The organism is Paenibacillus roseus, assembly GCF_016424485.1.
Classification (GTDB): domain Bacteria; phylum Bacillota; class Bacilli; order Paenibacillales; family Paenibacillaceae; genus Paenibacillus_D; species Paenibacillus_D roseus.
In genome coordinates this window covers 519,045-575,127 of record NZ_JAELUP010000103.1, presented here as the reverse complement: position 1 = coordinate 575,127, position 56,083 = coordinate 519,045, and the positions used below count along the sequence as shown (strand labels likewise).

General features: G+C 50.2%; 64 protein-coding genes (2 of these 64 only partly in view). 2 read left to right on the top strand and 62 right to left on the bottom strand.

Annotated features, from left to right (window positions below; all coding sequences use genetic code 11):
• The 48 genes from uppS to sucC all read right to left on the bottom strand — a co-directional run.
• Nucleotides 1-326, bottom strand: the 5' end (the start) of a protein-coding gene (gene uppS, locus JFN88_RS19585) for an undecaprenyl pyrophosphate synthase (RefSeq protein ID WP_199020955.1). Its footprint begins 439 nt before the window's first position; 326 of the gene's 765 nt are visible here — the first part of the coding sequence; the start codon lies at nucleotides 324-326; its stop codon lies off the left edge, out of view.
• 130 nt (nucleotides 327-456) lie between these two features.
• The gene (gene frr, locus JFN88_RS19580) at nucleotides 457-1,011 is read right to left on the bottom strand and encodes a ribosome recycling factor (protein ID WP_199020954.1); all 555 of its coding nucleotides are present in this window, start codon (nucleotides 1,009-1,011) and stop codon (nucleotides 457-459) included.
• Complete coding sequence (gene pyrH / locus JFN88_RS19575; protein ID WP_199020953.1) at nucleotides 1,011-1,739, bottom strand: UMP kinase; 729 nt, start codon at nucleotides 1,737-1,739, stop codon at nucleotides 1,011-1,013. Before pyrH ends, frr begins: the two co-directional genes overlap by 1 nt.
• A gap of 142 nt (nucleotides 1,740-1,881) precedes the next feature.
• The gene (gene tsf / locus JFN88_RS19570) at nucleotides 1,882-2,532 is read right to left on the bottom strand and encodes a translation elongation factor Ts (RefSeq protein ID WP_199020952.1); all 651 of its coding nucleotides are present in this window, start codon (nucleotides 2,530-2,532) and stop codon (nucleotides 1,882-1,884) included.
• A 379-nt stretch (nucleotides 2,533-2,911) separates the two neighbouring features.
• Nucleotides 2,912-3,610 carry a 30S ribosomal protein S2 gene (rpsB, locus tag JFN88_RS19565; RefSeq protein WP_199020951.1) on the bottom strand — a complete coding sequence of 233 codons (699 nt, stop codon included), beginning with the start codon at nucleotides 3,608-3,610 and terminating at the stop codon, nucleotides 2,912-2,914.
• Between the two features lie 229 nt (nucleotides 3,611-3,839).
• Nucleotides 3,840-4,394: an MltG/YceG/YrrL family protein gene (locus JFN88_RS19560; RefSeq protein ID WP_199020950.1), complete on the bottom strand. Its 555-nt coding sequence runs from the start codon at nucleotides 4,392-4,394 to the stop codon at nucleotides 3,840-3,842.
• Nucleotides 4,387-4,956, bottom strand: a complete 570-nt coding sequence (locus JFN88_RS19555; protein ID WP_199020949.1) for a DUF6115 domain-containing protein — start codon at nucleotides 4,954-4,956, stop codon at nucleotides 4,387-4,389. Before JFN88_RS19555 ends, JFN88_RS19560 begins: the two co-directional genes overlap by 8 nt.
• A gap of 63 nt (nucleotides 4,957-5,019) precedes the next feature.
• A complete protein-coding gene (locus tag JFN88_RS19550; RefSeq protein WP_199020948.1) occupies nucleotides 5,020-6,423 on the bottom strand; it encodes a flagellar assembly protein A in 1,404 nt (467 codons plus the stop codon).
• Between the two features lie 20 nt (nucleotides 6,424-6,443).
• Nucleotides 6,444-7,229, bottom strand: coding sequence for a FliA/WhiG family RNA polymerase sigma factor (locus tag JFN88_RS19545; RefSeq protein ID WP_199020947.1), 786 nt, complete (start codon nucleotides 7,227-7,229; stop codon nucleotides 6,444-6,446).
• Between the two features lie 22 nt (nucleotides 7,230-7,251).
• Nucleotides 7,252-7,665: a hypothetical protein gene (locus tag JFN88_RS19540; protein ID WP_199020946.1), complete on the bottom strand. Its 414-nt coding sequence runs from the start codon at nucleotides 7,663-7,665 to the stop codon at nucleotides 7,252-7,254.
• 1 nt (nucleotide 7,666) lies between these two features.
• Nucleotides 7,667-8,161, bottom strand: coding sequence for a chemotaxis protein CheD (locus tag JFN88_RS19535; RefSeq protein ID WP_199020945.1), 495 nt, complete (start codon nucleotides 8,159-8,161; stop codon nucleotides 7,667-7,669).
• Nucleotides 8,158-8,745 (bottom strand): chemotaxis protein CheC, encoded by a 588-nt coding sequence (locus JFN88_RS19530; protein WP_199021326.1) that lies wholly within the window; start codon nucleotides 8,743-8,745, stop codon nucleotides 8,158-8,160. The genes JFN88_RS19535 and JFN88_RS19530 overlap by 4 nt, the downstream gene beginning before the upstream one ends.
• Before the next feature lie 36 nt (nucleotides 8,746-8,781).
• Entirely contained in the window at nucleotides 8,782-9,243 is a 462-nt protein-coding gene (locus JFN88_RS19525) for a chemotaxis protein CheW (RefSeq protein ID WP_199020944.1), read from the bottom strand.
• A gap of 12 nt (nucleotides 9,244-9,255) precedes the next feature.
• A complete protein-coding gene (locus tag JFN88_RS19520; protein ID WP_199020943.1) occupies nucleotides 9,256-11,313 on the bottom strand; it encodes a chemotaxis protein CheA in 2,058 nt (685 codons plus the stop codon).
• A gap of 25 nt (nucleotides 11,314-11,338) precedes the next feature.
• Nucleotides 11,339-12,544 carry a protein-glutamate methylesterase/protein-glutamine glutaminase gene (locus JFN88_RS19515; protein WP_199020942.1) on the bottom strand — a complete coding sequence of 402 codons (1,206 nt, stop codon included), beginning with the start codon at nucleotides 12,542-12,544 and terminating at the stop codon, nucleotides 11,339-11,341.
• 27 nt (nucleotides 12,545-12,571) lie between these two features.
• Nucleotides 12,572-13,453, bottom strand: coding sequence for a MinD/ParA family protein (locus tag JFN88_RS19510; RefSeq protein WP_199020941.1), 882 nt, complete (start codon nucleotides 13,451-13,453; stop codon nucleotides 12,572-12,574).
• Nucleotides 13,446-14,696, bottom strand: coding sequence for a flagellar biosynthesis GTPase FlhF (gene flhF, locus JFN88_RS19505; RefSeq protein ID WP_199020940.1), 1,251 nt, complete (start codon nucleotides 14,694-14,696; stop codon nucleotides 13,446-13,448). The genes JFN88_RS19510 and flhF overlap by 8 nt, the downstream gene beginning before the upstream one ends.
• Nucleotides 14,693-16,726, bottom strand: a complete 2,034-nt coding sequence (flhA, locus tag JFN88_RS19500) for a flagellar biosynthesis protein FlhA (RefSeq protein ID WP_199020939.1) — start codon at nucleotides 16,724-16,726, stop codon at nucleotides 14,693-14,695. The genes flhF and flhA overlap by 4 nt, the downstream gene beginning before the upstream one ends.
• Before the next feature lie 29 nt (nucleotides 16,727-16,755).
• Nucleotides 16,756-17,847 carry a flagellar biosynthesis protein FlhB gene (gene flhB / locus JFN88_RS19495; protein ID WP_332908510.1) on the bottom strand — a complete coding sequence of 364 codons (1,092 nt, stop codon included), beginning with the start codon at nucleotides 17,845-17,847 and terminating at the stop codon, nucleotides 16,756-16,758.
• A gap of 15 nt (nucleotides 17,848-17,862) precedes the next feature.
• Nucleotides 17,863-18,654 (bottom strand): flagellar biosynthetic protein FliR, encoded by a 792-nt coding sequence (gene fliR, locus JFN88_RS19490; RefSeq protein WP_199020938.1) that lies wholly within the window; start codon nucleotides 18,652-18,654, stop codon nucleotides 17,863-17,865.
• Between the two features lie 11 nt (nucleotides 18,655-18,665).
• Nucleotides 18,666-18,935 carry a flagellar biosynthesis protein FliQ gene (gene fliQ / locus JFN88_RS19485; RefSeq protein WP_199020937.1) on the bottom strand — a complete coding sequence of 90 codons (270 nt, stop codon included), beginning with the start codon at nucleotides 18,933-18,935 and terminating at the stop codon, nucleotides 18,666-18,668.
• Between the two features lie 25 nt (nucleotides 18,936-18,960).
• Nucleotides 18,961-19,719, bottom strand: a complete 759-nt coding sequence (gene fliP, locus JFN88_RS19480) for a flagellar type III secretion system pore protein FliP (RefSeq protein ID WP_199020936.1) — start codon at nucleotides 19,717-19,719, stop codon at nucleotides 18,961-18,963.
• Nucleotides 19,716-20,225, bottom strand: a complete 510-nt coding sequence (locus JFN88_RS19475) for a flagellar biosynthetic protein FliO (protein ID WP_199020935.1) — start codon at nucleotides 20,223-20,225, stop codon at nucleotides 19,716-19,718. The genes fliP and JFN88_RS19475 overlap by 4 nt, the downstream gene beginning before the upstream one ends.
• Before the next feature lie 110 nt (nucleotides 20,226-20,335).
• On the bottom strand, nucleotides 20,336-20,698 hold the full coding sequence (locus tag JFN88_RS19470) for a response regulator (protein WP_199020934.1): 363 nt from the start codon (nucleotides 20,696-20,698) through the stop codon (nucleotides 20,336-20,338).
• 18 nt (nucleotides 20,699-20,716) lie between these two features.
• Nucleotides 20,717-21,931 carry a flagellar motor switch phosphatase FliY gene (gene fliY / locus JFN88_RS19465; RefSeq protein WP_199020933.1) on the bottom strand — a complete coding sequence of 405 codons (1,215 nt, stop codon included), beginning with the start codon at nucleotides 21,929-21,931 and terminating at the stop codon, nucleotides 20,717-20,719.
• A complete protein-coding gene (gene fliM / locus JFN88_RS19460) occupies nucleotides 21,921-22,922 on the bottom strand; it encodes a flagellar motor switch protein FliM (protein ID WP_199020932.1) in 1,002 nt (333 codons plus the stop codon). The genes fliY and fliM overlap by 11 nt, the downstream gene beginning before the upstream one ends.
• Before the next feature lie 31 nt (nucleotides 22,923-22,953).
• The gene (locus JFN88_RS19455; protein WP_199020931.1) at nucleotides 22,954-23,436 is read right to left on the bottom strand and encodes a flagellar basal body-associated FliL family protein; all 483 of its coding nucleotides are present in this window, start codon (nucleotides 23,434-23,436) and stop codon (nucleotides 22,954-22,956) included.
• Nucleotides 23,433-23,660, bottom strand: a complete 228-nt coding sequence (locus tag JFN88_RS19450) for a flagellar FlbD family protein (RefSeq protein ID WP_199020930.1) — start codon at nucleotides 23,658-23,660, stop codon at nucleotides 23,433-23,435. The genes JFN88_RS19455 and JFN88_RS19450 overlap by 4 nt, the downstream gene beginning before the upstream one ends.
• A gap of 75 nt (nucleotides 23,661-23,735) precedes the next feature.
• A complete protein-coding gene (gene flgG / locus JFN88_RS19445) occupies nucleotides 23,736-24,557 on the bottom strand; it encodes a flagellar basal body rod protein FlgG (protein ID WP_199020929.1) in 822 nt (273 codons plus the stop codon).
• Nucleotides 24,558-24,605: 48 nt separating this feature from the next.
• The gene (locus JFN88_RS19440) at nucleotides 24,606-25,124 is read right to left on the bottom strand and encodes a flagellar hook capping FlgD N-terminal domain-containing protein (RefSeq protein ID WP_199020928.1); all 519 of its coding nucleotides are present in this window, start codon (nucleotides 25,122-25,124) and stop codon (nucleotides 24,606-24,608) included.
• Nucleotides 25,125-25,142: 18 nt separating this feature from the next.
• Nucleotides 25,143-26,549: a flagellar hook-length control protein FliK gene (locus JFN88_RS19435; protein ID WP_233168198.1), complete on the bottom strand. Its 1,407-nt coding sequence runs from the start codon at nucleotides 26,547-26,549 to the stop codon at nucleotides 25,143-25,145.
• A gap of 39 nt (nucleotides 26,550-26,588) precedes the next feature.
• Complete coding sequence (locus tag JFN88_RS19430; protein ID WP_199020926.1) at nucleotides 26,589-27,326, bottom strand: MotE family protein; 738 nt, start codon at nucleotides 27,324-27,326, stop codon at nucleotides 26,589-26,591.
• A 78-nt stretch (nucleotides 27,327-27,404) separates the two neighbouring features.
• Nucleotides 27,405-27,857, bottom strand: coding sequence for a flagellar export protein FliJ (gene fliJ / locus JFN88_RS19425; protein ID WP_199020925.1), 453 nt, complete (start codon nucleotides 27,855-27,857; stop codon nucleotides 27,405-27,407).
• Nucleotides 27,858-27,865: 8 nt separating this feature from the next.
• Nucleotides 27,866-29,185, bottom strand: a complete 1,320-nt coding sequence (fliI, locus tag JFN88_RS19420; RefSeq protein ID WP_199020924.1) for a flagellar protein export ATPase FliI — start codon at nucleotides 29,183-29,185, stop codon at nucleotides 27,866-27,868.
• Nucleotides 29,172-30,014 carry a FliH/SctL family protein gene (locus JFN88_RS19415; RefSeq protein WP_199020923.1) on the bottom strand — a complete coding sequence of 281 codons (843 nt, stop codon included), beginning with the start codon at nucleotides 30,012-30,014 and terminating at the stop codon, nucleotides 29,172-29,174. Before JFN88_RS19415 ends, fliI begins: the two co-directional genes overlap by 14 nt.
• Nucleotides 30,007-31,008 (bottom strand): flagellar motor switch protein FliG, encoded by a 1,002-nt coding sequence (gene fliG / locus JFN88_RS19410; protein WP_199021324.1) that lies wholly within the window; start codon nucleotides 31,006-31,008, stop codon nucleotides 30,007-30,009. Before fliG ends, JFN88_RS19415 begins: the two co-directional genes overlap by 8 nt.
• Nucleotides 31,009-31,031: 23 nt before the next feature.
• Nucleotides 31,032-32,600 (bottom strand): flagellar basal-body MS-ring/collar protein FliF, encoded by a 1,569-nt coding sequence (fliF, locus tag JFN88_RS19405; protein ID WP_199020922.1) that lies wholly within the window; start codon nucleotides 32,598-32,600, stop codon nucleotides 31,032-31,034.
• Between the two features lie 45 nt (nucleotides 32,601-32,645).
• Nucleotides 32,646-32,897 (bottom strand): flagellar hook-basal body complex protein FliE, encoded by a 252-nt coding sequence (gene fliE / locus JFN88_RS19400; RefSeq protein ID WP_233168193.1) that lies wholly within the window; start codon nucleotides 32,895-32,897, stop codon nucleotides 32,646-32,648.
• Between the two features lie 91 nt (nucleotides 32,898-32,988).
• Nucleotides 32,989-33,441 carry a flagellar basal body rod protein FlgC gene (gene flgC, locus JFN88_RS19395; protein ID WP_199020920.1) on the bottom strand — a complete coding sequence of 151 codons (453 nt, stop codon included), beginning with the start codon at nucleotides 33,439-33,441 and terminating at the stop codon, nucleotides 32,989-32,991.
• Between the two features lie 2 nt (nucleotides 33,442-33,443).
• Entirely contained in the window at nucleotides 33,444-33,857 is a 414-nt protein-coding gene (gene flgB / locus JFN88_RS19390) for a flagellar basal body rod protein FlgB (RefSeq protein WP_199020919.1), read from the bottom strand.
• 226 nt (nucleotides 33,858-34,083) lie between these two features.
• Nucleotides 34,084-34,854 (bottom strand): GTP-sensing pleiotropic transcriptional regulator CodY, encoded by a 771-nt coding sequence (codY, locus tag JFN88_RS19385; RefSeq protein ID WP_199020918.1) that lies wholly within the window; start codon nucleotides 34,852-34,854, stop codon nucleotides 34,084-34,086.
• A gap of 39 nt (nucleotides 34,855-34,893) precedes the next feature.
• Nucleotides 34,894-36,285, bottom strand: a complete 1,392-nt coding sequence (gene hslU, locus JFN88_RS19380) for an ATP-dependent protease ATPase subunit HslU (RefSeq protein WP_199020917.1) — start codon at nucleotides 36,283-36,285, stop codon at nucleotides 34,894-34,896.
• A 35-nt stretch (nucleotides 36,286-36,320) separates the two neighbouring features.
• A complete protein-coding gene (hslV, locus tag JFN88_RS19375; protein WP_199020916.1) occupies nucleotides 36,321-36,863 on the bottom strand; it encodes an ATP-dependent protease subunit HslV in 543 nt (180 codons plus the stop codon).
• Nucleotides 36,864-36,900: 37 nt separating this feature from the next.
• Nucleotides 36,901-38,259, bottom strand: coding sequence for an FADH(2)-oxidizing methylenetetrahydrofolate--tRNA-(uracil(54)-C(5))-methyltransferase TrmFO (gene trmFO, locus JFN88_RS19370; protein ID WP_332908523.1), 1,359 nt, complete (start codon nucleotides 38,257-38,259; stop codon nucleotides 36,901-36,903).
• 54 nt (nucleotides 38,260-38,313) lie between these two features.
• Nucleotides 38,314-40,413 (bottom strand): type I DNA topoisomerase, encoded by a 2,100-nt coding sequence (gene topA, locus JFN88_RS19365; RefSeq protein WP_199020914.1) that lies wholly within the window; start codon nucleotides 40,411-40,413, stop codon nucleotides 38,314-38,316.
• A 151-nt stretch (nucleotides 40,414-40,564) separates the two neighbouring features.
• The gene (dprA, locus tag JFN88_RS19360) at nucleotides 40,565-41,698 is read right to left on the bottom strand and encodes a DNA-processing protein DprA (protein WP_199020913.1); all 1,134 of its coding nucleotides are present in this window, start codon (nucleotides 41,696-41,698) and stop codon (nucleotides 40,565-40,567) included.
• Nucleotides 41,699-41,916: 218 nt separating this feature from the next.
• Nucleotides 41,917-42,852: a succinate--CoA ligase subunit alpha gene (gene sucD / locus JFN88_RS19355; protein ID WP_199020912.1), complete on the bottom strand. Its 936-nt coding sequence runs from the start codon at nucleotides 42,850-42,852 to the stop codon at nucleotides 41,917-41,919.
• Between the two features lie 43 nt (nucleotides 42,853-42,895).
• Nucleotides 42,896-44,056: an ADP-forming succinate--CoA ligase subunit beta gene (gene sucC / locus JFN88_RS19350; RefSeq protein WP_199020911.1), complete on the bottom strand. Its 1,161-nt coding sequence runs from the start codon at nucleotides 44,054-44,056 to the stop codon at nucleotides 42,896-42,898.
• A 405-nt stretch (nucleotides 44,057-44,461) separates the two neighbouring features.
• Between sucC and JFN88_RS19345 the strand changes: the two genes are divergently transcribed.
• Entirely contained in the window at nucleotides 44,462-46,030 is a 1,569-nt protein-coding gene (locus JFN88_RS19345) for a YifB family Mg chelatase-like AAA ATPase (RefSeq protein WP_199020910.1), read from the top strand.
• Between the two features lie 117 nt (nucleotides 46,031-46,147).
• On the opposite strand, the gene JFN88_RS19340 is transcribed toward JFN88_RS19345, so the two are convergent.
• From JFN88_RS19340 to lepB, 8 genes are all read right to left on the bottom strand, one after another.
• Complete coding sequence (locus tag JFN88_RS19340) at nucleotides 46,148-46,636, bottom strand: permease prefix domain 1-containing protein (protein WP_199020909.1); 489 nt, start codon at nucleotides 46,634-46,636, stop codon at nucleotides 46,148-46,150.
• Nucleotides 46,633-46,965 carry a PadR family transcriptional regulator gene (locus JFN88_RS19335; protein ID WP_199021323.1) on the bottom strand — a complete coding sequence of 111 codons (333 nt, stop codon included), beginning with the start codon at nucleotides 46,963-46,965 and terminating at the stop codon, nucleotides 46,633-46,635. The genes JFN88_RS19340 and JFN88_RS19335 overlap by 4 nt, the downstream gene beginning before the upstream one ends.
• A gap of 220 nt (nucleotides 46,966-47,185) precedes the next feature.
• Nucleotides 47,186-47,596: a YraN family protein gene (locus JFN88_RS19330; RefSeq protein WP_199020908.1), complete on the bottom strand. Its 411-nt coding sequence runs from the start codon at nucleotides 47,594-47,596 to the stop codon at nucleotides 47,186-47,188.
• Nucleotides 47,589-47,891, bottom strand: coding sequence for an EscU/YscU/HrcU family type III secretion system export apparatus switch protein (locus JFN88_RS19325; RefSeq protein WP_199020907.1), 303 nt, complete (start codon nucleotides 47,889-47,891; stop codon nucleotides 47,589-47,591). Before JFN88_RS19325 ends, JFN88_RS19330 begins: the two co-directional genes overlap by 8 nt.
• Nucleotides 47,888-50,119 (bottom strand): TP0910 N-terminal domain-containing protein, encoded by a 2,232-nt coding sequence (locus tag JFN88_RS19320; RefSeq protein ID WP_199020906.1) that lies wholly within the window; start codon nucleotides 50,117-50,119, stop codon nucleotides 47,888-47,890. The genes JFN88_RS19325 and JFN88_RS19320 overlap by 4 nt, the downstream gene beginning before the upstream one ends.
• Nucleotides 50,120-50,418: 299 nt before the next feature.
• The gene (gene rnhB / locus JFN88_RS19315) at nucleotides 50,419-51,030 is read right to left on the bottom strand and encodes a ribonuclease HII (RefSeq protein WP_199020905.1); all 612 of its coding nucleotides are present in this window, start codon (nucleotides 51,028-51,030) and stop codon (nucleotides 50,419-50,421) included.
• Nucleotides 51,031-51,116: 86 nt separating this feature from the next.
• Entirely contained in the window at nucleotides 51,117-51,983 is an 867-nt protein-coding gene (ylqF, locus tag JFN88_RS19310; protein WP_199020904.1) for a ribosome biogenesis GTPase YlqF, read from the bottom strand.
• Nucleotides 51,984-51,993: 10 nt separating this feature from the next.
• A complete protein-coding gene (gene lepB / locus JFN88_RS19305) occupies nucleotides 51,994-52,695 on the bottom strand; it encodes a signal peptidase I (RefSeq protein ID WP_199020903.1) in 702 nt (233 codons plus the stop codon).
• 37 nt (nucleotides 52,696-52,732) lie between these two features.
• Here lepB and JFN88_RS19300 point away from each other — a divergent pair, with 37 nt between their 5' ends.
• Nucleotides 52,733-52,939 (top strand): hypothetical protein, encoded by a 207-nt coding sequence (locus JFN88_RS19300; protein ID WP_199020902.1) that lies wholly within the window; start codon nucleotides 52,733-52,735, stop codon nucleotides 52,937-52,939.
• A 148-nt stretch (nucleotides 52,940-53,087) separates the two neighbouring features.
• On the opposite strand, the gene rplS is transcribed toward JFN88_RS19300, so the two are convergent.
• The 6 genes from rplS to ffh all read right to left on the bottom strand — a co-directional run.
• Entirely contained in the window at nucleotides 53,088-53,429 is a 342-nt protein-coding gene (rplS, locus tag JFN88_RS19295; protein ID WP_199020901.1) for a 50S ribosomal protein L19, read from the bottom strand.
• 147 nt (nucleotides 53,430-53,576) lie between these two features.
• On the bottom strand, nucleotides 53,577-54,332 hold the full coding sequence (gene trmD / locus JFN88_RS19290) for a tRNA (guanosine(37)-N1)-methyltransferase TrmD (RefSeq protein ID WP_199020900.1): 756 nt from the start codon (nucleotides 54,330-54,332) through the stop codon (nucleotides 53,577-53,579).
• A 3-nt stretch (nucleotides 54,333-54,335) separates the two neighbouring features.
• Nucleotides 54,336-54,848, bottom strand: coding sequence for a ribosome maturation factor RimM (rimM, locus tag JFN88_RS19285; protein ID WP_199020899.1), 513 nt, complete (start codon nucleotides 54,846-54,848; stop codon nucleotides 54,336-54,338).
• 394 nt (nucleotides 54,849-55,242) lie between these two features.
• Nucleotides 55,243-55,473 (bottom strand): KH domain-containing protein, encoded by a 231-nt coding sequence (locus tag JFN88_RS19280; protein ID WP_199020898.1) that lies wholly within the window; start codon nucleotides 55,471-55,473, stop codon nucleotides 55,243-55,245.
• 26 nt (nucleotides 55,474-55,499) lie between these two features.
• The gene (gene rpsP / locus JFN88_RS19275; RefSeq protein ID WP_028561462.1) at nucleotides 55,500-55,772 is read right to left on the bottom strand and encodes a 30S ribosomal protein S16; all 273 of its coding nucleotides are present in this window, start codon (nucleotides 55,770-55,772) and stop codon (nucleotides 55,500-55,502) included.
• Nucleotides 55,773-55,828: 56 nt separating this feature from the next.
• Nucleotides 55,829-56,083, bottom strand: partial view of a signal recognition particle protein gene (gene ffh, locus JFN88_RS19270; protein WP_199020897.1) — the 3' end only. It continues 1,113 nt past the right edge of the window; the window shows 255 of its 1,368 coding nt (coding positions 1,114-1,368); its start codon lies beyond the right edge, outside the window; its stop codon occupies nucleotides 55,829-55,831.

The window sequence follows — 56,083 nt, the reverse complement described above, 5'->3', positions numbered from 1 at the left end:
ATGAGATCTTCCAGTTCAATTGCCAAAAATTCTTGAGGCAGCCTCATCAAAAAATCAACTTCAGCTTTTGGCCGTTTCCAATTTTCCGTCGAAAACGCATAAAGCGTCAAATATTTAATTCCAAGCCGGTCCGCGGCCATTGTAATCCGTTTTACTGCTTTCATACCGGAATGATGTCCCGCTATCCGTGGAAGTCCCCGGCTTTTCGCCCAACGCCCGTTTCCATCCATAATAATGGCAACATGCTCGGGGATATTTTCCGCCTGCAGTTGTTCCTCTCTGATGGACAACGGTTTTTTAAACCAATTTTTCAACCGCTTTAACATTCCATTTCCTCCCACCCGGGACTAAAACAAGCGTTAAGGCCTGCCCGTCGTCCTGTATCAGGGATACGATACTGTCCATAAGGTTAAGTATGCAACAAACCCCACCTATTTGGAGGGGCTGGTCATCGATTTAAACTTCCATAATCTCTTTTTCTTTGCTTATCAGGACTTTATCCACTTCAGAAGTGAATCGGTCGGTCAGCTTCTGGATATCATCCTGATGTCTGCGCGACTCGTCCTCGGAAATTTCCGATTTCTCAAGCTTCTTAATGTCATCATTGGCGTCACGGCGAATGTTGCGGATAGCAACCTTGGCCTCTTCGCCAAACTTCTTCGTTGATTTTACCAAATCCGAACGGCGCTCCTCAGTCAGAGCAGGAATCCCGATCCGAATGATGCTGCCGTCGTTCGAAGGGGTAATACCAAGATCGGATTTCAAAATAGCTTTTTCAATTGCAGCGAGAGACGATTTGTCCCAAGGCTGAACAATCAGTGTTCTGGAATCCGGAGTATTGATATTAGCCAATTGGTTTACAGGCGTCAACGCGCCATAATATTCAACCTGAACACGGTCGAGCAATGCTGGCGTCGCGCGCCCGGCTCTCAGTGTAGAGAGATCGCGCTTGAGTGCGCCGATTGCTTTCTCCATTCTATCTTCCGCACTTTTCTTGATGGACTGTGGCATTAGCTCACACTTCCTTTCACAATCGTCCCAATTTTCTCACCTAACACGACACGCTTGATATTGCCGCTCTCTGTAATCGAGAACACAACCAGCGGAATGTTATTATCCATGCAAAGCGATGAGGCGGTGGAGTCCATAACACCCAGATTGCGGTTGAGGACTTCCAGATAAGTTAGCTGCTCAAACTTCTCTGCTGTCGCATCCTTGAACGGATCTGCAGAGTAGACGCCGTCTACCTTGTTTTTCGCCATCAAAATGACCTCTGCCTCAATCTCGGCCGCACGTAATGCTGCAGTCGTATCTGTCGAGAAGAACGGATTGCCCGTACCCGCAGCAAAAATAACGACGCGTCCCTTTTCCAGGTGACGGATAGCGCGGCGGCGGATGTAAGGCTCTGCAATTTGCTGCATTGCAATCGACGTCTGTACCCGGGTTGGCACATCAATTTGTTCCAGCGCGTCCTGCAGCGCCAAAGAATTCATCACTGTAGCGAGCATCCCCATATAATCCGCTGTCGCACGGTCAATGCCTTTTGCTGAACCAGCAATTCCACGCCATATATTCCCTCCGCCTACGACGATGGCGACCTCTACATTTAGCTCCACAACTTCCTTGACTTGCTCTGCGATGGAAGAAATCATCGCAGCATCGATTCCGTAGCCATTTTGACCAGAGAGAGACTCTCCACTCACCTTCAATACAATGCGTTTGTAAACAGGTTGCTCCACGTTGTAACCTCCACCCTTGTACCTCGCTAGAGGTTATTCTTAATCGATGCTTCCTCTATAATATCGGGTCTATATCTGACATTTGCCTCGCAACTCAATAAATCAGGCGAGGCGGACGAGCCGCCCCGCCCTCGCGTTCGGATTAAAGCTTAGCTTGAGACATAACTTCTTCAACGAAGTTGTCTTGTTTTTTCTCCAGTCCTTCGCCCAATTCATAGCGGACAAAGCGACGGATCGAAATATTTTCACCGATTTTGCTGATTTTTTCGTTCAACAGCTCGGAAATCGTTTTATCGGGGTCTTTAACGAAAGATTGCTCAAGCAAACAAAACTCTTCGTAGTATTTTCCAAGACGGCCTTCTACCATTTTTTCTACGATATTGGCAGGCTTGCCCTCGTTCAACGCTTGAGCAGTCAGAATTTCACGCTCTTTTTCCAGTTCGCTTGCTTCTACTTCTTCACGGCGAACATATTTAGGGTTCGCAGCTGCGATTTGCATAGCGATATCTTTTACGAACTCACGGAATTGATCTGTCTTCGCAACGAAGTCCGTTTCACAGTTTACTTCAACCAGAACACCAATACGTCCGCCGCCATGAATGTAGGATTCAACTACACCTTCTGTTGCTGTGCGTCCTGCTTTGTTTGCTGCTGCTGCCAGACCTTTCTCGCGAAGAAGGTCGATTGCTTTTTGCAAATCGCCGTTCGCCTCATCAAGAGCTTTTTTACAATCCAACATTCCTGCGCCTGTTTTTTCACGAAGCTCTTTTACCGCACTTGCACTAACTGCCATTGTTAACCCTCCTGATAAATTTATATGTAGCTCTGCCGTCGGAGCGGCACAGCCTACGTTTTTCATATGGATCAAGCGTAAACAGCATTGCCGTCCTATGACGGGCAAATGCTTCGTTTTGCAGTGAAATACATGCCGTTTGCATTCAATATCATATGCCTTAACGTACACATGTCTATAAAACACCCTTGCTTTTTAAAAAAAGGGCGGTGAGAGGTTAAAAACCTTCTGACCACCCTTTTCCTGTTCATGCAAGCGTATGTAGACGCATCTTTCATATTGTGAGAGATCATCCTAGCATTCGCGTACTGGTTATTGAAGCCTGGCATACTACACGCATGTCACGCTGTATAGCTGTATATTGGGAAACAACCGACTATTAAGCAGTTGTTTGCTCACCTTGGTTCGCTTCTACGATTGCATCTGCCATTTTAGCAGTCAGCAACTTAACGGCGCGGATCGCGTCGTCATTACCTGGGATTACATAGTCGATTTCATCCGGATCACAGTTAGTATCTACGATACCTACGATTGGGATACCCAATTTGCGAGCTTCAGCAACCGCGATGCGCTCTTTGCGGGGATCAATGATGAAGAGTGCGCTAGGCAGCCCCTTCATACCTTTAATTCCACCCAGGAATTTCTCCAGACGATCTTTCTCTTTACGGAGAATGATAACTTCTTTCTTAGGAAGCACTTCGAATGTGCCGTCCTCTTCCCACTTTTCCAACTGTTTCAAACGATCAATACGTTTTTGAATCGTTTGGAAGTTGGTCAGCGTACCGCCCAACCAGCGTTGGTTAATGTAGAAGTTGCCGCAACGCTCTGCTTCTTCCTTAACGGAATCTTGAGCTTGCTTCTTAGTACCAACGAACAGTACAGTTCCGCCTTCTTCTGCAATAGAACGAACAAAGTTGTAAGCTTCCTCAACTTTTTTAACCGTCTTTTGCAAGTCAATGATGTAAATACCGTTTCTTTCTGTGAAGATATAACGATCCATCTTCGGGTTCCAACGACGAGTCTGATGACCAAAGTGAACCCCAGCTTCGAGCAGCTGTTTCATGGAAATAACCGCCATACCAACAACACCTCCTGATAAATGGTTTTTATTTAAATGCCTCCGCCAATCGCATCTTCCGACAAAACTCACCTCTCAGGCGAGCACCCTTGACGAAATTAATCGGCGTGTGTTTTTAACACCGTCAATTACTATACCATATCGTATGTCCTTGCGCAACTAGGAGCTGGAATAATTCCCCCACTCCAAGCGACATGCTGCGCGTCCTCAAAAAGCCTTATTCTCAGCCTCACTGTTCTTCCTTGACCGGTCTAGAGAGAAGCGGATCACGGAGCAGCGTCTTTTTGATCTCGTCATAGTCCGCAAACCCTGTAAAATAATATTTGCCATTGCGAATCCTATTGCGAGACAGCCGTGTCTCCTTCAAAAAAGCGGAGGCATCCTCTACTAGAGCCGCATCCTCCAGCAGTATGCCAATCTCCTTCATCCCCATACCCTTCCGGATCGTGACAGCCCATATTCGTGAGTTGTTCTCCCGCTCGGCTTCAAGCTCGCTGCGCTGCTTGGCAAGCGCTTCCTCTACAGCCTTTTGCTGCTCGCCTTGTTGCTTCTCCTGCTCCTGTTTTAGCGCTTCGATCTCCTGCTTGAGCCGAGACAGCTCTTGCGATTCACCGCCATTAGCCTCATTGGAGGATTCCTTCGGTCCCTTAGCCTCAGAGACTTCCGACGCTATCCAATCGGCCTTCGTCTGCTGGACATCCGCAGAAATCATCAATTGAAGCAACAGCACCCCTGCCATTACCCCGAGCCCGAGTCCCAGGACAAATGAACGTTCTTTAAACACGATGACGCTCCTCCTGTATGGAAAGCTGCACGATAAGCTGTACCTCTCCCTTGTTGAGGCCGAGCTTTTTGGCTATGTAGTCGGTCGATTTGCCTTGATTATAAAGCATAAGCAATTCTGCGTAGCGATCTTTAATCAGTTCTGAGGAATGGTCCTCCCCTTCAACCTGAAGCGACTGTTCCAGTGGTTCGGGAGCCGCTGGAGGGGCAAAGGCAGGAACTGAGTTGATTGCGACTGTACGAGTACTCAACTCGGCCAAGCGCAACTCCAGGCTGCTCTGGATGCCCGCAAGCTCCTGTCCCAATTCTCGACAGCGATGCTCCAACGTGACAATTCGCTGTTCCTTGCTTGCAATAGCATCTCGCAGTTCCTGCTGCGTCCGGCCTGCCATTTCCAGAAACTCTTTATTATCCGTTTCCAACGTCTGCATGAACTGCTCAAGCGCAAGCTCCATGTCGCTGATGGAAGAGTGGTTCGACTGTCCGGGCTTCTTCGGCAGAATAAAAGCCAATACAACGACAAATGCGCCGAGAAGTACAAGGTATTGCCAAGGTTGATCCACATTGTTCACCTGCAGTCTTTAATAATGAAGAAACCCAACTACACAACGGTTACTGCACTGTATTTATTGAAAAGGCGACACCGTTATGTCCCCTTCGGAATAATGAAACCGGACGCGCTCGGAGCGTTCTTTAATAAATCTTGTATAGCGGCCAATTACAATTTTGGTACCGCCGTAAATGGTATTTTTCACCTCGACGCAGGCTACCTGCGTATCCTCTAGCGACTTCTCGATTTCCAGCAGCTCTTCCTTCAACTGTTTTTCCGTTTCAAGACTCCGCTTCCTCGTCGCATTCAGCTTCGCGCGCATCTCCAGCCGCTCCGATGACAATTGTCCGGCTGCGGCAAGTTGATCCAGCAGCGCCAGCGCCTTATCGGTCTTATCCAGATTGACGACAAGCGCACGAACCTCATTACGAAGTTCGGCCAGCTTTTGGCGAAGCTCCGGCTTGACTCCGACTGCCAGTTCGGTAGCCGTGGAAGTTGAATTGCCAATAAGCCGTGCACTTATTTTTTCTCCGGCTTGAATGGTTCCCCCTACAATCAACCCCTTCGCCCCTACGCACTGCACATTCCGTCCGGCCCTGACATTCGAGTGCATAATGCTCTGCGCCACGATTACATCTTCACCCGCGACAATGTTTCCTTCCTGAATAAAGGAGCTTTTCACTGTTTTCCCAGCCTTGACAACACCTTTGCCGCCTGCGAGAATGCCGCCTGTTATTTCAATGCTGCCTTCCGTTTCAACATCCGCGCCCTCTATGCCGCCAACGATGCGGATATCGCCTGATGCCCTGACCCGAAATCCGGTAAGCACATTGCCGCGAATAACGACCGTCCCAACAAAATCAATATTCCCGGTTCTGTAGTCAACATCTCCATTCACTTCATAAACTGGAAAAACGTTGATCTTGTCACGCTCTGTTTTGGTCAAAATACCGTCTATCGCTGCATAAAGCGAAACTTCATCCGGTCCGATCACCACGTTTTTCCCGATTTTGAAGCGTGCTTCTTTACCGTCGGCGGCCGGAATAGGCTCGCCATTGACTTTTACCCCCGGCTCAGACGGTCCCGGCGGAATTTTTCTGGCAATCAGTTGTCCACGCTTCACATTTCGAAGCTGATTGATTTCCTTGTAATTCACCTTGCCGTCCTCTGTCTCAACCAGCATTTTGTTGTGCTCGTCCATATTATAAATGTATTCGACGCGTCCGCTCTTTCCTTCAACCGACCGTTTCCCTTCCGCAATAATAACCGGATGGCTGTAGGACATTGGAGAAGCGGCCAAGACTCGCAAAAGATCCCGCTTAATCCCGTAAACAATACCATTGTCGTATAACCATTTCTCAAGCTGTTCAAAAGCGACAAAATAATCGGCATCCGCCCGCTTAAAATACAAAGAAGCAGATAACAGATCGTCTGAAACCAATATCTCGGCATTACCGTCAAGCGGCATTTCCAATGGCATACTTGATCACTCCTGCGGGCTCATTTTTCCATAAGCTGGTCCTTGTGCTTCGCCAATGTACCGCGCAACCGCAATATCGCTTTGGAATGCAGTTGGGATATTCGCGAAGGTGACAATGACATCACTTCAGCAATTTCACTTAAAGAAAGCTCTTCGTAATAGAACAGGGAAACGACAATACGCTCTTTCTCCGTCAGCCGTTCGATTCCTTTAACCAGTGCATTCTTAATATAAAACTCCTGAATCTTGTAATCCGGATTTTTCGCTTTCTCATCCACGAGCAACGTGAGACGGGTCTCGGACTCTTCCTCGCGGATCGGGTCTTCCAGCGAGCATACCGTCGTAATCGCAATTTCCTGAAGCATATGCAAGAACTCCTTCTCGGTTACGTTCAGGTATTCGCTCATCTCCGCATCGCTGACCGAGCGCAAATATTTCTGCTCCAGTAACTGGTAGGCCTCCTCAATGCGTTTCGCCTTCTCGCGAATCGACCTCGGCACCCAATCTCCCTGGCGGAGCCCGTCAATGACCGCGCCGCGAATCCGCCAGGAAGCATACGTCTCGAACTGCAAGCCTCTTTGATAATCAAACTTCTCTATTGCATCGATCAGCCCCATTACCCCATTGCTGGCCAGATCATCCTTAGAGACATTTTTGGGCAGGCCGATTGCCATCCGATTGGAGACATAATCGACGAGCGGAAGATAGTGCTCAATCAATTGTTTTTTGGCCTCGATATTGCCATTTTCTTTCCATTCCTGCCACATCTCGATATTGGATAAATGAGGCGTTTTCGGCTCGATCATCGTCTCACCCTCCTAAAACCTGCTACGATTCTTTCAGATGACGTACCGCTTCGGCCAACTCATCCGGCGACTTGTCTTTGACAGACATCATTCTTGGAGGCGCTAGCGGCTGGAACGGTAAATGCTCCGCTTCTTCCTCTTTCTCTCCCCCAAGCTGCTGCTGAAGCAAGCGATGAATGTCCTCTCCGTCATCGGGAGTTGCCATATCCAGATTGCTTCCCTTCTCTTCCTCAGAGCCGCCTTGCACACCGTCAACAGCCGGTGAAAGTACATACAATAAGTATCTAAGGCCGTACGCGAGCACAAAACTGGCTGCCAGTGCGTACAAGCTTCGCAACAAAGTAATTGAAATCCCGTTATTTCCGATTGAAAAAGCGAACGTCAGCCCGCATCCCAAAACCGCTATTCCTATGTTCCATTTAATTGACCCCAGCATACTATAGCTCCTTTACGCCGTGCTGGACGCTCCGAATATGAAGAATCCCGGTCAAGCTGTCTATTTCAATCGTTCTCCCATAATTTCCCCCCGTATCTTCCGCTAGTATTGGTATGGGATAAACCGACAATATGTTTTTGCAGGATTCCACATTCCGGGGACCAATCCGAAGTGTATCCGACTTGCCAAGCTGCGAGAACATCTGGGCGCCTCCGGCCAGCTTGGCTACCATTCGGCCGGGAACCGCACCGATAGCCTGCATCATCCGGATCAACTCCGGCAAAGCCGTATCGGCATACTTCGCAAGATTAAAAGACGAATCCCTGGCAATATCGGAGGAGGGCAGCATTACATGCGCCATTCCCGCTATCTTGCTTTTTTGATCAAACAAAGTAACGCCCACGCACGAGCCTAGCCCTGTTGTCCGCAATACAGCGCCCTCTGCGGCGAAGTTCAAATCTGCCATGCCTACCTTGATTATTTGTTCTTGTTTCATTCAGAGGGCACTCCCAAAGCACTAAAAATTTTCTCAAATGACTCCGGATCAGGAATCAGGAAAAATTGACCTTCCATTAGTTCCTTGCCTTCGAAGAAGCTCGTATCGATCAGCAGCGCGTCATCCCCCATTTGCCCGAACTGCAGCAATCCGTAACTCAGTATCGCCCCGGCCATATCTACCGCGATTGAAGGCACCGTAGGCGCCATAGGAAGACGAGTAAAGTCGGCCAGCGATGACAAATAGGAGCCAGCTAAAATGTTGCCGATTTCGCTCAAGGTTGAAAGCTCCATCTCTGAATACTCCAAGCTCTCGGATGGTTCCAGGGATAGAAGCTGCTGTAGCAGCTTCTTGGCAGAATCCGCCTGAATGATAAAGAACATGTTGCCCGGCGCTTCTCCTTCTACACGGAGAAACACCGCGACGACCACTTGCTCTGATCCGCCAACCCGCTCGGCGATCTCCTCGAAGGGCAATATGCTGACCGTGGGAACCTTCATGTCGACCGGCTTGTCGATCAGTCTCGAGAAGGCTGTAGCCGCATTTCCTGCCCCTATATTCCCAACCTCTTTCAGCACATCCATCTTGAGCCCTGCCAAATGCTTGAGCAGACTCACGGCTTAGTCCTCAAGATCTTCGATTTGAATAATTTCACTGCGGTTTAGAACCTCGGCCAAATTGAGCATAATGAGCAATCTTTCGTCGCCCATTTTGGCTACCCCTCTCAAGTATTTGGCTTTTATGCCACCCACCACTTCAGGAGGCGAATCAATTGCATCGGTGTTGATATCGATGACATCGTTTGCCGCATCGACGATAAATCCGACCTCCAGCTCATTAACAGCGACGATGATGGTCCGAGAGTTTTCAGTCTGCTCCGTCTCTGGCAATCCAAAGCGCCCGCGCAGGTCAATAACAGGAACGACCACTCCACGCAAATTAATGACGCCTTTAATGAAAGCCGGTGTTTTTGGCACGCGTGTAATCGGGAGCATCCGCTCAATTGTGCGGACCTTGTCAACCTCAATGCCGTACTCTTCGTTTCCCAGTGCAAAGACAATAACCTTCAAGTCTTCTCCCATTGGTAACCCTCCCTATTTAATGAGTGCATTCGGATCAATAATTAAAGCAACCTGTCCATCGCCAAGAATCGTCGCTCCGGATATCGTACCTGTATTCGTCAAGTAACTGCCCAATGTTTTGAGCACAATCTCACTTTGTCCGATAAATTCATCGACCACAACCGCTCCCCATTTCTCGCCTTTGCGGATGACGACAATTTCAGACTCTTCTTCTTGATCTTCATCAAAATCCGGGGATTCCAATATTCGGCTTAATGACAGAACAGGGATAATCGCACCGCGGAACTCAATCATCCGGTTTCCGTGAATTTTGCGGACTTGCTCCCGCTTGATAACGGCCGTCTCTACGATGGAAGAAAGCGGGATCGCGTATTTCTCCGAGCCTAACTGCACCAGCATCGCCCAAATAATAGACAGGGTGAGTGGAAGCTGAATGGAGAATTTCGTCCCTTTGCCCAAGGTAGAACTGACGCTCACATTGCCGCCAAGCGAAGTGATCTTGGTCATAACGACATCCAGACCTACGCCTCGCCCAGACAAATCGGAAATTTTATCGGCTGTGCTGAAGCCCGGTGCAAACAGCAGCATATAGACTTCCTCATCACTCATGCCAGACGCTTTCTCAGGCGAAATGACGCCATTCTTGATCGCTATGCCCAGCACTTTCTCCCGGTCAATGCCGCGTCCGTCATCCTCGATTTCGATAAAGACATGGTTGCCGCTATGATACGCGCGCAAATTCACTGTCCCTGTCTCCGGCTTGCCAGCTGCGATACGGTTCTCAACCGGTTCGACGCCGTGGTCTATCGAGTTCCGCAGCAAATGCACTAGCGGGTCCCCAATTTCATCAATAACTGTCCGGTCAAGCTCTGTCTCGGCCCCTATAATATTAAGATCTACTTTCTTATCCAGAGACTTGGCTACATCGCGCACCATTCTCGGGAACCGGTTAAAGACGGAATCGACCGGCACCATTCTCAGCTTGAGTACAATATTTTGAAGATCGCTGCTCACTCTCGTCATATGCTCAACGGTCTCGGTCAATTCAGTACGCTTGATTTCACTTGCAAGCTGCTCCAGACGCACACGGTCAATCAACAGCTCGCTGAACAGATTCATCAGTGTGTCCAGACGTTCAATATCGACGCGAATCGTCCGGTTGACAGCCCCGGCCGAATTTTGAGTTGCCCCTGCGCTCCGTTTCGTCGGGGAGGCTTCGTCCCGCTTTGGCGCTGTCGTTGCAGGCGCTGCCGAAGTTGCTGCAATTTCCGCCACCTGCGGCCTGCTGAGCAAACTTAGCGATTCTTCATCCAGCGCGGTTACTTCGACACTTTCCACCTCGGATATGTTGGCAATTTGCAACTGCAATTCTTCTCCCTGAAGCTGGGATATGTAAAAGACGGTAAACGCGCGGTCAAACTTGTCCTGCTCAATATCCTGCACAGACGGAACGGACTGGACAATTTCCCCGTTACGCTCCAGCAAATCAAATACCATATAAGCGCGAGCGGCCTTCAGGATACAATTTTCCTCAATCGAGACCTGAATATGGTACACCTGGTGCCCGGTCTCCATCGATTGTTTGAGTACTGAAGCCTGAAATTCATCAAGTCGGGGCGCTGCTGCTCCAGCGGAGGCTGCAGATACTTGACTTGAAACAGGAGCGGATGTTGCAGGAGTTACCGCATAATCCCCTTTCACAATCGATTTGAGCGAGCTCACGATAGCATTGACATCTGCTTTCCCGGTTCCGCCGTTCACGATATCCTGCACCATCGAGTCGAGCACATCCAATGCTTTAAACAGCGTATCGAAAATAAAGCTGTCCATCTTGAGCTTGCTATTGCGTACCAAATCGAGGACATTCTCCATTTCATGCGTGAGCGAAGCCAGATCCTCAAAGCCCATCGTTGCCGACATCCCTTTTAAGGTATGCGCGGAGCGGAAAATAACCTGGACGATGCTGATATCTTCAGGACTGCCTTCCAACTGGAGCAAGTTTTCATTAAGAGACTGCAAATGATCATTGGATTCATCGATAAACATCGATAAATAGGCGTTCATATCCATAACTTCTACACCTCCAAAAGTATAATCATGAGCTGCTGGAATTGCGTCCGACAGCGCTGACCAGATAACTTCCGATACTGTGGAGCGGAAGCACAGTTGTAGCTGCACCCGCTTCAATGGCTGACCGCGGCATTCCGAATACAACACATGTTTCCTCTGCTTCAGCAATCGCTGTCGGAATGTTCTGCTCCACAAGCAATTTCATTCCTTTTGCCCCGTCACTGCCCATTCCGGTCATGATGACCGCATGGCGCCTGAGCTTCGGATACGGCAACAGGGATTCGAACAGTACGTCCACGCTCGGTCGGTGTCCGCTGCGAGGCGGAGTCTCGGATAAATGGATATAATACCGGTTCTTCCTCTCCATCAGTTCCATATGCAGCCCTCCGGGAGCAATATAAACATGGCCCGCTTCAACTTGCTGGCCCTGTTCCGCTTCCACTACTGCAAGGCGGCTGAGACTGTCCAGACGCTGCGCGAGCGAACGTGTAAACCGGGGTGGCATGTGTTGTACAACAAGCACCGGTGCGGGAAACCCCGCAGGCAGGTCGCCGATCAACTGATGCAGCGCCCTTGGTCCTCCAGTCGAAGTGCCGACTGCTACAATATCTGTAAAGCTGTCCGTCGTTCTCCTCGGCAGAGGTTGCTCCAGTTTTGGGGGCTGGGCCGCCGCCGGACGCTCGGCAGGCTTGAACTGAATTTTTGGCCTTGCAATCTTCTCAGGCTTAGACGGTTTCGACTCCGCTTGTTTTGCACCTGTCAATTTTTCAGTCTCTGTCAAAGGAACAGACTTGTTGACGATCTCTGGACGGGACATCACCGGAGCCGACTTGCTGCGAGTCAGTACGGCAACAGCCAACTTCTCAAGCAATTGCTGACCGACCTCTTGCGGGCTTACCCCCGCCGAAGGCTTGCGGATGAAATCAAACGCTCCGAGCTGCAGCGCCTTAATTGTCTCTCTCGTACCATCCTCGCTAATACCAGAGATCATAATAACCGGGGTCGGCTGAATGCGCATAATTTGCCTCAAGGCCTCCAGCCCGTTCATCTCGGGCATTTCCAGATCCATAGTTATCGCATCCGGCTTGTGCTGTTTTAATGCCAGCAGAGCTTCTGCGCCGGTACTGGCCGTAGCCACGATTGTAAAACGCGAATCTTGTTTAATCAGGTCACAAATGATTTTACGCATAAAGGCAGAATCATCAACAACGAGGACGCGATATGGAGCCATTAGGATTGCCTCCTTTCTGCCTTGGCTTTATCCCTTTTTCAATCCCAGCATCCGGCTGATAAAGCCTTTCAGCCCATTCTCTGCCGGAACCGATCTTCTTGATTCATTTAAAAATTTTATAGCGATTAAATCGATGCATCTTGCAGCTTCTCCCCCGGGATAGGCCAGCACAAACGGCACCTGCTTTTTCACTGCCTTGGTCACATTGGCATCGTCCATCACTGTGCCAAGCAAAGGGATCTCCATCTGCAGAAACTGCTTCGCCACCATCGCGAGCTTGTCTGCCGTGAACTTCCCTTCCTTCATATCCGAAGCCCTGTTTACGACGAGTTTGAATGTCACATCCTCATACATGGACTTGACCATCTTCATCAGAGCATAGGCATCGGTTATCGAGGTTGGTTCAGGCGTTGTCACAACAATGGTCTCCTGAGCCGCTGCAATAAACTTGACCGTTTCCTTAGAAAGCCCTGCCCCCGTATCAAACAGAATGACATCATAATGTCCGCTTAACCGGGCAATTTGTTCTCCGAAATAATCAAGCTCCGCCTGCGGCAGTTCTACGAGATCACGAAAGCCTGAGCCGCCAGCAATGATATCAATACCGCTTGACGCGTGCTGAATAATCTCCCAAATCGTCTTCTCCCGCTTCAACAGGTGATACAAGTTGTATGGAGCGGAAATACCCATCAGCACATCGATATTGGCCATTCCGATATCTGCGTCGAACACGAGTACCTTATGTCCCCGCTGCTGCAGCATCAGAGCGAAGTTAAGACTGAAATTTGATTTCCCGACGCCGCCCTTGCCGCTGGTCACTGTTACAATTCGTGTCGATTTTGGCTGCTTCAATGCATGATTTTCATTGGTTGTTACAAGTTTTCGGAGTGAGTTGGCCTGATCATTCATCTTCTGCGGCCCCCAACAGCTGTTTTACATAGCTGTCTATTTCAAAGGGACGAATATCATCCGGGACATTCTGACCGCTGGAAATATAAGTCGGTTTAAGCATATGCCCCAGCACAATATTGAGAATTGAGCCATAGCTTTCCGTTTCATCCCATTTGGTAAACAGCACCTTCTCTACACCGAATAGCGAGAAATGTCTGGCTACCACGTCCAGATCCTTGCTTTTGCCCGTTAGGCTAAGCACCAGGAAGGTATCGCTGTCAGACTGTCCCTGAATCAGGCTGTTCACTTCCGATACATACAGCTCATTGCGAAAGTTTCTTCCAGCCGTATCTACGAAAACCAAACTCCGATCCTCAAGCTGGGTGAATGCTCTACTGAGCTCAAGCGGCGAGAATACAACTTCGAGCGGAGCATTCAAAATGTTCGCATACGTCCGAAGCTGGTCAACGGCGGCAATTCGATATGTATCCGAGGTAATAAATCCGACCCGTCGTTTATGGCGAAGCGTCTGTTCAGCAGCCAGTTTGGCAATCGTTGTCGTTTTACCGACACCCGTCGGGCCGACAAAGTTAAGCACCCGCAAAGTTGGAGATATCCCCTCGCTTTGCAAAGGGAACAGCCACATCTTGATGATGCGCTCAGCCTCCGCCCAGATTTTCTCCGCGCCCCACTCCGTGCTGTAGTCCTCTAAATCCGTGATGCCTTCCAAAAGCCTGTCGACCCATTCGTCCGCTACATCCTGATTGTGCAGCCGCTCCACCAGTTTTTGCAAGGCAGCAGGCCGTTGCCCTGAAGGTCCCTGCTGCCTGGAGAAGCCGATAATCATCTGCTTCATTTGACGAATTTCTTCCGCAAGCTCCGATTGCTCTACAGCCAGCGCCGGCACAGTCTTCTCAGGTAAAGCTGCAACTGGAGAAACCGGCTGCACATAATCCTTGAGCTGTTCTTTCAATAAGTCGGCAACTGCTGCGGCGGAGGAGTTCTCCATATCAGCGTCATACGACAAGCTATTGGAGTATCTTGTCGCAGAAGCCGCGAGCACAGGAGTCGGCGGCTTGGCCTGCTGCTGTCCCGACTCAATGGCGGCAATGACTTCCATCTTCTTCTTCCGAAACATCCCCATAAATCCGCCAACGCGAATTTCTTTCGTATTGAGGATCACTGCATCATTCCCCAATTCGCTTCGGATTAAAGAGAGTGCATCAGGCATAGATTTGACCACATATCGTTTTACTCTCATAGATTCACCACCCCGACGCTTTGAACTTCAACACTCGGCTCCAGTTCACTGTAAGAGAGAACCGGCACATCCTGCATCGTGCGCTCTACAAGCTGACGCAAGTACATGCGAATAGTCGGAGAGGTCAGTACAATCGGCTGCTGCCCGGACTGCGCCTGTTTACTCACCTGCTCGCTCAGCTTCGTATAAATATGCTGACTCGTTACAGGGTCAAGTGCCAGGTAACTGCCCTGATCGGACTGCTGGACGGACTCGGCAATCTTCTTCTCGATCGAAGGTCCGACGGTGATAACTTTGAGCGGGTCCTGGGCGGAAGCATATTGCAACGTAATCTGCCGCGACAGTGCCTGTCTGACGTACTCGGTGAGGATATCCGGGTCCTTGGTAAAGCTGCCCTGGTCGGCCAATGTCTCAAATATGGTAACCATATCGCGAATCGAAATTTTCTCACGCAGCAGCTTTACAAGCACCTTCTGTACTTCCCCTACGGACAAAATGGAAGGTATCAATTCGTCGACAAGCGCCGGATAGCTTTCTCTGACATTTTCGATAAGCGCCTTCGTCTCCTGTCTGCCAACCAGTTCATGAGAATGTCTCTTGATGACCTCCGTCAAATGGGTTGCAACTACAGAGGGCGGGTCAACAACGGTATAACCGGACAGCTCTGCTCTCTCCTTCATCGCTTCATCCACCCATAAGGCCGGAAGTCCGAATGCCGGTTCCTGAGTCTCAATACCTATAATGGAGTCATCATCGAACCCAGGACTCATAGCCAAATAGTGGTTCATGAGCAATTCGCCCCGGGTGACCGTATTTCCTTTAATTTTGATCACATATTCATTCGGTTTGAGCTGAATATTATCACGAATACGGATTACCGGTACGACAATTCCCATTTCGAGGGCGCATTGTCTTCGAATCATGATGACACGGTCGAGCAGGTCGCCTCCCTGCTGCGTATCTGCAAGCGGGATTAAGCCGTAGCCGAATTCAAATTCAATCGGGTCAACCTGCAGCAGGCTGATGACACTTTCCGGACTGCGGACTTCCTCAATTTGCTGTTCTTCGACCATCTGCTCCTGTTCTTGCTTTTGCTTAACCATCGAGTTGTTCATTTTCCAGCCTGCAAAAACGAGGAGTGCAGCTAAAGGCAGGGTAGCTAAAGGCCCGATCGGTGTGAATATACCGAGCATGGCAATCGTCCCCGCAACAATATAGAGAAGCTTCGGATGACGCAGCACCTGACTTGACAAATCAAACGCCAGGTTGCCCTCCGACGCAGCGCGAGTCACAATCAGACCGGCGGCAGTTGAAATGAGCAACGCTGGAATCTGACTGACCAGACCATCTCCGATTGTCAGAACCGAGAAGGTTCGGAGCGACTCCGAAAAATCCATCCCGTGAATGGCCATACCGATGACAAAGCCTCCGATTAGGTTAATAAACAGGATAATAATAGAAGCAATGGCGTCTCCCTTAACGAATTTGCTCGCACCGTCCATGGCGCCGTAGAAGTCCGCTTCACGTTCAATTTTTTGTCTGCGCTCGCGGGCCTGCTGCTCATTGATCAATCCTGCATTCAAATCGGCGTCAATACTCATCTGCTTACCGGGCATCGCATCGAGTGTAAAGCGGGCAGCAACCTCAGCCACGCGCTCGGAGCCTTTGGTAATGACGATAAATTGAACAACGACGAGAATGAGGAACACAACAAAACCGATTGCGATTTCCCCTCCGGCCACGAACTGGCCGAATGTCTCTACCACCTTGCCCGCTTCGCCGTGGGATAGAATGTTCCTTGTTGTGGATACGTTCAAGGCGAGTCGGAACAATGTCGTGATAAGCAGCACCGCAGGGAAGATCGAGAACTCCAGCGCGCTCTGCGTGTTCATCCCAATCAATAAAATCATCAGCGCTGCCGAAATATTTACGATCAGCAGGACATCAAGCAGCACGATCGGGATGGGAATAACCATCATCAGGACAATGCCTATAATGCCGATCAATATGGACATATCCTTCAATCGCATACTGCTCTACCTCTTTCTGTACTAACATATCATTTCGTTTTACGTTTTAGCTTGTACACATAAGCAAGCACTTCGGCGACTGCCTGGAACAGATCGGCGGGGATGGTGTCTCCGATCTCAGCCCGTTCGTACAAGGCTCGGGCCAGTGGCTTGTTCTCTATCAGAACGATGCCGTTCTCCTTGGCAATCTCTCTGATTTTAAGCGCAACATAATCCATCCCTTTAGCTATAATTTCCGGCGCTTCCATCTCGGTACCATCGTAGCGCAAAGCAATCGCAAAGTGCGTCGGGTTCGTAATGACAACATCCGCCTTCGGGACCTCCTGCATCATCCGCTGCAATGCCATTTTGCGTTGGCGCTCCCGAATTCTGCCTTTGATGACCGGGTTTCCCTCCGTTTTTTTATATTCATCCTTCAGGTCCTGCTTGGACATCCGCAGTTTTTTTTCGAAGTCAAAACGCTGGTACATGTAATCCATGAGGGCCAGCACAACAAGCAGCGCGCCGATCTTGACCCCGAGTGACAACGTAATCGAGGCGGCAAAAGAGAAAATTTGCTCGATCGGAACAGAGCCAAGCGCCAGAATATGATCCTTTTCTCCCCAAAGCGTCATTCCGACAACAGTACCGATGATGACAAGCTTCAAGATACTTTTCAAAAACTCAACCAGCGAACGCATAGAGAAAATCTGCTTAAAGCCCTCAATCGGATTAATCTTGCTCAGTTTCATCATTAAAGGATGTCCGGTTAGCAAAAATCCGAATTGAATGTAATTGCCCAGTAACGCAACAACTATCGCGATGGCGAATAACGGGGCCAGCAGCAGCAGGCATTCGATGATCAGATTTTTGAAGAGAACCCCGACGTTGCCAATCGTAATTTCCATACTGAGCCGGGTTTCAAAGGTGCTGCCAAACATCCCGACCAGCCTCTCCTTGTAAAAGCCACCCAGCATCAGAAAGCTCATAAAGACGAAAAGCAGAATAAACGAGGCAGGCACTTCCATACTTTTGGCAACTTGGCCTTTTTTTCTGGATTCCTGCTTTTTCTTTGGCGTCGCTTTTTCTGTTTTCTCTTGGGAGAACATCTGTAAATCCAGCGACCAGCGATATGCTTGCACGAATAGAGCCTCCTTTTAAGAGGTCAATTGTTGTTGAAGACCGGCCAGCAGGTTCTCCATGGCGGCAAACATCTGCCCGAACAGATTCCCGATTAAGCCCGAGAAAGCTGGCATGAGCAAAGCGAGCATGAATAAGCCGATCAGAATTTTAAGCGGAATACCGATAACAAATACATTGAACTGCGGCGCTGTTCGGGCAAGAAAGCCCAGGCCGACATCCGTCAGGAACAAGGCAACTACTAAAGGCGCCGCAAGCTGGAGCGCCAGCATAAATACCTTGCTGAACGTGATGATCAGAAACTCACTGACTGACCCTTCATAAATCTGGTTAAACAGATTATTGGACAAAGGCAGCCAGTCATAGCTTTGCATAATTGCGCTGAGCAGATAATGATGCCCGTTCATGGACAGAAACATCAGCATTACAATGATAAACTTGAAATTGCCTAGCAACGGTACGGTTACACCGGATACCGGGTCCATTACGTTCGCCATTCCAAAGCCAATCTGCATATCGATAAAGCCCCCTGCAATCTGAACAGCCGTCACAAACATATAAGCGACAAAACCGAGCAGCAGACCGGCCAACACTTCCCGGATGACCATCAGCACATAACCTGCATCTATGACCAGCGTCTCATTGATGCCATAAACCAAGTAGACTAGCAGGGCTACAAAAAAACCTAGGCCAATCTTGAAAGGAGCCGGGACGTTGCGGGTTGAGAAGATTGGCGCAACGACGAAAAACGATGTGATTCGACAAAAGATAAGCAAAAAAATAGGGAATGCCTGTAGAATAACTTCCATGAATCCACGGCCTATCCGATATATTTATCCAAATTGTTAAGCAGATTATATGTAAAATCCACTATTGTGTTGAGTACCCAGGGGCCAAAGAGCAGCACAGCCAGCAAAACGGCCACAATTTTGGGTACAAAAGCTAGCGTCTGCTCCTGAATCTGTGTCGTTGCCTGGAATACACTGACGATCAGCCCTACAAGAAGTCCGAGTCCCAGCATGGGAGCACTTGCTTTCAACACAGTCCAGACAGCTTGCCCTGCCAAACCGATTATAAGATCCGAGCTCATAACATCGCTCCTTCCTCCTGATTAGCTAGTAGGTGTTGCTGAAGCCCTTCAGCAAGGATTGGATCACTAAATACCACCCGTCTACCAGTATAAAAAGAAGGATTTTGAACGGCAAGGATATCATAACCGGGGGCAGCATCATCATCCCCATTGCCATCAAAACGCTGGCCACGACCATATCAATAATCAAGAACGGGATAAAAATAATGAATCCCATGTTAAATGCGCTCTTTAACTCGCTTAGTGCATACGCAGGAACCAGTACCGATATCGGAATATCCTGAACGTTCGCAGGACTTTCCATCTTGGTATATTTCATAAAAAGCTGCAAATCTTTTGGCCTTGTATATGAAATCATATATTCCTTCATGGGCTCAGCGGCCTTGGACAGCGCTTCGGTTTGCGACATTTCCCGCTTTAAATACGGTTGCAGCGCAACTTCATTAACCTTTCCAAGCGTCGGCGCCATCACGAAGAACGTTAAAAATAGCGCGAGTCCGATAATCACCTGGTTAGGCGGCATCGTCGGCGTACCAAGTGACGTACGGACAAAACCAAGTACAATGACTATACGTGTAAAGCTCGTCATCAGCACCAGAATAGCTGGCGCAATACTTAGTACCGTGATGATGAGCAAAAGGGAAAGCGCGGAGGTTCCTGGCTGCTCCCCCCCATTGCCTATTTCGATATTGACGCTGGGCAGCGGCTCAGCAAAGGCCTGGGATGAGAGCAGCGGAACAACCAGCAGCAGAAGTAAAGTTAGTAAAGCTAGTTTCTTATTCATTCATCCCTCGACTGATTCATTGGATTAGCATGGTTTAACGTTTCCTGGATTTGTCGTTTGCGTTCTGTCTGGCGCTGCAGCTTGTCCTGCAGCATGCTCTCAAAAGAGACGGATCTGCTGCTCCAACTTTCTTCCGGGATATCGCTGCCTTCATTCCGTTTCCGGTATTTGCGAATCCATTCTGCTACCGACAGGTTTCCGCCCCCAAGCTGCGCTTCCATTTTGTCTATCACGATACGGGCTTCTTCAGGTGAATCGATCTTGTCGAGCAGCGTCACATCATCTCCGACACCGACAACATATACCTTGCCCGCCAGTTCTACAATCTGCAGCGATTTGTTCTGACCCAGCGCAACCCCGCCAAGTGTGCGGACAGAACGGTTCATACCGTAGCCTCTGCTGCGCTGGGATAGAAATTTTATAAAAATAACAATCAAGCCGATAACTAGTAAGAGAGCGATAATGACCCATACAAGATTGCCAAGCAAATTATCGTCCGGTTGCATTGGAGGCCCTTCATTATCTAATGAAGCGGCGACTGCACTTGAATTCCATAATGCAAGTCCTGCTCCAATGCAAACCGCAACCCGAGAGGTTCGGCCTCTGCGCATAGGAATTAACCTAAGGTTTTCTTGATTGCTTCAATAACACGGTCCGCCTGGAATGGCTTCACAATAAAGTCCTTGGCGCCGGCTTGAATCGCATCAATAACCATCGCTTGCTGTCCCATCGCAGAACACATAATTACTTTTGCATTAGGGTCGAGCTTTTTAATTTCTTTAAGGGCAGCGATGCCGTCCATTTCAGGCATCGTAATGTCCATCGTAATCAAGTCGGGCTTAAGCTCTTTGAATTTTTCTATCGCTTGAGTGCCATCCTGGCCCTCTCCTACTACCTCGTAGCCGTTTTTGGAGAGAATGTCCCGGATCATCATTCTCATAAATGCTGCATCGTCTACGATTAAAATACGGTTTGCCATTTGTTATTTTCCTCCCGGTTATTGAAGTTTCTGAATTCGATCCCACTGACTAACAATATCGGTAACCCTGACACCGAAGTTCTCATCAATAACAACAACCTCGCCTTTGGCAATGAGCTTGTTATTCACCAGAATATCGACCGGTTCACCTGCCAGCTTGTCCAGCTCAATTATGGAGCCTTGGGAAAGCTCAAGAATCTCCTTGATCTGTTTCTTTGTTCTTCCTAATTCTACCGTGACTTTTAGCGGTATGTCGAGCAATAAATTCAAGTTCGTGTCATCTGCCTGAGTGTAAGACGCGCTTTGGAAACCGGAGAATTGCACAGGCTGAACGTTCACATTCCGCCCCGGCATTGCCCCATATGTATTTGGACCTTGCGCATGCTGCGCCGGCGCCGGCGCAGCAAACAGCTGCTCTTGCGGCGATACAAAAGAAGGTACAGGCGGCTCCTGATAGGCAGCAGCAGGCGGCGCATAGCTTCGTTCCGGCTCTTCAAACACGGCTGCCTCCTGAGAGACTGGCTCGGATTCACCCGCCCCGCCTATCAAGGTGGCTACCATTTCCTTAGCGAAAGCTACCGGCAGAAGCTGCATGATCGTAGAATCGATCAGTTCGCCAATGCGAAGATCAAAAGAAATTTTGATAAAGACATCTACAGGAGGCAAATTGCCTACGCCTTCCCCGCTGTTCACATCCAAAATATTAATGCCTGGAGGCGAAATATTGACAAATCGATTGAAAATGGTAGACATTGAGGTAGCGGATGAGCCCATCATCTGGTTCATCGCTTCCTGCACGGCGCTGACATGAATTTCATTCAAACTTTCATCCTGGATCTCGCCTTCACCACCAAGCATCAAATCGGCGATAACCTGCGCATCCTTGGTCTTGATAACGAGCGAGTTAATGCCTTGAAAACCTTCCACGTAATGAACATGAACGGCAACATGCGGCTTAGGAAACTCGCGTTCGAGATCCTCTCTGCGGATGACCGAAACTTTCGGCGTTGTAATATCCACCTTTTTGCCCAGCAGGGTTGAGAGGGCAGTCGCTGCGCTCCCGAAGGTAATGTTACCAATCTCCCCAAGAGCATCGGACTCAATCGAGCTGATATAATTTTCAGGCTTGAATTCCTCTGTTTCCGCCGTTTTTTCGCTACTTTCCATTTCCCCCGCAGACTGACGAAGCAGAGCGTCAATTTCCTCCTGGGATAAATAATCTTTACTCGTCATTTTCTTCCTCTACTCCTTCGCTGACAATCTCGTCAATCTGCACGGCCAGCCGATCTTTTACCGAGCCGGGGCTGCCGATAAACTTTAATTTATCACCTACTTTAATATGCAGTCCTTCATCCAATGACCGATCTAGCGATATGACATCACCTACCGATAGTCCCAAAAATTCATGAATGGTTACACTAGACTGACCAAGTTCGGCGACAATATTCAACTTCGCACGGTTAACCCGCTGCTCCAACATCTCCTGCTCGCCGGGAGCTCTTGATTTTTTCTGGGATACAAACCAGTGATGGACGGACAATCTCGGCATGATCGGTTCAATTACGACATGCGGGATACACAGGTTAATCATGCCCGTTGTCTCTCCAATTTTAGTGCTCAGCGAGATCAGGGCAATCGTCTCATTGGGCGAAACTATCTGCATAAATTGCGGATTGGTCTCGAGTGCTTCCATTCGCGGTGAGATATCAATGACAGTCTTCCACGCTTCCTGCAGGCTCTCAAAAGCCCGGCTGAAAATACGTTCCATGACAGTGGTCTCGATTTCCGTCAGCGCGTTGATTTTTGAGGGAGCTGTTCCCTGACCGCCAAGGAGCCGGTCCAGCATCGCATACGCGACATTGGGATGCACCTCCAACACCATTCGGCCTTCCAGGGGCTCCGCTTCAAATATATTCAAAACCGTCATTTTCGGAATCGAACGGATAAACTCATCATAAGGAAGCTGCTCGACCTGAACGACATTGATTTGTACGAAAGTCCGAAGCTGAGCCGAGAAATACGTCGTCAGATAACGGGCAAAGTTTTCATGAATTCTGGTCAGGCTTCGAATATGGTCTTTAGAGAAGCGGACTGCACGCTTGAAATCATACGTACGTATTTTCTTCTGCGTCTCTTCCTTCTTGAGCTCCTCCGCATCCATCTCGCCGGAAGACAGAGCCGCTAAAAGCGCGTCGATTTCATTTTGCGATAATACATCAACCAATCCTCTCCCCCCTCTTTAAAAAAAGTAGCTGCTAGTATAACGGTTGTATCATAAACTCTATTACTTCTATGTTCACAAGCTTTCCAGTTGGAAGAACAGGATTGATTAGATTGATCAGTTTCGCGCTCATAGCATCTTTACCCTTGGAGCCATTCAGCTCTTCCGGCTTCAAATCAGACAGCACTCTCAAAATGATCGGCTTGATTTGAATATCTTTAATCTTATCAAAATCCTCCTTCGTCGATTTTTTATCGAGTTGGAATGCCAGTCCCATTACGGCGATATAACTGGGGTCAGCCAGATTCGTTTTGATATCCGACATGACGCTTGTCAATTCTACCCGTTTGTTGGCGCTTAATTTCTCTGCATGGACGCCATTCACGCTTTGCTTGGCATCCAATGCATCATTGCCGGAGCTTCCGTTGAAAAGTTGATTGAACAGGAAGACCGCAACAACTGCAATTAAAGTAATCGCCAGCAAAATTGTGATTATCCAAGGCAGCATTTTTTTCATGAAGAAGGTCCCTCCGTTTGTTCCATCCTAGTCCCCGCCGCAACTAGCCCAATCTGGCGAAGGTAATGTTGAATCCTTGAAGTAATCTCAGCTGCGCTTTCCAAAGCTACAATTTTTTTCCCCGTTGTCAGGGTTATCAGCGTATCCGGAACCTCCTCGATCGATTCAATCAGCAGCGCGTTAATGATAAGCTCTGTACCGTTTAACCGCGTCATTGCTATCATGGCTTACCCCCCAAGTTTTCAGTTCCGAGGAAGACACACAGCTTTCAGCCTTCCCCGGACCGATCAACTATTGAATTATCGTTTCAGGTTGACAACTTCTTGCAGAATCTCATCTGAAGTCGTAATAATCCTCGAATTGGACTGGAAACCGCGCTGGGCAACAATCATCTCGGTAAACTCCGAGGTCAGATCAACGTTGGACATTTCCAGGTGACCAGCAATGATAGCTCCTGTTCCCGCTTCGGCATTGTTAGCTTCCAAGTACTCAAACTCTCCCTCCGGGTTTGCGTTAGGAGTAAGCCGGTAGAGGTTGCCGCCGATTTTTTGTAGGCCGCCAGGGTTTACAACCTTGACGATGGCAATCCGGATATTGGTATCTTCACTGGACCCATCGGCATTAATTGCAATTATGGACCCGTTCTGAGAAATAGAGAACGCCGTTACAGCTTCATCCAGTACAATCGGCTCTCCGTCAGTGCTCAACAGGAACCCGCCGTCGCCATTGACAAGCTGGCGGTTGGCATCCAAACGAAAATCACCGGCACGCGTCAAATAAGGCGTTTCTTGTTCCTCTGTCGCACGTACGGCAAAAAATCCGTCACCGTCAATCCGCAAGTCTGTTGGAACATTTGTCGTCATATCACTGCCTGGCGTATGAATCACATCAATTGAACCGACTGTAACACCCAGCCCAACCTGTTTGGCATTGATACCGCCAGTCACTCCGTCTACAGGCGCTGTTACACCGGATACTGTCTGGCTCAAGATATCTTTGAACATGACACGACCAGCTTTGAAGCCTATTGTATTGACATTCGCCACGTTATTTCCGATTACATCCAGCTTGGTTTGAAAACCGCGCATTCCAGATACACCCGAATACATCGATCTTAACATGTACGAGTTCATCCTCTCTTAAACTGTAGTGTTTTGAAGCGTCCTTACCTAAGGTGAAGTTACATCATCGCTTTCTTCATCCGGCTGCGGAACTTCCTCCTCAGCCTCATTCTCCTCCGGAATATCACCCTCAGGAGCGGTTCTGATCGCAACAATATCATCCAGATTGACTTTGCTGTCCCCTGATATTGCGAACAGCTTCCCGTCCTTGATCGTAATGGAATCCACTACCCCGGTTTGCAACTTCGATGCGCCTTGGCTGTCATTCTCAATCCATTCAATCGTTTTGCCAATCATGCTTGATGCCGTTCCCAGACTGTTCCTCATCAGCTTCAGTTCACCTGACATCTTCATCAATTGCTCGACCGATGAGAACTGCGCCATCTGGGCAATAAAATCACGGTCCTGGAGCGGGTTCATCGGGTCTTGATGACGAATCTGGGCAATCAGAATCCGCAGGAATTCATCCTGTCCAAGGGTGTCCGCTTTTTCCTTGCTCGGCGCTGATCTAACATTGGCAACGTTATAATTGGGCCATACGTTTTTCGTCGGCAAGACCTCACTCAATCGTTATTCACCTCCGGTTCAAGCCATTGCATTAATGCCCTGTTCAAACTGTTCGCTCAGCTGTCTTAATTCTTGCTCGAAGCTGTCTTCGCTTGCAGGCTCAGATGCCTGTTCCTGTCTGCCCGGATTATGTTGTTGTCCAGAGCCTTGCTCCCGCCCGTTTTGGTACTGGCTGTGCCCTGATTGCGGCGTATGTGTCACTTCCAGACGCTCCACTTGGATTCCTTGGGCCTGCAGCGCTGCTCGGAGCTGAGACATCTGGTTTTCCAGCATTTCCTTGGCATTGTGACTATCTGTCACAAACAAAGCCGTAAGCTGGCCGTTTTGCAGCGTCAGCCTGATATTTACCTGACCGAGATGCTCAGGGAACAACGAGATCTTCGCCTCGGATATCCCTTTCAAACTTGTGAGCTGCATCTGCTTAAATAAGAAATTTTCCATTCTTTCGGCGAATCTCTCCACGGGAACCTTTGGCATCGACTCTACTTGCGGCGCTGCCGTCATCTGCGGCTTGAGCAAATCAGATACAGCTGCCGGGTTCGCACCTGCTGCACGCGAATCCGCTTCTTCTGCCGAAAGTAGGGAGTTTCCGTTCTGAATTGCCTGCTCAGAAGCCTGCTTCAATAACGGATGGAAGGACCCGCCAAGCCTTGCCAGCATTGTCTGGCTGGAGACATGTTGCGGGGCCAGAATCGTACCGCCGCGCAGATCAAGCTGTTGTTCTCCGGACGGCTCCGCGGCGCCTTGCCTGCCTGTTCCGGCAGCCAGTAATTGCTTCAGGGCATCCAGCTTATTTTCCATAAGCGGTACGAAGGCATCCTGCACCTGCTTTGGAAGACCTTGTTCCGCAACAGTACGAATTTGCTGAAGCAGTTCTTCAACCTTGGTCTTGGCAGCTTGCACGGCTGCAAGCGGCTGCGTTTGAACCAGCTGAACTTGTGGCTCCAGATCAGACACAAGCCCGCTTGCCTGCTCTGTCGACGGCTCTACTGCCACAGCAAGAGAAGCCTGCTCAGACAATGATTCCGGCAAATTGGAAGCCTGTCCTTGGTTTTCCTGTACCGGAAGCGGCAGGGTCATCATAATGGTATAGAGCAGTGCTTGCAGTTCTTCAGCCATCTCTTCCAGCTGAGCAGGGTCTGTGTCATCTCCAAGCTGGTCAAGCTGTTGGCGGATTTCATCTGCAAGCTGCAGCAGATTTTCCAATCCATCCTTGCTCGCTAAAGTCAATTCGCCGGGCAGCAGGGAGGCCAGAGTGCTTACATTCGCCGCTGTGCCTCCCGCTTGAGTTTCCCCGCCTTGAACGAATTGCACCAGCATCTGGGGAAAAGCCTGGACTTCGTTCGTGCCTCCAAGAGCGCCCGGTCTCGCTGATCCCGGTGTTGAAGATGTGGAGGCGATTAGCATCATTTGTCCTGCTGACATTTGCAATGTATTCACCTCCTTTCGGTAAATTAGAGGCTCCTACTGGTTTTTCGCCGGCTGAGAGGCCGGTGCATTAGCCTGCGTATTCGCTGTGTTGCCGCCTGTGCCGGCCAGCCGTTTCACTCTGGCTTGCAGCGCCGCAATTTGCTGATCTCGTACCGAAACCGAATCCTTCATCAGCATTGTGGCATCCGCCGCAATTTTCGGCGTCATCTTCTCCATTACTTTTGCCCGATCTTCAGTCCTCATGGCGTTTAAAATGAGCACCATCTCCGGAAGTTCCATATTTTGCAGGATCGGAGCAGCTTTGTTCGGGGCCATTTTAGTGTACATCGATGCCAAGTCTTTAATCTCGGCCGTATATTGCTCCCCGGTCAATTCAGGATTTTCAGCATTTTGAGTCAACTCATTCACTTTGGACTGAAGCTCCAAAATTTTCGCTTCCTGCGCGCTTTGCTCTCCAAGCACTCTGTTCAATTCCGCTTCTTTGACTGCAAGCTCGCTTTGGAGGTTCTTGACCTGCTCGCTGGCGGCTGCCGTTTTCTCGCCGGACTCTTCATTTGTATCTTCAGCCAGTTTTGCTTTAGCGGGCCCGTCAGGAAGCAATTTACCGACCAGCGGTATTTGATTCCCGACATCAAGCATCCTGCCCCGGATATCCGGGCTAAAAGCCGCGAGGATGACCGCCAGTAAAATGATTGTAAAGAGGAGCGGCGTAATGAAGAAAAGCAGCCTCTCAAATATGCTGTAACTTCTTTCTTCTTCCAAATCCGTCATGCGATCCCCCTCCGCTTGTCGTTGCTCCGGCGCACTTTCGAAACGAAGCTTTTGCCCGTCGAAGGACAGCAAAGCCGTTTACGCTTGCCGCACTGCCGTCTTGAAACGGACGGACGCAATTTCATCCAGTTCGTTCTGCTCTTTCAGCAGGATCATCTGGCTAAACCGGCCATTGGCATTTTCTTTAGCCTTCAGCCATACCTTCTCATCCATCATTTTCTCAGTGAGATAGCCTTTGCTGCGGTCCACTTCCATCTTAGCTGTCTTGACATCGCCCGATTTGCGGATGATGCATTCCTCCAGATGCTCCATATACTGCTGCATAACCCGAAGCTCTGACAAGACAACTAGATTGGCAGCGGCCTCCAGAAGCTGGTCCGCCCAATGCTGCTTCTCCTCCTCCAGTTGCTCCAGCGACTGCTCTTCAAGCTGAAGCTTGCCAACTGCGACGGACAACATCCATTCCGCCTGGGTCTTCTGGCTCGTTTTCAGATCAACAATCTTCTGGTAAGGATATCGGTACTTGCCCATTAGCCTGTTCATCTCCTGTAAAAGTCAATCATAAGACGCTGCTTTGCTTCCTCGAAATCTACTTTTTCCGTTGTCTTCTGCTGTGTAAAACCCCGTATCGCATCAATATATTCAATCGCCCGGTCGATCTCTGCGTTGGAGCCTGACTGATAGGCGCCGATATTAATCAAATCCTCTGAATCCCTGAAAGTGGCAAGGAGGCTTTTCAACTCATTGGCAGCATCCTGATGCTCCTCGGTCACAATCTCTTTCATGACGCGACTGACCGACTGCAACACATCAATTGCCGGAAAATGCCCCTTATGCGCCAAAGCACGGCTTAGGACGATATGTCCATCCAAAATCCCCCGGACTGCATCCGCTATCGGCTCATTCATATCGTCACCGTCGACAAGCACCGTATAAAATGCAGTGATAGAGCCTGTCGGCCCGGTCCCGGCTCTCTCCAGCAGCTTGGGCAGCTCCGCGAATACAGATGGCGTATATCCCCTTGTTGCTGGCGGCTCCCCGATCGCGAGTCCTACCTCGCGAAGCGCCATCGCATACCGTGTGACGGAATCCATCATCAGCATGACGTTAAGTCCGCGATCACGGAAATATTCCGCAATCGTCGTTGCAATGAGCGCCCCTTTCATCCGGATTAGAGCCGGCTGATCCGACGTGGCGACAATAACGACCGAGCGGGCCAAGCCTTCGGGACCCAGATCCTTCTCAATAAACTCCAGTACCTCGCGTCCCCGCTCCCCGATCAGCGCAATAACGTTGACATCTGCGGAAGTATTGCGTGCTATCATGCCGAGCAGCGTACTCTTTCCGACGCCTGACCCGGCAAAAATCCCTACCCGCTGCCCCTGTCCTACCGTCAGCAGTCCGTCAATAGCCCGGACGCCGATGCTTAACGGATCTTTGACCCTTGGACGCATCAGCGGGTTGCCCGGCTGGTTGTAAGTGGAGTAATGAGGCATCCGAGTCGGGATATGCGAGCCGTCAAGCGGCTGACCGAGCCCGTCCAGCACCTTGCCGAGCAGCTCGGAGCCGACTTGAATCGTCAGCGGCTTGCCCGTCCCCACAACATCGCATCCGGGACCAATGGCATGCAAGTCCCCGAGCGGCATCAAAATAACTTTGTTGTCACGGAAACCGACAACCTCCGCTTTTAGCGGTTTGGATGATTTCGCCGGATAAATGTAGCACAAATCGCCTACGCTCGCATCCGGGCCCTCCGATTCTACAATCAACCCGATGACTTGCGTCACCTTGCCGTTGACCCGAATCGGGTCAACCGTCCGCAAATGCTCGACATATCGCGCCGCGTCAAGTTTGCTCATCCGCACTCCTCCGCTCTTCACCCTGAATCGCAAGCTGAATCAGTTCCCGCTTGATTTCTTCAAGCTGCGTATCGATTCGGGCATCAATGCTTCCGTACATCGAGCGGATGACACAGCCATGTCCTTTGACGGATACATCAGGGAGAATTTGCAGCTCAGCCTGGGAGTCGATTACCAGTGAAAGCTCCTCCCGAGCCGCTTCCATGAAAGCAAGCTGGTCCGGCGCCACACAAAGAGCAATCATCCCCTGCTCTCTTCTGCGGGAGAGCGACTTCACAACCAGTTCCAGCGCCCAATCAGGCGCGGCAGTCAGCTGCTTCCCGATGATTTTCTCCGAGATCGCGCAGCTAAGCTCCACCAGGAAAGGCTCTGCCTCCTGAATAATTTCTTCCCGGCTTCTGTAAGCCTGTTCCAACAGCGCCTTGGCATCGTCAATGTGCTGCGCCCAATGCCTGCTGTTGTCTTCCTCGGCATGAACAAGTCCTTCCTGATAGCCCTGCTCGTACCCTTGCTTGCGGGAGCTCTCAGCCAGTTGCTCATCCTCGGAGCGACGTTCGCTCCACCATTGTTCGATCTGCTCCCTTGCCGCCTGCAGCATTTGCTCCGCTTCGGAATTCGCCTGTTCCAGCCGTTCTTTCGCATAGGATTCTGCATCCTCGATGATTTGATCTCTAAGTTGTCTGGTCTGCAGTTCCTCTTCTGTCGGCAAGTAATGATCCTCTGGTTGTTCGCTTTCCTGCTGAGCAGCAGAAACATAGCGTTTCTCCGTCTGGAGCTTCTTCAAATCCTCCATTGCAACGACATGGGCTGACTTGATCAGGTTAGACAATGATGTCGTCACCTCCGCCGCGAGCGATAATGATCTCTCCGGATTCCTCTAGTCTGCGAATGGTTGCCACAATGCGCGTCTGCGCTTCTTCTACATCGCGAAGCCGCACAGGGCCCATGAATTCCATCTCTTCTTTGAATGTCTCCGACATCCGCTTGGACATATTGCGGAAGATGGCTTCCCGCACTTCTTCGCTGGCCACCTTAAGCGCCAATTGAAGATCGGAACTTTCAATATCCCGGATAATCCGTTGAATTGAACGGTTGTCGATATTGACAATATCCTCAAATACAAACATCCGTTTCTTGATTTCCTCTGCAAGTTCAGGATCCTGGATTTCAAGAGAATCCAAAATCGTACGCTCTGTACCGCGATCGACGCCATTGAGGATTTGCACGATAGACTCGATTCCCCCAGCCGTAGTGTAATCCTGGGTCACGGTGGCGGAAAGCTTCTGTTCCAGCACACGCTCCACCTGTGCAATGACCTCCGGCGAAGTGCTGTCCATCAGCGCGATTCTGCGAGCTACATCAGCCTGCTTATCCTGCGGGAGGGAAGACAATATCGCCGATGACTGTTCAGACTGCAAATAGGACAATACGAGCGCAATAGTCTGGGAGTTTTCGTTTTGGATAAAGTTCAAAATCTGTGTCGGTTCTGCCTTTCTGGCAAAGTCAAACGGCCTGACCTGCAATGTGGCTGTAAGACGATTTAAAACCTCCATCGCCTTGCTTTCACCTAACGCCTTCTCCAAAATGGTTTTGGCATAAGCAATACCGCCTTGAGAGATATACTCCTGAGCCATGCAAATCTGATGAAAATCGGCAAGAATTATCTCCTTCTCGGCCGCGTCCACCTTGCGGACGTTGGCAATTTCCAGCGTCAGTTGCTCAATCTCCTCTTCTCTCAGATGCTTGAAGATTTGGGCCGATACCTCAGGCCCAAGCGTAATGAGAAGGATGGCTGCCTTCTGTCTGCCGGACAAACCCTGCATTGTCTTAACCAATACTTCCACCTCTATTCATCAACTAGCCATGTCCGCAGCAGATTGACAAATTCCTCCGGCTTACGTTTGGCAAGCTGCTCCAACTGCTTGCGAACCTGACTCTCATTCGTCTCAATGTCAAGATCGATTGTCGGATATTCGACCTTAGGCTGCTCCAGAAGCTCTTCTTCTTCAAAGTTTACTTGATTGCGACGACGGTTAATAAGATATACGACTCCTCCGCCTACGAGCAGGGCAGCCAGACCAATTCCAGCCAGCCACGGCCATGACAAGCCACTGGCAGCGGTGGTTTCTTCAGATCCCACATAAGATTGCGCAAAAATTGAAACCTTTTTGGCCATCAATACGTCATCATTAATATTCTGTCCCGAATCCGAGAGCTGTGCTCTGACGAAAGGAATCAGATAATTGGAGATTTCCTGTCTTTGCTCATCGGTCAGCTGTGCTGCTTCAATCCCGACGCTTACGGATAAGTCCTTGACTACAAACGGACCGGACACAATATTATTCGTGATACGGCTTATATCATAGTTAGTCGTACGGGAAGCTTCATCGCTGCTGCTCGTCCGACCATCTGTTCCCTGGTACCCCGGAACATCGGTTTCACCTGTCCCAACCACGCCGCCTGCAGGGGCATCTGCGCCTGTTGACGAACGACTTGATTCCGTTTCGCTAATGATAATTCCGCGGTTGTCGTTGTTCTCGAGCGGTTGAACGAGCGTTTGTGTCGAATTTTTCTGATCAAAGTTCAATGTCGCTGCCACACTAATGACAACCTTGTCCGCCCCGTAAAAGCGTCCCAAAAACTCTTTAATGCTCTTGCGAACTTCTTCTTTGAATTTTCGTTCAATCTGAAATTGCGTATCCACCGGCTGAGCCACCATGCCGTTACCGGTCAGTTTGCTTGAAGCAAACAGCTCGGATTGCTGGCTGGAGATCGTAATATCCTCAATCGCCAAGTTAGGAATCGCCGTCTTGACCAGGTTATAGTACCCGTCGATCGCTTCCTGTGTTGGCCGATAGCCCGGCTTGAATGTCAACACAACAGAGGCTGAGGACGGCTCTTTGCCATTTGCATTGATAAATACGCTTTCCTCAGGCAAATTAATGAGCACATTGGATTTTTGAATGCCTTGCATGCTGTTTAGCATCCGCTGAATTTCACCATTCAGCGCGTTGCGGTACATCACGTTAAACTCGTTATCTGTCCGACCAAAGGCTGAAGAGCCCTGGCCAAAAGCATCAAAACCGATCGAACCATTCTGAACGAGGCCTTGAGAACCTATATCCACTCTAACCTTGGCTGCGCTGGCTGCCGGAACCGATATCGTTGTCCCCCCGGAACCAAGCTTGTACTCGATTTTGTTGCTCTCCAGATATTGTGTGATCGAAGCTGCATCAGCCGCATCCAAATCCTGGAACACCAATTCATACTCCGTTCGCGAAAAAATCAGAACCAGCAACACAATGCTGATGATAAAAAAGCCAAATGTTGCGCCAAACAGCATTCTCCTGGTTCTGCTCAACTGCTTCCAATACTGGGTAATGCGGTCCCTGTATTGGGTAACCTTTTCGTTCACAATTTCACCCCACCCAGCTGATCGCCGTATTGTATGCTGCGATTATTAGATCTGCATCCGCATCATTTCCTGATAAGCCTCTACGACTTTGTTGCGGATTTGGGCGGTAAGCTGCAAGCTGAGCTGTGCTTGCTCAGATACAATCATGACTTCCGACACATCTGCCTGTCCGATAATAAACCTGTCTGTTACTCTATGTACGGCCTTCTCCTGTTCACTAACCCCATCGATCGCTTTTTTCAGGTAATCTCCGAAGCTAGCTGTGACTTCAGCCGGCGTGCTCTCGTTCTTCCTCATTTCATTAGCTGCGTTTAATGCAGAGGAGAAGGGGCTTAGGCCTGCTTTCACATTCTCAATCACGAATAATCCCTCCGAATCTTGTTGTCAGTTATTTTCCAATCTCCAAGGCTTTGGTCAACATCGCTTTTGTCGCATTCAGCGCAGTTACATTCGCCTCATAAGCGCGAGTTGCCGATATCATATCGACCATTTCCTTGAGAATATCCACGTTCGGCAATTTGACATACCCGTCGGCGTCAGCATCAGGATGGGTCGGATTGTACAACAGTTTTGGCGGTGTCCGGTCCTCCATAACTTGCGTGACTTTCACCCCGCCTTGGGCCTTGCTTCCTCCATCGATTTCCCCTCTTAACGTGTCCGCAAAGGAAGGACGAATCGGCTCCATGACTGTCAGCTTGCGTGAATATGGTTCAAACTGCCCATTCACTACTTTGCCCCTGGTTGTCTCCGCATTGGCAATGTTTGAGGAAATCACATCCATTCTAAATCTTTGGGCCGTCAAGGCCGAAGCGCTGGCGTCAAATCCATTCGATAGTCTCATTGTCAGCTTCTCCCTTCAATGGCTGTCCGGATCATTTTGATGTCATGGCTGACTTGATGTATAAGCACGTTGTAACGAAGCTGGTTTTTGGCAAGCAGCGACATTTCCCGGTCAATATCGACGTTGTTCACGTTGTTATTCATGACCGAAGCTTCATCCGTCTCTACTCCTATTTTGAGAGGACCCGTCTGTCCGCCAGATCCCATGTGCTTGGGATTCGTCCGTTTCAATGGTAGATTAGCCCCATCCGATTTGCCCAATTCCTGCTCAAGATACTTTTCAAATACGACCTCAGAACGTTTGAAATGGGGTGTATCCACATTTGCCACATTGTTGGAAATAACCTGCTGGCGTAATTCGGCCGCTCGTACTGCTCCATTCAATCTTTCAAAATTAGAACCGTTTAATAATTTCACGGGCAAGCCTCGCTCTCTCTGCAATTCCTTATTATCCCTTGTAATAATTCAACACATTAACCCACTTTCCTTCTCCCTTCGACAAAATATTATGAAAAAAATGAGAGCAAAATGTCGAATTTTCACCTCATCATTTATGTTCCATAATTTTGAATTCTTTAACAATAAGCAAAAAGCCCTATCTTTATGTGAAGATAGGGCGTTCAAGGGAAAATAGACCCGTTTTTCAAGCTTTTATTTTTGCAAGCTCCTGCATGAGCTGTACATTTAATATTTTGATGTAGGTTCCTTTCATTCCGAGGGAACGAGTCTCAATGACACCCGCACTCTCGAGCTTCCGCAGCGCATTGACAATAACTGATCGGGTAATGCCGACACGGTCGGCCACCTTGGAAGCAACCAGAAGACCTTCTTTTTCTCCCAACTCTTCGAAAATATGCTCCACTGCCTCCAACTCACTGAAGGAAAGCGAATTGACGGCTACCGTCACAGCGGCCCGGCTCCGCGCCTCCAGCTCAATCTCTTCCGCGCGCTCGCGCAAAATCTCCATCCCGACAATGGTGGAACCGTATTCCGCCAGAATCAGATCACTGTCATCGAAGATGCCCTCGGCGCGTGTCAATATAAGCGTTCCGAGCCGGTCTCCCCCGCCTTGAATGGGAACAACGGTCATTACACCATGTTTCGAAATTTCAGGGAATACTTGAGCAATCCCTGTCTCAGGGACAACATTGGTCACCGTTTCCTGCACGGACAAGAACCGTTCGTTGCTTTCCTGGGGGAACCTCGCATCAGCAGTTGAAGCCGACTTCAGCTTTTCATGCTCCCAGACCCCGGCTGCCGCGCAACCTAGAATTTTGCCTCTGCGGCTGACCACAAATACATCCGCCTGAATGGTAGAGCATAGAACTTCTGCCATTTCTCTGAAATTTAACGCCTTACCGGCAGCCCGCTGGAGCAACCGATTCAATGTTCGTGTTTTTGCAAGCAAGGTCATACCAAATCCTCCTACTACTCTTTCCAGGGACACCATCCACTATAATATATATTGGCTCAAATCACGGTTTTGCGCAATATCCCCGACCTTGTCCCGTACATATTCCGGCGTAATCGTCATCTGCTCAAGATTCAAGTCCGGCGCTTCGAACGAAAGGTCCTCCAGCAGCTTCTCCAGTATCGTATGGAGTCTGCGGGCGCCAATATTTTCTGTATTCCGGTTCACATCTGCAGCAATGCCGGCGATTTCCCGTATGGCGTCTTCTGAAAACTCTATGGTAATGCCCTCGGTTTCGAGCAAGGCGGAATACTGCTTGGTCAACGCATTTTTAGGCTCGGTCAAAATTTTCACGAAATCTTCCAGGGACAAGTCACTCAGCTCCACCCGGATCGGAAAGCGGCCCTGAAGCTCGGGAATTAGATCCGACGGTTTAGCAATATGGAAAGCGCCTGCTGCAATAAACAGTACAAAATCGGTTTTCACCGGACCATACTTCGTCATAACAGTAGATCCCTCTACGATCGGCAAAATATCGCGCTGTACGCCTTCACGGGACACATCCGGTCCTGAACCGCGGGATGGGCTGGCAATTTTATCGATTTCATCAATGAAAATCATGCCCGACTGTTCGGCGCGATTCACAGACTCCTGGATGACATCATCCATATCGATCAGCTTGTTTGCTTCCTCCTGGGTCAGCACCTTGCGCGCTTCCTTCACCGTCAGCTTGCGCTTCTTGAACCGCTTGGGCATGAGCTGGCCGAACATCTCTTGCATGTTCATGCCGATTCCCTCTGCTCCTTGGCCGGAGAGCATGTCAAGCATGTTCGGGGCATTATCCTCCACTTCAATCTCCACAAGTTCGGATTCCAGCTGACCGGCTTCCAGCTGCCACTTGACCTGTCTTCTGCGCTCAATAACTGAACTGTCCGTCTCCGGTTCTTCCTGCTCCGGCTGCTGCTGGCCAAAGATCATCTCCAGCGGGTTGCGCTGGGACTTGGACTTCTTCTCCGAAGGCACCAGAAGCGAGACCAGCCTTTCATTAGCCAGCTTCTCCGCCTTGTCCTTGACCGCCTCTGTCTTCTCCGCCTTGACCATGCGAATTGCCGTTTCAACCAGGTCGCGCACCATCGACTCCACATCGCGGCCCACATAACCAACCTCTGTAAACTTCGTCGCTTCCACTTTGACGAACGGGGCATTGACCAGCTTGGCAAGTCTGCGGGCGATCTCGGTTTTTCCGACACCTGTCGGCCCAATCATCAAAATATTTTTAGGCATAATTTCATCACGCAGCGATTCTTCCAGCCGGCTGCGGCGATAGCGGTTTCTTAGAGCGATAGCCACTGACCGTTTGGCCAGCTTTTGGCCGACAATGTATTTGTCCAGCTCCGCCACAATCTGACGCGGCGTCAACGCTTCATTTCCCATCCAGCATCCCTCCGTATTAGCTCCGGCTCTTAAAATTATATTTCTTCAACAATAATGTTATGGTTGGTATAGACGCAAATTTCGGCCGCAATCTCCAGCGATGCTCTGGCTACTTCCCTCGCCTCCATGTCTGTGGCATGACGTTTGAGCGCCCGCGCGGCGGACATGGCAAAACTGCCTCCCGAGCCAATCGCCAAGATTCCGTCATCCGGTTCAATAATTTCTCCGTTGCCGGAAATAAGCAGCATGCCTGAGGCATCCATGACGATCATCATCGCTTCCAGTCTTCTGAGCACACGGTCCGAGCGCCAATCCTTGGCCATCTCCACTGCAGCCCGCTGCAAATTGCCGTGATGCTCCTCCAGCTTGCCTTCAAACTTTTCAAACAGTGTAATGGCATCTGCCACAGAACCGGCAAAACCTGCCACAACCTGACCGCGGTACAATCGGCGCACTTTCTTCGCGGAATGTTTCATGACCATGCTGTTGCCAAAGGTCACCTGGCCGTCTCCGGCAATTGCGCCTTTGCCGTTGCAGCGCACGGCGCAAATCGTGGTGGCGTGAAATTGCATTTCCATCTCTATTCCTCCCTTGTTCAGCTACCTAGCCTCCATGCTAAACATTCGAGCCAAGACCGAGCTGTTCTGCCTTGAATCCCTGAAGCATTTGCAGCGCACGGCCTGCGATCGCTTCATTTTTTTCCTTCTTGTTGCGAATTTTGGAGCCAAGCGGCGGGAACAGGCCAAAGTTGGCGTTCATCGGCTGAAAATGCTTGAAGTCCGCAGTTGTAATATATTCTGCCATGCTGCCGAGCGTCGTCTCTGCGGGGAAAACTACAGGCTCTAGCCCCTTTGCCAGGCGACCGGCGTTAAGACCTGCTATAAGTCCGGAAGCTGCCGATTCCACATATCCTTCAACGCCCGTCATTTGCCCTGCAAAGAACAAGTTGTTGCGCTCCTTGAATTGATACGTCGGGTTTAACAGTTTCGGAGAATTGATAAATGTATTGCGGTGCATAACGCCATAACGAACAAACTCCGCATTCTCAAGACCCGGGATCAGCGAAAATACTTTCTTCTGCTCTCCCCATTTCAGATGCGTCTGAAAGCCGACCAGGTTGTACAACGTACCTGCCGCATTATCCTGTCTGAGCTGGACAACCGCGTAAGGCAGCTTGCCGGTATGCGGATTGATTAAACCTACGGGCTTCATCGCACCAAACAACAGCGTCTGCTTGCCGCGGCTGGCAATGACCTCGACTGGCATACAGCCTTCAAAATAAATTTCCTTTTCGAATTCTTTCAATTCGGCCTTTTCAGCGGTAACGAGCGCTTCATAGAATGCCTCAAATTCCTCCTCGGTCATCGGGCAATTCAAATAGGCGGCTTCTCCCTTGTCGTAACGGGACGCCAAATACACCTTGCTCATATCAATAGAATCCTTCTCAACAATCGGCGCCGCGGCATCATAGAAGTAAAAGTATTCCTCGCCCATCAAATCGCGGATTTGCTGCGACAGCGCCGGAGAAGTGAGCGGACCGGTAGCAATGACGACAATACCGTCCTGCGGAATCTCGGTTACTTCCTCTGTACGAACATCAACTAGCGGATGCTCGCTCAGCGAAGTCGTAACTTCGGCGGAAAAGCCGTCACGGTCAACTGCAAGCGCCCCGCCTGCCGGAACGGCGTGTTTATCAGCGCTGCCCAGTATTAGCGATCCGAGCTGGCGCATCTCCTCCTTCAATACGCCTACCGCATTGGTCAAGCCATTGGCACGTAGACTGTTGCTGCATACAAGCTCTGCAAATTTGTCGGTATGGTGCGCAGGGGTGCGCGTGGCTGGCCTCATCTCATACAAAGTGACCGGAACGCCTTGGGAAGCGATTTGCCAGGCGGCCTCGCTTCCCGCCAGCCCGGCGCCAATTACGGTTACTTTCTTTTGCTCTGTCAAATTATGTTCTCCTGCCTTTCTGATGCTCCGAAAATGTCAATCCCTGTCCGCATACGAGGCAAACAGGGCTGACAACTATCAGTCTGCCTGTTCCTGCTCGTCAGGCAGCTCTTCTTTATGATCACAAGATGTACACTGAATTCGTCCTCCGCTGCGGTTGCGCTTCTCGATCATCACACTGCCGCATTTCGGGCACGGCTTGCTGACTGGCTTATCCCAAGAAACGTAATCACAACCCGGATACTGGTCACAGCCGTAAAAGATGCGCCCTTTTTTACTGCGCCGCTCGATAATTTTGCCGTCCTTGCATTTGGGACAAGTGACGCCGATGTCCTTGATAATCGGCTTGGTGTTGCGGCAGTCCGGAAACCCGGAGCAGGCAAGAAACTTGCCGAAGCGCCCCATTTTATATACCATGTGCTTGCCGCATTTCTCACACAACTCATCGGAGACTTCATCCTGAATCTCGATTTCCTTCATCTCTTCCTCTGCCACTTCAAGCCGCTTCTCGAAGGAGGTGTAGAATGAACCGAGCACTTTGACCCAATCCTCTGTGCCCTCCTCTACATGGTCGAGATCGCCCTCCATATGCGCGGTAAATTCGGCGTCGAGAATTTCCGGGAAGAATTCCTCCATCAGTTGAATGACCAGATCACCAAGCTCAGTCGGTGTGAATTTCTTATCTTCAATCGCTACGTAACCACGCTTCTGAATCGTCTCCAGTGTCGGAGCATACGTGCTTGGGCGTCCAATGCCCAGCTCCTCCAATGTACGAACAAGCCTCGCTTCGGTATAACGCGGCGGCGGCTGTGTAAAATGCTGCTTAGGCTCAATCTCCTGCTTCTTTGCCACATTCTGCTCGGCAAGCGGCGGCAGAAACTTCTCTTCATCCGTCGCCGTTCCATCATCATTGCCTTCAACATAGACTTTCATAAAGCCAGGGAACTTGAGCTTGGAACCGGTCGCTCTATAGATGGCGTTGCCACAAGCCAAATCAACCGTCATCGTATCCAGTACGGCTGATTCCATCTGGCTGGCGATAAACCGCTCCCATACGAGCTTGTACAGGCGGAACTGGTCACGACTTAAAAATGGCTTCATGGATTCAGGGTCGCGAAGCACGGAAGTTGGACGAATTGCCTCATGCGCGTCCTGCGCGCCTGCGCTCTTCTTTGTGTAGACACGGTATTGCTCAGGGGCGTAATCCGCACCGTATTTCTCCAGAATATAAGCTTTGCCTTCCTCCTGGGCGACAGGTGAAATTCGGGTGGAGTCCGTTCTCATGTACGTAATCAGACCGACAGTTCCCTCTTTGCCAAGCTCTACGCCCTCATACAGCTGCTGGGCTACCGACATCGTCTTGGCGGCGCGGAAGCCAAGCTTGCGGGCCGCCTCCTGCTGGAGCGAGCTTGTAATGAAAGGAGGAGCTGGATGACGCTGACGTTCCTTTTCCTTTACCTGCTGTACAACAAAATCGGAATCGCCCATTGCCGCGAGAACTTCATTGACATCGCTCTCGCTGGAAAGCTCTCGTTTCTCGCCGCTCAACTTGTAAAATTTCGCTTCAAATTCGGATTTATTATGGACAAGCTTTGCTGTAATCGACCAGTACTCCTCAGGAACGAACTCATCGATCTCATTCTCACGGTCGATAATCAGCTTGACGGCTACCGATTGCACACGTCCGGCCGACAAACCTTTTTTTACTTTCTTCCATAGCAGCGGGCTGATCTTATAGCCGACAAGTCGGTCAAGAATACGGCGGGCCTGCTGAGCGTTGACCAGATCCATATTAATCTTGCGCGGCGTCTTGAAGGCATCTTTGACCGCCTGCTTCGTAATCTCATTAAATACCACCCGGCATTCAGCCGTATCGTCCAGCTCCAAATAGTGAGCCAGATGCCAAGCAATCGCCTCGCCCTCACGATCCGGGTCAGCCGCGAGATAGACCTTTTTTACTTTTTTTCGAGCATCCTTCAATTCCTTAAGAACGCTGCCTTTGCCACGGATTGTAATATATTTGGGATTAAAATCATTCTCGACCTCAACGCCAATCTGACTTTTCGGCAGATCCCGAATATGACCCATGGAGGCCTTGACAATGTATTTGCTGCCCAAATATTTGCCGATTGTTTTTGCTTTCGCCGGTGATTCTACAATAACCAGTGAATCCGCCATTGACGCGCCCTCCTCTCATTTTCACTTTTGCAGCAAGGTTAATACTGGCTAAGCGGTATTCCGCCATGACCTGGGTACCAGGTCATGCGGCACAGCGGTAAATCCATCAGTATCCTGGGTATCCCGGCATTTCACACGCCAGCCGCTCAAGTTATAAAGCACTATATATAGAACCCGCATGCTGTTCAACTCTTTGTTTTATAGATAAATTTATCAGAACTGCATGCAAAAGTCCAAATGTCAGCCCGGAACGCTCATGAAGCTCATCCGCGGTGCTGGGTTTATCCTCTATTAACGCCAATATTTTCTTCTCTTCAAAGGATAGCTCAACCTGGTTCAAGGATTGCGTTGCGGAACCTGGATCAAGCCTGGCCAGTATGTCATCGCGGAAACGGAATTCTTCCATTATATCCTCCGCTCCCATTGTAAGCTTGGCCCCTGAATCCTTGATCAGACGGTTGGCGCCTTTACTCTTCGGAGAGTTAACAGGACCGGGAACGGCAAACAACTCGCGATTCATCTCCTGCGCATAGGCGGCGGTAATTAGCGAGCCGCTCTGCTCGGCAGCCTCAACGACCAGCGTTCCGCTGGAAAGGCCCGCTATAATACGGTTGCGCTGCGGGAACAAGCCGGGATGCAGCCTGGTACCTATCGGATATTCCGAAACAATTAGCCCTGCCTGAGCAATGTGTCTGTACAAATTACGATTTTCAGACGGGTATACACTGTCAATCGGAGTGCCCAGCACCGCAATCGTAGAAGCCTCTTTATCTACAGAACCTTCATGCGCCAGGCGGTCAATCCCTTTTGCCAGCCCGCTTACAACTGTAAACCCTAATGCTGACAATTGTCCAGCCAAACTTGACGCAACCTGCCTTCCATAGGCGCTTGGAAGCCGCGTCCCGACCATTGCGATCGACGGACGGTGCAGCAACTCGGAGCGCCCAATCGTATAAAGCACCCAAGGGGGTCTAGCCGTCTGCCGCAGCAGCGAGGGGTACTCCGAGTCTATTATAGTCAGAATTTCGGCCCCCAGCCTGCGGTAACGCTGCTCAGTATCAGCCAGAACGCCCATCTCTATACTTTGACGCCATGCTGCAAGCTGCTTGCTGTCCAGTCCAGCCTCCAACCACTCCTGATCACTAAAATCAAGGGCAAGATATAAAGTCTCACCCTTGTTGGTATAATTCATGACTTTATTTATCGTGTGCCAGGCGATTCCCCTCGTCTCATGGAGCCCGATCAAAATCATTCTCGTCGTTGCTGTGCGGTTGTGCTTCGTCATATATGGCGACCTCCAGCGGATTCGCCTGCATTCTTTTCCTATTGTGCTTGACAAATGGGAAGAATGCAAGCAGACCCCTTATTTTTTTGTTCAACTTTACAAGAAGCTAGCGTAAACGGCTTTGTTTTCCTTTGACAGTCGGGAGAATATAAAAAAGCAGCCTTTCACTCCCTATGAGGGAAATGAAAGACTGCTTGTCTTTGTCTGTCAGCTTAAAATTACACTTGATGGGTGGTGCATTTCTCCAGCAGACCTTGCTCTTCCAGCACCTTAACGAGCGTAGAGCCCATATCGGAAGGTGTTGGAGCAACTTTGATGCCGCAAGCTTCAAGCGTTGCGATTTTCTCCGCTGCCGTACCTTTACCGCCGGAGATAATCGCGCCAGCATGGCCCATACGTTTGCCCGGAGGAGCTGTCGCCCCGCCGATAAAGCCGACGACCGGCTTTATCATGTTCGCTTTAATCCACTCGGCTGCTTCTTCCTCAGCCGTCCCGCCGATTTCACCAATCATGATCACCGCATACGTATCCGGATCTTCGTTGAACAGGTTCAGAATGTCGATGAATTCCGATCCTTTAACCGGGTCGCCGCCGATACCGACCGCAGAGGACTGACCAATGCCGCGTGTCGAAAGCTGATGTACAGCTTCGTAAGTCAGAGTTCCGCTGCGGGATACAACGCCAACATGGCCTTTTTTATGGATATAGCCCGGCATAATGCCGATTTTGCACTCTTCTGGAGTAATTACGCCTGGACAGTTAGGCCCGATTAAACGGGTCTTCTTGCCTTCCAAATAGCGTTTTACTTTGACCATATCAAGCACAGGAATGCCTTCTGTGATGCAGATGGCCAAATCAAATTCAGCATCCACTGCTTCCAGGATTGCATCGGCTGCAAATGCCGGCGGTACATAAATAACCGTTGCAGTCGCGCCGGTAGCCGCTTTCGCTTCAGATACCGTGTTGAATACCGGCAGGGATACAACCTCGCCGCTTTCCAGAGTGATATCTACTGTCGTTCCGCCTTTGCCCGGCGAAGTGCCACCGACCATTTGCGTACCGTAGTCCAAAGCGCCTTTTGCATGGAACAAGGCGGTTTTTCCTGTAATGCCTTGCGTAATGACTTTCGTATCTTTACTTACCAAAATGCTCATCGAAGGCTCACATCCCCTAAATGATTTCTATATTGAAGTCCAGTTATTTTACAAGGGCTACGATTTTTTGAGCACCGTCAGCCATGGAATCTGCAGAGACAATGTTCAAACCGGATTCGTTCAGAATTTTTTTGCCGATCTCAACATTGGTACCTTCCAGACGGACAACAAGCGGACGGTCTAAGCCGACTTGCTTGGCCGCTTCAACGACACCATTGGCAATAACGTCACAACGCATAATGCCGCCGAAGATGTTGACGAAGATTCCTTTTACTTTTTCATCGGACAAAATGATTTTGAACGCTTCGGTAACCTTCTCCGTTGTCGCGCCGCCCCCAACATCTAGGAAGTTGGCCGGGTCGCCGCCATAATATTTAATAATGTCCATTGTCGCCATAGCAAGTCCGGCGCCGTTAACCATACAACCGATGTTGCCGTCCAGCGCAATGTAGCTCAGGTCAAATTTGGATGCTTCGATTTCCTTGACATCCTCTTCTTCCAAATCGCGCAATGCGACAATATCCGAGTGACGATAAAGCGCGTTGGAATCAAAGTTCAGCTTGGCGTCAAGCGCCATAACTTGACCGTCGCCGGTAACGACGAGCGGGTTGATTTCCGCAATAGAGCAGTCCTTTTCCACAAACGCCGTGTAAAGGGCTGTCATAAATTGCACTGCTTTATTGACTAATTCCTTCGGAATGTTAATATTGAATGCCAGTCTGCGTGCCTGGAACGCTTGTAAGCCAACAGCCGGGTCAACCACTTCCTTGAAGATTTTCTCCGGAGAATGCGCCGCAACCTCCTCGATCTCTGTTCCGCCTTCTTCAGAAGCCATGATGACGACTGTGCCGGTTCCCCGGTCGACAACGACACCTACGTAGTACTCTTTCTTAATGTCGCATCCCTGCTCAATCAGGAGACGCTTTACTTCTTTGCCTTCTGGACCTGTCTGATGCGTAACAAGCACCTTGCCCAAAATTTCGCTTGCGTAGGTGCGTACCTCGTCCAGATTTTTGGCTACCTTGACTCCGCCTGCTTTACCACGGCCGCCCGCATGAATTTGCGCTTTGACCACAACAACCGGCGTTCCTAAAGCTTCAGCCGCTTCCACCGCTTCATCGACAGTAAAAGCCACTTTTCCTTCAGGTACGACTACACCGTATTGCTTCAGGACTTCTTTCCCTTGATACTCATGGATATTCATTCCCGAAATCCTCCTATCTGCAGCTAGACCTCAATATGTAAACAAAAACCTTCATTATTGTAACATTTTTTGTGTCTGCTTTCCTCAAATTAGACAATAAATATTGTAAACTTTTTTGATATCGTTTTCATCTCGTTTTGAGAACGAACATCAGGCATTATCCAACCACTCTCCACTTTGAGATTTTGTCTATTTCCTTCCGTCTGGCTGGATGCTATTTTTCACTGCTTGTCATGTCGATTCGACAAAGGTATTATGACCAGTTGTTTCCTTATTCATCCTTTTGCGACATTCCTTTGCGGTTGACAGCTTCTTCCTGCTCAGGTAGGATAAATGTATTGATTTTTCTACACCGGGACGTAAGGAAGCACCTTCATCCAATGAATTCGAGGCGGAGGTGTTTTTTTGTACACAAAATTAATCAGTGCAAGCGTATTGGGTGTGAACGGACGGATCATTGAAGTGGAGGTTGATATCGCAAGCGGCCTGCCCCAAGTAAATATCGTCGGACTGCCGGACACAGCCGTAAGAGAGTCGGTGGAGCGTGTGCGCGCTGCTGTCAAAAATTGCGGGTTTCAGTTTCCGCTTCAGCGGATCACGGTCAATCTGGCGCCTGCGGATATGCGCAAGGAGGGTACAGCTTATGATCTGGCAATAGCTGCAGGCGTGCTTGCCGCAAGCGGGCAGGTAGCTTCAGACCGCTTGCGGGATGCGCTGCTGATCGGTGAGCTGGCATTGAACGGGGATATCAAGCCTGTAAGCGGGGTGCTTCCAATGGTAGAGCAGGCCAAGCGAAACGGGGTGAGCCGAGTGCTGCTGGCTGCAGGCAATCTTGCAGAGGCTTCGCTTATCGGCGGTATGGAGCTTGAGGGGCTGGCCTGCTTGAAATCACTGTTGGCTCCTGAAGTTTATAACGGGCAGAGGCCGCTAACTAGAAGCAGTTCAGTTTCCTTTCATGCAGAAGCTGCATCTGATGGGGTCGAATCCAGCCCGCCTGCCCTGGACTTCGCTGATGTGCTGGGACAGCATCAGGCCAAGCAGGCGCTGCTCACTGCTGTTGCGGGACGGCACAATCTGCTGCTGTGCGGGCCTCCCGGGACCGGGAAGACGATGCTCATCCAGCGGATTCCCGGTATCATGCCGCCCCTCTCGGACGAGGAAGCGCTTGAGGTGACCAAAATATACAGTGTCGCGGGCAAATTCGCTGGAGAGGACGCCAGGCTTCTACGAAGCCGTCCTTTTCGCACGCCTCATCATACGATTTCGGCAGGGGGCTTGATTGGAGGCGGCACAATCCCGAAACCGGGAGAAACAACGCTCGCCCATCATGGGGTATTGTTTCTGGATGAACTGCCGGAATTCTCCCGTCAGGTGCTGGAAGTGCTGCGTCAGCCGCTGGAGGAGCAGTCCGTAACCATCGCCAGAGCGCGGGCGGTGCTGACCTTCCCGGCTCGCTTTATGCTTGCTTGCTCGATGAATCCTTGCCCGTGCGGGTTTTACGGCAGCGTCTCCGCCGCCAATATCTCCACTGCCTGTACATGCTCAGCGAATAAAATCGCCGCTTACCGCAACAAAATATCCGGTCCGCTGCTGGACCGGATTGATGTACAGGTCGAAGTTCCGCGCCCATCCAGCTTCCTGGAGGCCGGCAAAGGTATGAGCTCAGCCGAAATGCTTGAGAAGGTCCTCACTGCGAAGGAACGCCAGGAAGCCCGCCGCCAGAGCACAGGTGTAAATTGGAATAGCGAGCTGTACGGCTCCGCACTCAGGCAGACGGCAAAGTTGGATGCCAAAGCGCGTCAGTTGCTTGAGCAGGCCTATCAGTTGCTGGGGTTAAGCATGAGAGCCCATGACCGGTTGCTCAAACTCAGCCGCACGATTGCCGATTTGCAAGAGCAGGAACAAATTAAAGAGGAGCATATTGCCGAAGCGATTCAATACCGTTGCCTGGACCGCAAGACGGAGGCGATTTGAGTATATCTATTGGGTAATGGAAATTAAACAAACCTGATGACACAAAGGTTTTGGCTGCGAGGGTACCGGAACTCTAATTGCCGAAAATGTTGCAGCCAAGTCATGCAGCCCCCCGAGTCAGCGGGTATTTGAAATCGTCGGCATCAGACTTTGCGCGTAGCAGCTTCTGTCTTCAAACTGTTGAACTGTAGTCTTCTCTTTCTGAAAACGCTCAGGATAAGACCCATTGCAATAAAATAGAGAAGATTTTGAGTAAAGCCGAAGCTGATCAACGGTAAAGATACACTGGAAAATGGAAGCCAGCCCAAGCACATCGCAAATGACCATTAGTGCCAGCAATCCAAGCAAACTCCAGTCGAGTACAGGCCGGTGAATCTGGCTCATCTGCCGACCGATCTCATGAGCATCCCCCATTCTTTGAATGGCCCGCTTGACGGCTTCCTTCTCCTCTATGCCTTCTTCCATCAGTCCAATTACAAGATCCTCTATATGGCATTCCAACTCTCTGGAGACTTGTTTTATAGCTTCTCTTGACTTGATGGACGCCAAGACTTCCTGTAAAAAAAGCCTGACCTCATCATGGTTTTGCTTCAAACGAATGTTCACGCATATCCCTCCCCGATTACCCGCTCCACCGCTGCCCGATATGTCTTCCATTCCTTCTTCTTGTCTTGAAGATGACGTTCTCCTGTTCTTGTGAGACGGTAATATTTTCGTTTGCGTCCCTCAGCCTCCTGCCAGTAGGCTTCTACCCACCCGTCCGCTTCCAACGAATGCAAAATGGGATATAATGTCCCTTCCTTCAAGTTGAAAATCCCTTCAGAGTGACTCTCCAACTCCCGGGTCAGCTCGTAGCCGTACATCTCCTTCTTCTCCAACATAGAGAGGATTAAAATTACCGTACTTCCTTTTAACAGCTCCTTATTAACTTTAATAGTACTCTCTCCTTTCATAGCATTTTAAAATAAATTAATACATCGTAAATCTAGGTATAAGAATATAACAAAGCTATCCGTTTTGCAAGAAAGGGGGACATTCAGCTTATCTTTGGATGGATTTATAATTCGGGAAGTAAAAAGAGAACCGCTTTACGGCTCTCCATAAACATGCTATACAACAAGCATAAACGGGCTTTGCCTTTCAAAAAGATTTCTCTTAAAAAGCTCCCTGTATCCATTCAAGCCCGGTTACCCCAAGCTCTCTGTCCAATGTCACCGCCGCCACATCAAAACGCAGTGCCAGCTCCGCTCCGCCATGCCGGTGCAAATAAACTTGCGCTACAGCCCGGACTTGACGCTGCTTCCGGTAGTCCACAGACTCCACCGCCGTCCCGAACTGTCCGGATGCTCTCCGGGTGCGAACCTCCACAAAAACCAGCGTATGTTCCGGTTCAGGCGGGATCGCAATCAGATCGATTTCACCGGAGCGGCAACGCCAGTTGCGCTCTACAATCCGCCATCCATGCCGCTCCAGATAGTCTGCGGCGGCTTTTTCACCGATTTGGCCCACCTCGTTGCGGCTAACCCGCTGGTTGACGGCAGGAACGATGCGTTCATTGTTATTCATTCTCCCAGCCTCCGGCCTTTTGATCTGAACGGTAAATGAAGCTTAATATTTCGGCTACCAGCGTGTACAACTCCGGAGGAATTTGCTGGTCGATCTCCAACTTCGAAAGCACCTCGACCAATGAAGCGTCTTCCTGAATTGGAACGCCGTTTTGAGCCGCCCGCTCCAAAATTTCCTCTGCCAGTTTTCCACTGCCTTTGGCAATCACGGTTGGCGCAGCATTCGCCTCCGGTTCATATTTCAAGGCGACAGCCTTTTTTATTGCAGGTTTAGCTTCCCTGTCCTTGTCCTTCATACACGCAAATCCATTCCTTTATACGGTCTGGAGACAAAAGCCGTGGACAGCTCGGGGCCGGTCTGCTTGCTGGACGCCGCGGTTGCCTGCCCGTCAGCTTCAGGCATTGGCTGCGTTTTGAGTGAAAGGAGCTTGTAGCCCGACTGTTGAAGCGCCTCCCCTATTTCTTCGCGAGAGCCTTCCAGCAGCGGCTGGGTCGCAGGGTGGTCATTCCACACCTGTAGACTTACCATTCGGTCGACAACCTGAACATCGATAAGGGTGTCTCCCAGCTGCTTCATCTGCAAGTCAAAGAGCAGACGGCAGTTCTGTGCGTCCAGTTCACCCTTGCGCCCCCTCCTCGTCTGGATATGAATTGCCGCTGTCTGGCCTCCCTGCTCATTATAAAAAGGGATGACCATCGCCACATGTGTGAACGGCGAATTGCCTCTCTCCGGGGCAAGCAAAAGCTGCTGGCCCGTAATATGCTGTACAAGCTGCTGGGCAGTCTCCCGCAATGCTGCAGGAGCATTATCAGAAGCCGCCAGCAACAGCAGCGCACTCTTGAGCGACTCCGCTCCTGTCCCGATTCGGAGTGCGTCTGCCGCTGCCGGACCAGGCGGAAGAGAAGTCTGATGCAACTGCGCTCCTGTCGCTGCACGCTCCAGACCTGCGGCATGAACAGGCTGCTGCACCGGGGATGAACCCGCTGCGGAGCGTCCCGCAGCCGCTGATGCATCCTGGCTTCCTGCAACACGCACAGACTCCTGTTGGAGCGGCTGCACAGTTTCATTCTTAGCCGAGGCTGCGACATTCATGTGTCCTGCAGAACCGGAAGCTGCAACATTGCCAGGAGTTGCTCCTTGCCCCGCAGGTGCCGATGATGCCGCTGCTCCAGCGTTCCCCTGACCGGTTCCTTGACCTGTTGCGGCTGCGATGTCCCGCGAGATTTGGCGCTCATGACTTACTCCTAACCACTTGAATAAATCTCCGATCCATCCGCCGCCGGGTGATGGGGTCTGAGACGGCAGATGACCAACCTGATTGAATCCGGTCGCAGTCGTCCCCCCTCCATCTGTTCTTCCGTTATTCCCTGCCTGTAGACCGGATTCTAAAATTACAGCACGATTTTGTGTTTGTGCGACCGGTGCAGTTTTCGCATCGGCAGCATTAGCGCTTGCCCCCGTTGTTCCCGGCTGAGGCATAGTCTGATTGGATTGGACTTGCTGCGCAGTTTGAACGGGCTGTCCGCCCTGTGCGCCCTGCTGGCCGGCTGCTGCGCCAGTCTGATTGACCCCGCTCTGTTGAGTTTGAACTGCTTGTCCTCCATGAGCAGGCTGCCGCGCTGACTGGACATTCTGTTCTTGTCCGGCCAGTTCAGTCAGCGCGGCAGCTCCAGCAGCTATTCCGGTCCCGGATGGGCTATTGATAATGCCAGTTGAAGAACCTCGCCCCCCCTGCTGGGCCAGCGCCAGGTCGGTTTGCGGCTGCGGCAGAACAGGACTGCTGCCCGGACGGGATATTCCATTGTCTCCTGTACTTGCCGAACGCAGCAATGCATCTCCTTCTCCGAGCAGCGCTTGAAGGCGGGCAATAAGCGCCTCCGCCGCCGGAGCGCCCGGCTTTAACTGGCCTGCTACCGCACCGTTTTGAAGATCGCCGACCCATGCCTTAAGCCCCGTCTGAAGCTGATCCAGCAGTTCATGAATTGGCCTCCCAGACATTACCTGTTGGAGTCCTGACAGAACCGCAGGCGTCATGGGCAAGCCCCTCTGAAATGCCGTAGCCGCCGCCTGCAGCCACTTGCCTTCATCTGCACCCTTGGGCATCACTGACAATGCTTTGGCAAGGGCCTCGCCCAGCTCCTTTGTAAGCGGTACGCCATCCTTTTGCAGCTGCTTGACCAAATCCTGTGGCCACTGCTTGTCCGCAGGCAATCCGAGCGACTTGACCAGATCCTTAAGCGTTTCAGCCGTCATTTGCCCTGACAGGGTATCTGCAGGCTTGAGTACCGGCAGTCCATTATTCGTCTCCGGTTGCACAACAAGCAATGTGCGCATTCCAGGCTGCAGCGGAACCTCCAGCTTTGCCCGAACCTGAGCGCCATTGATTTGAACAAGCGCTTCATTATCTGATGATTCCAGCACCAGTCCGCTGACTACCTGCCCAGACCTTAGCTCCAGCTCCCTGAAGTCTCCCGTTCTCGGCTCGCCGCCAACCAGACCTCTAATAAATGCTCCGATATGCATGTCATGCCTCCAATCATCCTGCAACTTCGTTCAGATCATGTATTACATTTTATATCGGCATTTTATAGTCAATTGTTTATTGCCTGCTGATCCTGCAACATGAACGAATGAATGTCAGTCAAGACCTGTGTGTGAAAGTTTCTATTTGCGTATAGGTAAAATTTCCTGGGCAATATAGCCTCGACTTTTTCAAAAGCTATCCTCAGGCTGAAACTTACACATTCGTAAATTCAAGCGTAAACGACTTTGCCGTCCTGTGACGGGCAAAAAAAAGCAAGCGACAAGCGCCTGCTTAGTGATTAAAACAACATCTGCTGCTCAGACAGCAGCTTGCCCAAAAATGAACGTCGATGCATCGGACTGGGACCAAACTCCAGAATCCTTTCCCGATGAAGCTTCGTGGCATAGCCTTTATGTATCGCAATCCCATACTCCGGGTACATGCTGTCCCATTCTTCAGCACACAACCGGTCTCGGGTGACCTTGGCAACAATTGAAGCCGCCGCAATCGACTGGCTGCTCGCATCCCCATGGATAATGGCGAGTTGTGGCAGCTTGCTATCGATCTTCTCTGCGTCAATCAGCAAGTAGTCCGCTGCGACCTCCAGTTGTTCTACCGCCCGCTTCATTGCCAGTCTGGATGCCTGCTTAATATTGATTCTATCGATCTCATCCGCAGAAATGGCTGCTACCGACCAAGCGAGCGCCTGCTCCGTAATAATCTCATACAATTGTTCCCGCTTCTTGGCCGACAGCTTCTTGGAATCATCGACGTCCTCCAGGATGAGACCGGGCGGCAAAATGACCGCCGCCGCCACCACATCGCCAAACAGACAGCCGCGACCTACCTCATCCACACCGGCAATATGCTGGTATCCTTGCTCCCATACTTGCCGTTCGTAATCGAGCATTGTGTTTCCCCCTAATGCAGCCTCATCTCCATATCCCTGCAGAGCGCACTGTATCATGCAAGCCGAAATGATTCTGTGAACCTGCATTACTGCTGCGGTTCATCAAGTGTAATACGCCCAAGTTTGCCTGCGCGAAGCTCTCTCAATATAATACCGGACACCTTCTCCAGATCGACTCGTCCGCCGCCAAGCAGACAGCCGCGCTTGCGCCCGATGTCCTCCATCACCTTCACAATCTCTTCGGAGTCTTCCACATCCTTCGGCGGCGTCTCCAGTCCAAACCGTTCCTTAAGCGTATCCCAATAACGGTCGGCAAGAACCCGCACCGCGAAGAAAGCAATATCCTCGATATTAAGAATTTCCTCTCGAATCGCTCCCGTCATCGCCAATCTGTAACCGACTAATTGGTCCTCGAATTTCGGCCACAAAATACCCGGAGTATCCAGCAATTCCATTTCATTGCCCACTTTAATCCATTGCTGACCTTTGGTCACCCCCGGACGATCTCCGGTCAAAGCAATGCTGCGTCCCGCCAGACGGTTAATTAGCGTAGATTTGCCAACGTTCGGAATGCCCACAATAAGCGCACGCAGCGCGCGCGGGTTCATCCCCTTTTGTTTCATGCGAACAATTTTATGATCCAGCAGCTCTTTCACCCGCTGCGGAATATCTGCTACTCTCGTGCCCGTTGAAGAATCGACTGCAATACAGGCATGACCTTCTTTTGAAAAAAAAGAAATCCACTGGTCAGTTGCCCGTGGATCAGCCAAATCAGCCTTGTTCAATACGATCAACCGCGGCTTCCCGCTCAGAATTTCATCTACCATCGGGTTGCGGCTCGACAACGGAACACGTGCATCCAGAAGCTCAATGACGATATCGATCAACTTGAGTTTTGCCTCAATTTGCCGTCTTGCTCTTGTCATGTGCCCTGGAAACCATTGAATGGTCAAAGCACTCACCTCATCCGTGTTTTATAATTTGCATATCTTTCAGCGGCCAGAAGATAACATCTGCTCTGCCCACCAGTTCTTTCGTCGAAATATATCCGATCATCCGGCTGTCGCGGCTATCGCTGCGGTTATCGCCAAATGCCAAGAACATTCCTTCCGGCACTACGTCCGATTGCACAAAGGAGTTCGGGAAGTTCTCCGTCATGTTATACAACCTGTTTTCTTTTCTGGCCTGTTCGATTGCTCCCTTCAGGTAAGGCTCCTCCACCTTTTCACCATTGATGTACAGATCGTCACCCTCAAGCTTCACTTTGTCCCCAGGCACCCCAATAACACGTTTGATAAAATCACGATTTTCCTGCGGAACATGGAAAACCACGACTTCACCGCGCTTCGGCCCCCGGATATCATAGAGGATTTTATTGACAATGACACGCTCTCCGGTATGAAAATTAGGCTTCATAGACGGCCCGTCCACAATAAAGGGAGAGAATAAGAAGGAGCGGATTACGAGTACGAGCAACGCGGCTATCGCAAGCGCCTTGATCCACTCCATGGCTTCCCTTTTTGCTTTGTTAGGCTTAGGAGCAGTTGCTTCCTGCCCGGGTGTTCCCAAACTGCCTGAGGCTCCGGAATAAGGCTGGCCTGACGACACATCTGAAGATTGTCCGGAATTGTGTTGTTCGACTTGTTCTTCTGGCTTCTGTTCCATGTTATACGCCCACTTTCACTAGCATGATGAAACAAAGGTGCAAGCGACCATCGACAGCATCGCCTGCCAGCATCTGCCTGCTATCGCACCGCACCTGGAAACGGAGCGAAGACGAGCTGCTGCTTACAGTCAAAAAGTCCCTCTTGCGGAAAATAACCTGCCGGAACATATAAAAGCGGTCTATCATTCTATGTACGCTTGCTTTGCTGCACAGAACGGACCGATTCCGACGCCCTATATTTGAATATACAAAATTTTAAATAGAAACGCAAACTTACTGCAATTTAGACAAAAACAAGGCTTCAAGCACAACCGGCTCTGCCGCCCTTGAACGGGCAAAAGTTTTAAAAAAACGAAAAGGGGCTTGTTTGCGCAAGCCCCCATGTCGTTTATTAGCGAATCTCTTTAATTCTCGCAGCTTTACCACGCAGATTGCGAAGGTAGTACAGCTTAGCGCGACGTACTTTACCGCGGCGAGCCACTTCGATTCTATCAATCTTTGGCGAGTTGATCGGGAATGTTCTCTCAACGCCTACGCCGTAAGAAATCTTACGAACCGTAAATGTTTCGCTGATACCGCCGCCGCGACGTTTGATTACAACGCCTTCGAACAACTGAATCCGCTCACGGGAACCCTCGATAACTTTTACATGCACTTTCAGAGTGTCACCAGGACGAAAACTTGGGATATCCTGACGAAGCTGCTCTTGTGCGATTGTTTGTAAAATGTTCATGATATTGCCTCCTTCCGCCTCAGACGTTCATATAAGCTCAATACGCTCAAATTAACGCATGTCCTAGCCGATAGCGGACCGTCCGGTTATTGCAAACAACATTTCAATACTATCATAACCGGGCTCCAAATACAACCATTTCCTTGATTATTTCGCGGAAACATCATCCGGCTCATAACCGTGCTCTTCCTTGAGCCATTTCAGCTCCTTGACAGTCAGTTCAGCCTGCTTCAGAAGCTCCGGCCTGCGGCGCAATGTACGCAGCAGCGACTGCTGACGGCGCCACAGCCCGATATTGCCATGGTGCCCGGAGATCAGCACCTCGGGGACTTCCCATCCCCTGAATGAGGCTGGGCGCGTGTAGTGCGGATATTCGAGCAGCCCGGTACTGAATGAATCCGTCACCGCAGAGGATTCATTACCTAACACTCCGGGCAGCAGCCGCGCCACGCTGTCAATGACGACCATCGCCGGCAGCTCGCCCCCGGTCAGCACATAATCCCCGATGGACAGCTCATCCGTGACCAGATGCTCACGAATCCTCTCGTCATAACCTTCGTAGTGACCGCATACAAAGATCAGATGCTGCTCGCTCGCCAGTTCCTCAGCCTTGCGCTGGGTAAAAGTCTCTCCCTGAGGGCACATCAGAATGACCCGCGGCTTGCTCTCAAGCCCTTCTGTCAGGCTCTCCACAGCCCCAAAAATCGGTTCGGCCTGGAGCACCATGCCTCCGCCTCCACCGTATGGATAATCATCCACCGTGCTATGCTTATTGCCGGAAAATTGTCTAAAATTAAGCGTACGCAAAGAAACAAGCCCTTTCTCTTGCGCTTTCCCCAGAATGCTGGAACGGAACACACCCTCGAACATTTCCGGAAACAGCGTCAACACATCCATCCGCATCGGTCAGATCAGCCCTTCCATCAGCCTTACCGTGACCAGCTTCTGCTTCGTATCGACCTGAAGCACAACGTCATCGATAAATGGAAGCAGCACGGGCTTGCCCGAGCCCCGTTCCACAACCCAGACATCATTAGCGCCGGGACGCAAAATCTCCGCAATTGTGCCGAGTTCTTCGCCCTCTTCGGTGAATACCTTGCATCCCACAATCTCATAGTAGTAATATTCGCCTTCTTCAAGCTCGACCTGCTGTTCCTCCGGCACCTTCACCGACCAGCCTTTATATTTTTCCACCTGGTTAATATCATTGTAATCCTTGAATTTCAGGAAAAACATGCCCTTATGCTCCCGCGTGCTGTTAATCAGAACATCCAGACGCTGGTTGCCCTCAGGTGAGAAAAGCGCCAGCTTGCTTCCAAGAGCAAAACGCACATCCGGAAAATCGGTTTGGGATAAAATTTTCACTTCTCCGCGCAATCCATGCGTATTGACAAGTTTGCCGACATTTAACCATTGCATACTGCTCACATCCTCGATATAGTAAAATTTCTCAGGTTGAAATCTCCGGAGAATCCGGCCACTCCAGCAGCTTTAAACAAGAAGCCAAACCCATGAGCAAGAATGTTCCTGCGTTTGGCTTCATATTCAAGCGATATAGGACACAGGGAAATTTAGCACAAACCGCATTGCTTCCTGTAACAGGCAAAACTTCGTTTCGTGTCAAAAAAATCGCCGGATTTCAAGCGTAAACGGCTTTGCCGTCCTTTGACGGGCAAAAACTTCGTTTCGCGGAGAACTATAAGCCATTTATAAAAAGTAAGTTTATAAATGCTTATATTTTAAAAAAAGGCCAGGAATAACAACTCCCGGCCTTTTATTTCGTGCGCTGATTCAGGATAAGACATCCTTAATATTACGAGATAATATCAACGGTAACGCGCTTTGGCGATTTGACAGCTGCCGAAGCAACTACCGTCCTCAGCGCTTTAGCGATCCGGCCCTGCTTGCCGATTACTTTCCCTACATCCTCGGGATGAACGGAAAGGGCGTAAACAATGCCGCGATCATCTTCCTTGACCTCGACGCGCACATTTTCCGGATAATCCACTAAAGCCCTAGCCATGACAAGAATCAACTCTTCCATTTCAAGGCCCTCCGCAGCATCAGCAACTATTTCTGTTGCTTCAGCTCATGGAATTTAGTAAGCACGCCAGCTTTGCTCAGAAGATTGCGTACGGTATCGGAAGCTTGCGCTCCAGTTTGCAACCATTTCAACGCTTTCTCTTCATCGATGTTAACCTGTGCAGGTTGAGCGACTGGATTGTATGTGCCAATCTCTTCAATAAAGCGGCCGTCGCGAGGCGAACGGGAATCGGAAACAACAACACGGTAGAAAGGCGCTTTGTGAGCACCAATACGTTTCAGACGAATACGAACTGCCATAATTCATTCACCTCCTTCAAAAAATTAGGCCTTCCTTTTCTATCAATCAGCCAGTATCAGCCGAACGGGAATTTCTTCGCCTTGCCCAGCAGACCTTTCATGCCTTTCTTGCCTTTGGGGCCACTCATCATCGATGAGAACTGCTTCATCATCCGCCGCATATCGTCGAATTGCTTGATCAGCCGGTTTACATCGGCAATGGAGTTGCCGCTCCCAGCTGCAATCCGCTTCCGGCGGCTATGGTTCAGCAGGTCGGGATTTTGCTTCTCTTCACTCGTCATCGATCTTACAATTGCTTCGACGCGCGCCAG

What these genes read in the sequence shown, in the direction of transcription:
- frr (WP_199020954.1), bottom strand. Translation starts at nt 1,011, where the DNA reads ATGCCACAGTCCATCAAGAAAAGTGCGGAAGATAGAATGGAGAAAGCA.
- tsf (WP_199020952.1), bottom strand. Translation starts at nt 2,532, where the DNA reads ATGGCAGTTAGTGCAAGTGCGGTAAAAGAGCTTCGTGAAAAAACAGGC.
- rpsB (WP_199020951.1), bottom strand. Translation starts at nt 3,610, where the DNA reads ATGGCGGTTATTTCCATGAAACAGCTGCTCGAAGCTGGGGTTCACTTT.
- JFN88_RS19550 (WP_199020948.1), bottom strand. Translation starts at nt 6,423, where the DNA reads ATGCCATTGGAAATGCCGCTTGACGGTAATGCCGAGATATTGGTTTCA.
- JFN88_RS19545 (WP_199020947.1), bottom strand. Translation starts at nt 7,229, where the DNA reads ATGATCGAGCCGAAAACGCCTCATTTATCCAATATCGAGATGTGGCAG.
- JFN88_RS19540 (WP_199020946.1), bottom strand. Translation starts at nt 7,665, where the DNA reads ATGCTGGGGTCAATTAAATGGAACATAGGAATAGCGGTTTTGGGATGC.
- JFN88_RS19535 (WP_199020945.1), bottom strand. Translation starts at nt 8,161, where the DNA reads ATGAAACAAGAACAAATAATCAAGGTAGGCATGGCAGATTTGAACTTC.
- JFN88_RS19530 (WP_199021326.1), bottom strand. Translation starts at nt 8,745, where the DNA reads ATGGATGTGCTGAAAGAGGTTGGGAATATAGGGGCAGGAAATGCGGCT.
- JFN88_RS19525 (WP_199020944.1), bottom strand. Translation starts at nt 9,243, where the DNA reads ATGGGAGAAGACTTGAAGGTTATTGTCTTTGCACTGGGAAACGAAGAG.
- JFN88_RS19520 (WP_199020943.1), bottom strand. Translation starts at nt 11,313, where the DNA reads ATGGATATGAACGCCTATTTATCGATGTTTATCGATGAATCCAATGAT.
- JFN88_RS19515 (WP_199020942.1), bottom strand. Translation starts at nt 12,544, where the DNA reads ATGGCTCCATATCGCGTCCTCGTTGTTGATGATTCTGCCTTTATGCGT.
- JFN88_RS19510 (WP_199020941.1), bottom strand. Translation starts at nt 13,453, where the DNA reads ATGAATGATCAGGCCAACTCACTCCGAAAACTTGTAACAACCAATGAA.
- flhF (WP_199020940.1), bottom strand. Translation starts at nt 14,696, where the DNA reads ATGAGAGTAAAACGATATGTGGTCAAATCTATGCCTGATGCACTCTCT.
- flhA (WP_199020939.1), bottom strand. Translation starts at nt 16,726, where the DNA reads ATGCGATTGAAGGATATGTCCATATTGATCGGCATTATAGGCATTGTC.
- fliR (WP_199020938.1), bottom strand. Translation starts at nt 18,654, where the DNA reads ATGGAAGTTATTCTACAGGCATTCCCTATTTTTTTGCTTATCTTTTGT.
- fliQ (WP_199020937.1), bottom strand. Translation starts at nt 18,935, where the DNA reads ATGAGCTCGGATCTTATAATCGGTTTGGCAGGGCAAGCTGTCTGGACT.
- fliP (WP_199020936.1), bottom strand. Translation starts at nt 19,719, where the DNA reads ATGAATAAGAAACTAGCTTTACTAACTTTACTTCTGCTGCTGGTTGTT.
- JFN88_RS19475 (WP_199020935.1), bottom strand. Translation starts at nt 20,225, where the DNA reads ATGCAACCGGACGATAATTTGCTTGGCAATCTTGTATGGGTCATTATC.
- JFN88_RS19470 (WP_199020934.1), bottom strand. Translation starts at nt 20,698, where the DNA reads ATGGCAAACCGTATTTTAATCGTAGACGATGCAGCATTTATGAGAATG.
- fliY (WP_199020933.1), bottom strand. Translation starts at nt 21,931, where the DNA reads ATGACGAGTAAAGATTATTTATCCCAGGAGGAAATTGACGCTCTGCTT.
- JFN88_RS19455 (WP_199020931.1), bottom strand. Translation starts at nt 23,436, where the DNA reads ATGAAAAAAATGCTGCCTTGGATAATCACAATTTTGCTGGCGATTACT.
- JFN88_RS19450 (WP_199020930.1), bottom strand. Translation starts at nt 23,660, where the DNA reads ATGATAGCAATGACGCGGTTAAACGGTACAGAGCTTATCATTAACGCG.
- flgG (WP_199020929.1), bottom strand. Translation starts at nt 24,557, where the DNA reads ATGTTAAGATCGATGTATTCGGGTGTATCTGGAATGCGCGGTTTTCAA.
- JFN88_RS19435 (WP_233168198.1), bottom strand. Translation starts at nt 26,549, where the DNA reads ATGTCAGCAGGACAAATGATGCTAATCGCCTCCACATCTTCAACACCG.
- JFN88_RS19430 (WP_199020926.1), bottom strand. Translation starts at nt 27,326, where the DNA reads ATGACGGATTTGGAAGAAGAAAGAAGTTACAGCATATTTGAGAGGCTG.
- fliJ (WP_199020925.1), bottom strand. Translation starts at nt 27,857, where the DNA reads ATGGGCAAGTACCGATATCCTTACCAGAAGATTGTTGATCTGAAAACG.
- fliI (WP_199020924.1), bottom strand. Translation starts at nt 29,185, where the DNA reads ATGAGCAAACTTGACGCGGCGCGATATGTCGAGCATTTGCGGACGGTT.
- fliG (WP_199021324.1), bottom strand. Translation starts at nt 31,008, where the DNA reads ATGCAGGGTTTGTCCGGCAGACAGAAGGCAGCCATCCTTCTCATTACG.
- fliE (WP_233168193.1), bottom strand. Translation starts at nt 32,897, where the DNA reads ATGAGGAAGAACGAGAGCACGCCGGCTGAAGTCACAGCTAGCTTCGGA.
- flgC (WP_199020920.1), bottom strand. Translation starts at nt 33,441, where the DNA reads ATGAGACTATCGAATGGATTTGACGCCAGCGCTTCGGCCTTGACGGCC.
- codY (WP_199020918.1), bottom strand. Translation starts at nt 34,854, where the DNA reads ATGACCTTGCTTGCAAAAACACGAACATTGAATCGGTTGCTCCAGCGG.
- hslU (WP_199020917.1), bottom strand. Translation starts at nt 36,285, where the DNA reads ATGGGAAATGAAGCGTTGACGCCGCGTCAGATTGTGGCGGAGCTGGAC.
- hslV (WP_199020916.1), bottom strand. Translation starts at nt 36,863, where the DNA reads ATGGAAATGCAATTTCACGCCACCACGATTTGCGCCGTGCGCTGCAAC.
- topA (WP_199020914.1), bottom strand. Translation starts at nt 40,413, where the DNA reads ATGGCGGATTCACTGGTTATTGTAGAATCACCGGCGAAAGCAAAAACA.
- dprA (WP_199020913.1), bottom strand. Translation starts at nt 41,698, where the DNA reads ATGACGAAGCACAACCGCACAGCAACGACGAGAATGATTTTGATCGGG.
- sucD (WP_199020912.1), bottom strand. Translation starts at nt 42,852, where the DNA reads ATGAGCATTTTGGTAAGTAAAGATACGAAAGTCATTACGCAAGGCATT.
- sucC (WP_199020911.1), bottom strand. Translation starts at nt 44,056, where the DNA reads ATGAATATCCATGAGTATCAAGGGAAAGAAGTCCTGAAGCAATACGGT.
- JFN88_RS19330 (WP_199020908.1), bottom strand. Translation starts at nt 47,596, where the DNA reads ATGAATAACAATGAACGCATCGTTCCTGCCGTCAACCAGCGGGTTAGC.
- JFN88_RS19325 (WP_199020907.1), bottom strand. Translation starts at nt 47,891, where the DNA reads ATGAAGGACAAGGACAGGGAAGCTAAACCTGCAATAAAAAAGGCTGTC.
- JFN88_RS19320 (WP_199020906.1), bottom strand. Translation starts at nt 50,119, where the DNA reads ATGCATATCGGAGCATTTATTAGAGGTCTGGTTGGCGGCGAGCCGAGA.
- rnhB (WP_199020905.1), bottom strand. Translation starts at nt 51,030, where the DNA reads ATGCTCGATTACGAACGGCAAGTATGGGAGCAAGGATACCAGCATATT.
- lepB (WP_199020903.1), bottom strand. Translation starts at nt 52,695, where the DNA reads ATGGAACAGAAGCCAGAAGAACAAGTCGAACAACACAATTCCGGACAA.
- rplS (WP_199020901.1), bottom strand. Translation starts at nt 53,429, where the DNA reads ATGAACATTTTACAAACAATCGCACAAGAGCAGCTTCGTCAGGATATC.
- trmD (WP_199020900.1), bottom strand. Translation starts at nt 54,332, where the DNA reads ATGCGGATGGATGTGTTGACGCTGTTTCCGGAAATGTTCGAGGGTGTG.
- rimM (WP_199020899.1), bottom strand. Translation starts at nt 54,848, where the DNA reads ATGCAATGGTTAAATGTCGGCAAACTTGTCAATACGCATGGATTGCGC.
- JFN88_RS19280 (WP_199020898.1), bottom strand. Translation starts at nt 55,473, where the DNA reads ATGGAAGAGTTGATTCTTGTCATGGCTAGGGCTTTAGTGGATTATCCG.
- rpsP (WP_028561462.1), bottom strand. Translation starts at nt 55,772, where the DNA reads ATGGCAGTTCGTATTCGTCTGAAACGTATTGGTGCTCACAAAGCGCCT.